The sequence below is a fragment of the Marinobacter sp. Hex_13 genome, from assembly GCF_001566815.1.
Classification (GTDB): domain Bacteria; phylum Pseudomonadota; class Gammaproteobacteria; order Pseudomonadales; family Oleiphilaceae; genus Marinobacter; species Marinobacter salarius.
The window spans coordinates 56,864-114,534 of record NZ_LSMM01000060.1; the positions used below are offsets into that span (position 1 = coordinate 56,864).

The 57,671-nt window shown below is 58.3% G+C and carries 53 protein-coding genes (2 of these 53 running past the window's edge); 25 read left to right on the top strand and 28 right to left on the bottom strand.

The features are described 5' to 3' along the window. Positions 1-170 carry the 3' end of a protein-disulfide reductase DsbD gene (gene dsbD, locus AXW11_RS15320; RefSeq protein WP_091641354.1) on the top strand. Its footprint begins 1,744 nt before the window's first position, so 170 of the gene's 1,914 nt are visible here — the last part of the coding sequence; its start codon lies beyond the left edge, outside the window; the stop codon is at positions 168-170. Positions 171-180: 10 nt separating this feature from the next. Here the strand turns inward: dsbD and tusA are convergent, their stop codons facing one another. Then, positions 181-420, bottom strand: a complete 240-nt coding sequence (gene tusA, locus AXW11_RS15325; protein WP_041334240.1) for a sulfurtransferase TusA — start codon at positions 418-420, stop codon at positions 181-183. 89 nt (positions 421-509) lie between these two features. On the opposite strand from tusA, the gene AXW11_RS15330 reads away from it, so the two are divergent. Next, positions 510-794: an antibiotic biosynthesis monooxygenase family protein gene (locus AXW11_RS15330; protein WP_041334237.1), complete on the top strand. Its 285-nt coding sequence runs from the start codon at positions 510-512 to the stop codon at positions 792-794. Between the two features lie 20 nt (positions 795-814). Here AXW11_RS15330 and rlmM read toward each other — a convergent pair whose 3' ends face one another. Next, positions 815-1,891, bottom strand: coding sequence for a 23S rRNA (cytidine(2498)-2'-O)-methyltransferase RlmM (gene rlmM, locus AXW11_RS15335; protein ID WP_091641356.1), 1,077 nt, complete (start codon positions 1,889-1,891; stop codon positions 815-817). 112 nt (positions 1,892-2,003) lie between these two features. On the opposite strand from rlmM, the gene AXW11_RS15340 reads away from it, so the two are divergent. Next, the gene (locus tag AXW11_RS15340; protein ID WP_075196235.1) at positions 2,004-3,845 is read left to right on the top strand and encodes a sensor domain-containing diguanylate cyclase; all 1,842 of its coding nucleotides are present in this window, start codon (positions 2,004-2,006) and stop codon (positions 3,843-3,845) included. A 1-nt stretch (position 3,846) separates the two neighbouring features. Here AXW11_RS15340 and AXW11_RS15345 read toward each other — a convergent pair whose 3' ends face one another. Further along, positions 3,847-4,509: an alpha/beta family hydrolase gene (locus AXW11_RS15345; RefSeq protein WP_052479672.1), complete on the bottom strand. Its 663-nt coding sequence runs from the start codon at positions 4,507-4,509 to the stop codon at positions 3,847-3,849. A gap of 228 nt (positions 4,510-4,737) precedes the next feature. Between AXW11_RS15345 and ccoN the strand changes: the two genes are divergently transcribed. From ccoN to AXW11_RS15390, 9 genes are all read left to right on the top strand, one after another. Then, the gene (ccoN, locus tag AXW11_RS15350; RefSeq protein WP_007153696.1) at positions 4,738-6,168 is read left to right on the top strand and encodes a cytochrome-c oxidase, cbb3-type subunit I; all 1,431 of its coding nucleotides are present in this window, start codon (positions 4,738-4,740) and stop codon (positions 6,166-6,168) included. Positions 6,169-6,183: 15 nt separating this feature from the next. After that, on the top strand, positions 6,184-6,792 hold the full coding sequence (gene ccoO / locus AXW11_RS15355; protein ID WP_007153695.1) for a cytochrome-c oxidase, cbb3-type subunit II: 609 nt from the start codon (positions 6,184-6,186) through the stop codon (positions 6,790-6,792). A 5-nt stretch (positions 6,793-6,797) separates the two neighbouring features. Continuing rightward, a complete protein-coding gene (locus tag AXW11_RS15360; protein ID WP_036205261.1) occupies positions 6,798-6,983 on the top strand; it encodes a CcoQ/FixQ family Cbb3-type cytochrome c oxidase assembly chaperone in 186 nt (61 codons plus the stop codon). Further along, complete coding sequence (gene ccoP / locus AXW11_RS15365) at positions 6,980-7,870, top strand: cytochrome-c oxidase, cbb3-type subunit III (protein WP_041334233.1); 891 nt, start codon at positions 6,980-6,982, stop codon at positions 7,868-7,870. The genes AXW11_RS15360 and ccoP overlap by 4 nt, the downstream gene beginning before the upstream one ends. Before the next feature lie 132 nt (positions 7,871-8,002). After that, complete coding sequence (gene ccoG / locus AXW11_RS15370) at positions 8,003-9,436, top strand: cytochrome c oxidase accessory protein CcoG (RefSeq protein ID WP_075196237.1); 1,434 nt, start codon at positions 8,003-8,005, stop codon at positions 9,434-9,436. 44 nt (positions 9,437-9,480) lie between these two features. Further along, on the top strand, positions 9,481-9,996 hold the full coding sequence (locus AXW11_RS15375; RefSeq protein WP_091641359.1) for a FixH family protein: 516 nt from the start codon (positions 9,481-9,483) through the stop codon (positions 9,994-9,996). Further along, positions 9,993-12,440: a heavy metal translocating P-type ATPase gene (locus AXW11_RS15380; protein WP_091641362.1), complete on the top strand. Its 2,448-nt coding sequence runs from the start codon at positions 9,993-9,995 to the stop codon at positions 12,438-12,440. The genes AXW11_RS15375 and AXW11_RS15380 overlap by 4 nt, the downstream gene beginning before the upstream one ends. Before the next feature lie 54 nt (positions 12,441-12,494). After that, complete coding sequence (gene ccoS / locus AXW11_RS15385; RefSeq protein ID WP_198324936.1) at positions 12,495-12,710, top strand: cbb3-type cytochrome oxidase assembly protein CcoS; 216 nt, start codon at positions 12,495-12,497, stop codon at positions 12,708-12,710. Then, positions 12,710-13,408: a sulfite exporter TauE/SafE family protein gene (locus AXW11_RS15390; RefSeq protein ID WP_085680187.1), complete on the top strand. Its 699-nt coding sequence runs from the start codon at positions 12,710-12,712 to the stop codon at positions 13,406-13,408. Before ccoS ends, AXW11_RS15390 begins: the two co-directional genes overlap by 1 nt. A 29-nt stretch (positions 13,409-13,437) precedes the next feature. On the opposite strand, the gene ttcA is transcribed toward AXW11_RS15390, so the two are convergent. Then, a complete protein-coding gene (gene ttcA / locus AXW11_RS15395) occupies positions 13,438-14,349 on the bottom strand; it encodes a tRNA 2-thiocytidine(32) synthetase TtcA (protein ID WP_041334229.1) in 912 nt (303 codons plus the stop codon). Positions 14,350-14,423: 74 nt separating this feature from the next. Here ttcA and AXW11_RS15400 point away from each other — a divergent pair, with 74 nt between their 5' ends. The 3 genes from AXW11_RS15400 to AXW11_RS15410 are packed head-to-tail and all read left to right on the top strand — an operon-like array spanning position 14,424 to position 16,827. After that, positions 14,424-15,068 (top strand): TetR/AcrR family transcriptional regulator, encoded by a 645-nt coding sequence (locus AXW11_RS15400; protein ID WP_041334226.1) that lies wholly within the window; start codon positions 14,424-14,426, stop codon positions 15,066-15,068. 27 nt (positions 15,069-15,095) lie between these two features. Beyond that, positions 15,096-15,758 (top strand): DNA-J related domain-containing protein, encoded by a 663-nt coding sequence (locus AXW11_RS15405; protein ID WP_041334224.1) that lies wholly within the window; start codon positions 15,096-15,098, stop codon positions 15,756-15,758. Positions 15,759-15,804: 46 nt separating this feature from the next. Beyond that, entirely contained in the window at positions 15,805-16,827 is a 1,023-nt protein-coding gene (locus tag AXW11_RS15410; RefSeq protein WP_052479485.1) for a polysaccharide deacetylase family protein, read from the top strand. A gap of 3 nt (positions 16,828-16,830) precedes the next feature. Here AXW11_RS15410 and AXW11_RS15415 read toward each other — a convergent pair whose 3' ends face one another. The 4 genes from AXW11_RS15415 to AXW11_RS15430 form a co-directional block, all read right to left on the bottom strand. Then, on the bottom strand, positions 16,831-17,823 hold the full coding sequence (locus AXW11_RS15415; protein ID WP_226909927.1) for a MalM family protein: 993 nt from the start codon (positions 17,821-17,823) through the stop codon (positions 16,831-16,833). Positions 17,824-17,918: 95 nt separating this feature from the next. Further along, on the bottom strand, positions 17,919-19,544 hold the full coding sequence (locus AXW11_RS15420) for an OmpP1/FadL family transporter (RefSeq protein ID WP_075196246.1): 1,626 nt from the start codon (positions 19,542-19,544) through the stop codon (positions 17,919-17,921). A 37-nt stretch (positions 19,545-19,581) separates the two neighbouring features. Beyond that, complete coding sequence (locus tag AXW11_RS15425) at positions 19,582-20,592, bottom strand: hypothetical protein (protein WP_041334221.1); 1,011 nt, start codon at positions 20,590-20,592, stop codon at positions 19,582-19,584. Between the two features lie 59 nt (positions 20,593-20,651). Beyond that, on the bottom strand, positions 20,652-21,452 hold the full coding sequence (locus tag AXW11_RS15430; protein WP_085680181.1) for a C39 family peptidase: 801 nt from the start codon (positions 21,450-21,452) through the stop codon (positions 20,652-20,654). A gap of 252 nt (positions 21,453-21,704) precedes the next feature. On the opposite strand from AXW11_RS15430, the gene malT reads away from it, so the two are divergent. Then, positions 21,705-24,461: an HTH-type transcriptional regulator MalT gene (gene malT / locus AXW11_RS15435; RefSeq protein WP_052479483.1), complete on the top strand. Its 2,757-nt coding sequence runs from the start codon at positions 21,705-21,707 to the stop codon at positions 24,459-24,461. Between the two features lie 7 nt (positions 24,462-24,468). Here the strand turns inward: malT and AXW11_RS15440 are convergent, their stop codons facing one another. Then, positions 24,469-24,789 (bottom strand): TraR/DksA family transcriptional regulator, encoded by a 321-nt coding sequence (locus tag AXW11_RS15440; RefSeq protein WP_041334219.1) that lies wholly within the window; start codon positions 24,787-24,789, stop codon positions 24,469-24,471. A 134-nt stretch (positions 24,790-24,923) separates the two neighbouring features. Between AXW11_RS15440 and AXW11_RS15445 the strand changes: the two genes are divergently transcribed. From AXW11_RS15445 to AXW11_RS15455, 3 genes are all read left to right on the top strand, one after another. Further along, positions 24,924-26,294, top strand: a complete 1,371-nt coding sequence (locus AXW11_RS15445) for a sodium:solute symporter family transporter (protein WP_041334216.1) — start codon at positions 24,924-24,926, stop codon at positions 26,292-26,294. Between the two features lie 198 nt (positions 26,295-26,492). Then, positions 26,493-26,990 (top strand): P-loop nucleotide/nucleoside kinase family protein, encoded by a 498-nt coding sequence (locus AXW11_RS15450; RefSeq protein ID WP_041334213.1) that lies wholly within the window; start codon positions 26,493-26,495, stop codon positions 26,988-26,990. 63 nt (positions 26,991-27,053) lie between these two features. Next, positions 27,054-27,431, top strand: coding sequence for a GFA family protein (locus AXW11_RS15455; protein WP_075196250.1), 378 nt, complete (start codon positions 27,054-27,056; stop codon positions 27,429-27,431). A 60-nt stretch (positions 27,432-27,491) separates the two neighbouring features. Here the strand turns inward: AXW11_RS15455 and AXW11_RS15460 are convergent, their stop codons facing one another. From AXW11_RS15460 to AXW11_RS15530, 15 genes are all read right to left on the bottom strand, one after another. Then, complete coding sequence (locus AXW11_RS15460; protein ID WP_041334211.1) at positions 27,492-28,505, bottom strand: AgmX/PglI C-terminal domain-containing protein; 1,014 nt, start codon at positions 28,503-28,505, stop codon at positions 27,492-27,494. Positions 28,506-28,507: 2 nt separating this feature from the next. Further along, on the bottom strand, positions 28,508-29,008 hold the full coding sequence (locus AXW11_RS15465; protein WP_041334208.1) for an ExbD/TolR family protein: 501 nt from the start codon (positions 29,006-29,008) through the stop codon (positions 28,508-28,510). Continuing rightward, a complete protein-coding gene (locus AXW11_RS15470; RefSeq protein ID WP_085680171.1) occupies positions 29,005-29,502 on the bottom strand; it encodes an ExbD/TolR family protein in 498 nt (165 codons plus the stop codon). Before AXW11_RS15470 ends, AXW11_RS15465 begins: the two co-directional genes overlap by 4 nt. A gap of 24 nt (positions 29,503-29,526) precedes the next feature. Beyond that, the gene (locus AXW11_RS15475) at positions 29,527-30,240 is read right to left on the bottom strand and encodes a MotA/TolQ/ExbB proton channel family protein (RefSeq protein WP_041334205.1); all 714 of its coding nucleotides are present in this window, start codon (positions 30,238-30,240) and stop codon (positions 29,527-29,529) included. A 135-nt stretch (positions 30,241-30,375) separates the two neighbouring features. Next, positions 30,376-30,693 carry a hypothetical protein gene (locus tag AXW11_RS15480; RefSeq protein WP_041334203.1) on the bottom strand — a complete coding sequence of 106 codons (318 nt, stop codon included), beginning with the start codon at positions 30,691-30,693 and terminating at the stop codon, positions 30,376-30,378. After that, positions 30,690-31,289, bottom strand: a complete 600-nt coding sequence (locus AXW11_RS15485) for a tetratricopeptide repeat protein (RefSeq protein WP_228301342.1) — start codon at positions 31,287-31,289, stop codon at positions 30,690-30,692. Before AXW11_RS15485 ends, AXW11_RS15480 begins: the two co-directional genes overlap by 4 nt. Beyond that, positions 31,276-34,155, bottom strand: coding sequence for a tetratricopeptide repeat protein (locus AXW11_RS15490; protein ID WP_091641370.1), 2,880 nt, complete (start codon positions 34,153-34,155; stop codon positions 31,276-31,278). Before AXW11_RS15490 ends, AXW11_RS15485 begins: the two co-directional genes overlap by 14 nt. Further along, positions 34,148-36,175: a hypothetical protein gene (locus tag AXW11_RS15495; RefSeq protein ID WP_258955185.1), complete on the bottom strand. Its 2,028-nt coding sequence runs from the start codon at positions 36,173-36,175 to the stop codon at positions 34,148-34,150. Before AXW11_RS15495 ends, AXW11_RS15490 begins: the two co-directional genes overlap by 8 nt. An 8-nt stretch (positions 36,176-36,183) precedes the next feature. Next, positions 36,184-36,735 (bottom strand): hypothetical protein, encoded by a 552-nt coding sequence (locus AXW11_RS15500; RefSeq protein WP_036205193.1) that lies wholly within the window; start codon positions 36,733-36,735, stop codon positions 36,184-36,186. Positions 36,736-36,755: 20 nt separating this feature from the next. Then, positions 36,756-37,922 carry a DUF3570 domain-containing protein gene (locus AXW11_RS15505; RefSeq protein WP_091641373.1) on the bottom strand — a complete coding sequence of 389 codons (1,167 nt, stop codon included), beginning with the start codon at positions 37,920-37,922 and terminating at the stop codon, positions 36,756-36,758. Further along, positions 37,909-38,148 carry a DUF4266 domain-containing protein gene (locus AXW11_RS15510; protein WP_041334194.1) on the bottom strand — a complete coding sequence of 80 codons (240 nt, stop codon included), beginning with the start codon at positions 38,146-38,148 and terminating at the stop codon, positions 37,909-37,911. Before AXW11_RS15510 ends, AXW11_RS15505 begins: the two co-directional genes overlap by 14 nt. Before the next feature lie 18 nt (positions 38,149-38,166). Further along, positions 38,167-38,664 carry a TlpA family protein disulfide reductase gene (locus AXW11_RS15515; protein WP_007153661.1) on the bottom strand — a complete coding sequence of 166 codons (498 nt, stop codon included), beginning with the start codon at positions 38,662-38,664 and terminating at the stop codon, positions 38,167-38,169. 15 nt (positions 38,665-38,679) lie between these two features. Continuing rightward, on the bottom strand, positions 38,680-39,327 hold the full coding sequence (locus AXW11_RS15520) for an outer membrane beta-barrel domain-containing protein (protein WP_091641376.1): 648 nt from the start codon (positions 39,325-39,327) through the stop codon (positions 38,680-38,682). Then, positions 39,297-40,052 carry an SH3 domain-containing protein gene (locus AXW11_RS15525; protein WP_075196258.1) on the bottom strand — a complete coding sequence of 252 codons (756 nt, stop codon included), beginning with the start codon at positions 40,050-40,052 and terminating at the stop codon, positions 39,297-39,299. Before AXW11_RS15525 ends, AXW11_RS15520 begins: the two co-directional genes overlap by 31 nt. Before the next feature lie 20 nt (positions 40,053-40,072). Continuing rightward, a complete protein-coding gene (locus tag AXW11_RS15530; RefSeq protein ID WP_228301341.1) occupies positions 40,073-42,721 on the bottom strand; it encodes an HzsA-related protein in 2,649 nt (882 codons plus the stop codon). Positions 42,722-43,118: 397 nt separating this feature from the next. Between AXW11_RS15530 and AXW11_RS15535 the strand changes: the two genes are divergently transcribed. The 3 genes from AXW11_RS15535 to AXW11_RS15545 are packed head-to-tail and all read left to right on the top strand — an operon-like array spanning position 43,119 to position 48,311. Next, the gene (locus AXW11_RS15535) at positions 43,119-44,198 is read left to right on the top strand and encodes a hypothetical protein (protein WP_227544187.1); all 1,080 of its coding nucleotides are present in this window, start codon (positions 43,119-43,121) and stop codon (positions 44,196-44,198) included. Positions 44,199-44,204: 6 nt separating this feature from the next. Then, positions 44,205-46,742 (top strand): LamG domain-containing protein, encoded by a 2,538-nt coding sequence (locus tag AXW11_RS15540; protein WP_041334191.1) that lies wholly within the window; start codon positions 44,205-44,207, stop codon positions 46,740-46,742. 12 nt (positions 46,743-46,754) lie between these two features. Further along, positions 46,755-48,311: a hypothetical protein gene (locus AXW11_RS15545; protein WP_041334188.1), complete on the top strand. Its 1,557-nt coding sequence runs from the start codon at positions 46,755-46,757 to the stop codon at positions 48,309-48,311. 46 nt (positions 48,312-48,357) lie between these two features. Here AXW11_RS15545 and AXW11_RS15550 read toward each other — a convergent pair whose 3' ends face one another. Next, positions 48,358-49,317, bottom strand: a complete 960-nt coding sequence (locus AXW11_RS15550) for an FAD:protein FMN transferase (protein ID WP_041334187.1) — start codon at positions 49,315-49,317, stop codon at positions 48,358-48,360. Positions 49,318-49,595: 278 nt separating this feature from the next. Here AXW11_RS15550 and AXW11_RS15555 point away from each other — a divergent pair, with 278 nt between their 5' ends. Together AXW11_RS15555 and malK are read left to right on the top strand one after the other, a co-directional pair. Further along, positions 49,596-51,209, top strand: a complete 1,614-nt coding sequence (locus AXW11_RS15555; protein ID WP_091641383.1) for an alpha-glucosidase family protein — start codon at positions 49,596-49,598, stop codon at positions 51,207-51,209. A gap of 36 nt (positions 51,210-51,245) precedes the next feature. Continuing rightward, positions 51,246-52,361, top strand: coding sequence for a maltose/maltodextrin ABC transporter ATP-binding protein MalK (gene malK / locus AXW11_RS15560; protein WP_091641386.1), 1,116 nt, complete (start codon positions 51,246-51,248; stop codon positions 52,359-52,361). Positions 52,362-52,825: 464 nt separating this feature from the next. On the opposite strand, the gene malG is transcribed toward malK, so the two are convergent. From malG to malE, 3 genes are all read right to left on the bottom strand, one after another. Continuing rightward, positions 52,826-53,716 carry a maltose ABC transporter permease MalG gene (malG, locus tag AXW11_RS15565; protein ID WP_041335489.1) on the bottom strand — a complete coding sequence of 297 codons (891 nt, stop codon included), beginning with the start codon at positions 53,714-53,716 and terminating at the stop codon, positions 52,826-52,828. A 10-nt stretch (positions 53,717-53,726) separates the two neighbouring features. Continuing rightward, positions 53,727-55,220 (bottom strand): maltose ABC transporter permease MalF, encoded by a 1,494-nt coding sequence (gene malF / locus AXW11_RS15570; RefSeq protein ID WP_082040585.1) that lies wholly within the window; start codon positions 55,218-55,220, stop codon positions 53,727-53,729. Positions 55,221-55,386: 166 nt separating this feature from the next. Continuing rightward, the gene (gene malE, locus AXW11_RS15575) at positions 55,387-56,586 is read right to left on the bottom strand and encodes a maltose/maltodextrin ABC transporter substrate-binding protein MalE (protein WP_036205157.1); all 1,200 of its coding nucleotides are present in this window, start codon (positions 56,584-56,586) and stop codon (positions 55,387-55,389) included. Between the two features lie 262 nt (positions 56,587-56,848). Between malE and AXW11_RS15580 the strand changes: the two genes are divergently transcribed. Then, positions 56,849-57,671, top strand: the 5' end (the start) of a protein-coding gene (locus tag AXW11_RS15580) for an alpha-amylase (RefSeq protein WP_091641388.1). It continues 1,001 nt past the right edge of the window; the window shows 823 of its 1,824 coding nt (coding positions 1-823); it begins with the start codon at positions 56,849-56,851; its stop codon lies off the right edge, out of view.

The window sequence follows — 57,671 nt, forward strand, 5'->3', positions numbered from 1 at the left end:
CGCCCGCCCAGCAGGCACTGCTTGAGGAGCTGGGGCTGTTCGGCCCGCCAGCCATTCTGTTCTATGGCAACGATGGGGCTGAGCTGGAAACCGCCCGGATACTGGGCGAAATGGACCGCGAACAGTTCCTCGGCCATCTGAACGCACTGGACATGTCGGGCGGCTCCTGACAGCCTTCAGTCACTCCCCTCGTCGGATGAAGTAAACAAATTCCTGGTCATCCTCGGCGCTGTACACCAGCTCGTGATTCAGGAACTGGCAGAACCTCGGTATATCCCGGGTTGTTGACGGGTCCGTGGCAACCACCTTCAAGACGCCCCCTATACTGATATCCACGATTCTATTATGCAGCAGCATGACGGGTTCGGGGCAAAACAGTCCCCGGGCGTCCAGCTCTGCATCGTGTTCCGGTTGTCCCAATGTTCTTCCTCCTGCGATTCCACCTGAATTTTGGAAAATACGTGCTAAATTATTGTTTATAGATGTCAAAAAACAAAACGAGGTAAACAATGATCCGGGTGCTGATTGAACGTCATATTGCTGAAACACTCGAATCCGCCTACGAGGACAGATCCCGCAAGGTCCTTCAGAACGCCGTAAGCGCCCCCGGCTTCGTTTCCGGTGAAACGCTGGTCGATACCCACGACTCCAACCATCGCCTTACCCTCTCCAACTGGCGCTCCGAAGCCGACTGGCAGCGCTGGTTCCTCTCAGAGGAACGCCGGGAACTGATGGCGGAGCTGATTCCAATGATGGACCGGGACGAGATTATCACCGTGTGGCAGCATAGCTAAAGCACGCTATTTACAGGCGCTCAGTCCCTGCGTTCTATGAAGCAGGTGATCTCCTCACGATCGTGGTAGAGGTGACGGGCCCTCAGCAGGAAGTTCATTTCCGTCTGTGCAAGGCCTTCTTCCAGGATGTCCTTGCACACCAACCACTCGTCGTATCGTTTTTTCATCGGTAGTTTCAGATTGAAAACGGTATAGCGACAAAGCTTGGCAGACAGCCAATGCACGACCATCTCCGAGGTTCGGCGTGGATGGTCGACGATATCGCACACCATCCAGTCCACACCGCGCCGGGGCCTCCATTGATAACCATCTGCCTCAACATGCTCTACGTGTCCGGAAGCCATCAACTCAGCATTCATGGGCCCATTATCAACGGCGGTCACCATCATACCCTGCCGGACCAGTTGCCAGGTCCAGCCACCGGGAGCAGCGCCCAGATCCACAGCCTGCTTGCCGCTTCCCAGGTAGTCCAGTTCCTGGCCCGGGGGCAGGAACACCTTCCACGCTTCTTCCAGTTTCAGCGCCGATCGGCTGGGGGCGGACGCGGGCAGTCGAAGCCTTGGTATACCACTGACGTAACGCGCACGATTGCTGGCCAGGCTGAACCCGACGATGGCGCGTTCAAACCCCGTCAACAACACTTCAAGCCGTGCCGGCGACTCAGCTTTCGAATCCTTCTCCAGTAACCCGGCGCCCCTGAGCGCTTTCGACAGTGGGGAAACCCATTTGCGGGCGAAGTTGCTGAGGTCTGCGTCAGCGTTGTTTTCGGGAAGACGAATTTCAATACGGGCACAGACAGGAATCGCCCCATCAACGGACCGCAATGCGTCAATAACGGCGCCGACGCGATCCGACGTGGGCAGGGCTACGTCCGCTAAAACCACAAACCAGTCCCTGACAAACACCAGCTGGTCGATGGACAGCCGCTGGACCAGCATCTCCACCTGCCCGGGCCCCGGGCAGTGAAAGGTCAGAAATCCCTGGTTTACAGAGGGCTCGAAGTAACCATAGACCTCGCCGCTGGCAGCCGAGTCGGTTAACTCCCGCCCCGCTTCCGTCTCGAACCCGGGACGACAAATTGCAATCAGTTGTTCCATTAGGCACCTGGACAGGGCTTCTCACCAGAAACCCCAAATTTGAATCTGTTTAACATATACACAGCCCGCATTTGTCTACACTATTGGGCTTTCCGCTGGCAGGAATACCTTAATGCCGCTGTACCTGCGCTTTCTGTTCCCACTGATCGGGCTATTACTGGTCACGGACCTGTCACTGGCGACCCATCCGGGAACGACACCTCATTGCCCGGCGCTGGACGCCAACGATCCGGTGCAACGGGAAGCGTTGATGAACCATGTCTGCTTCCTGAGCGCAGCACCCGACACGCCCGCACATCGGGCCGAATCCCCCCGTGAACTGCCGGCCGATATTCAATGGACATCCGCCAGGGGACACGATCTGGTATTCAGCCACACCGATTCGGTGTACTGGGTTCGCCTCAATGTTCGGAATTCCGACGATAGCCAGAAGCTCTGGTACCTGAAGCTCAATTACCCACTGCTGGATGAAGTAACGTTCTGGCGCTCCAGCGAACTCGTTGAACCAGCCTTGACCACGGGGGACCAGCACCCCTTTCTCTCGCGGGGCATAGATTACCGGTATTTCCTGCTCCCCGTCACGCTCGGCGCTGGCGAAACCCAAACCATCACCTTGCGGATTCAGAGCAGCGGGGCATTGAACGTTCCGCTGTCGCTGAAAACGCCGGAAACGACGATTGCGGAAAGCAACCACCTTACCCTCCTGCACGGCTTCTTCTATGGGGCGTTGCTGGTCTTTGCGGTATTCAACCTGCTGCTCTTTTTCAGTTCCGGCACCGGCTACTACTTCTACAACGCCTTTTACATGGCATCCCTGGGGCTGTTCCTGTTCGCCATGGGCGGTTTCGCCAACCAGTATTTCTGGCCCGACAGTACCGGTTTCGCCAATACATCGATTCCCATGCTGATGTCGATCAGTTCGCTGGCCATGACCCTGTTCGGGCGCTCATTCCTCGAAATCCCCACCAACACGATTGCGAACAAGGTGTTGACGGGGCTTGCCCTGACCAGCGCAGGCCTGTTCATCATGGCATTCCTGTTGCCCTACAACAGATCCATCGTATTGAATACCGGGATTGCACTGCTGATCATTGCCTGCCTGTTTATCATTGGCATCATCCGCTGGCGCCAGGGATATTCTCCCGCCAAGTGGTACGTAGTGGCATGGTCTGGCATGTTGGCAGGCGCCCTGATCTATTCAATGGCTGCCTTTGGTTACCTGGCTGACTTCCTGGCACGGGAAATCTTTATGCAGGCCGCCGTTGGAGCACAGGTTATTCTGCTCAATTACGCCATGGTGCAGCGTTGGCGGCTATTGAATAAAAAGCTTCTGGACGTAGAGCATAACGCCAGAACCGAGCTCGAGTTAAAGGTGCATGAACGCACCGCGCAGCTTCGCAGCACCATGAGAGAGCTGGAAAAGGCAAACCGGCAGCTGGCAACCCTAAGCCTCAATGACGCTCTGACCGGGCTCCATAATCGCCGTCATATGGACAACCTGCTGCCGGAACTCTGTGCCGAAGCCCGACGTACTGGTCAACCCCTGACCATTGCTCTATTGGATGCCGACCACTTCAAGGCTGTCAACGACTCCTGGGGGCACGAGTTTGGTGATCGTTGCCTGCAACACATTGCCGACATTCTCAGGCGCCACGTCAAACGACCCCGTGATGTTGCTATCCGCTTTGGCGGAGAGGAATTCGCCATCCTGTTACCCGGCACCGACGCGAATGGCGCTCTGGGTGTCTGTGAAGGGATTCTTGAGGATATCGCTGCGATACGCGTGCCTGCGGACGATGGCACACCGGTTACGCTGACCATGAGCGCCGGTACCGCCACGTTATCCCAGGGGGATGATGAGCGAGATCTGTTCCGGCGTGCCGATGAGGCGCTCTATCGTGCCAAAGCGTGCGGTCGAAACCGGACTGAGCAAGCGACGCCCGAGGTCTCCTGACTCATTCCTGCCCGATCATAAACCTCGCAGCTGCTGCCGCCGCCTGCTGAATCAGATCTTCCCGGCTCTCACTCTGTCGCGCCAGGGGCCGATAATCGTGGTCTCCACCTTCCAGCCACGCCAAATTTACGTTATCCAGGGTGTCCAGTGCACGCGCCTCAACCTCTGCCTGTTTGCCGAAAGGGTCCCGCGTTCCCTGAATGATCTGTATTGGCCGGCACAGTGACTGGAAATGATCCGTCCGCCACCGATCATTTTTGCCAGGAGGATGAAAGGGATAGCCGAAACACACAGCACCACGCACCGCGTCGTCAATGCCGGGCTCAGCAGCCAGAATGCTGGCCATTCTTCCCCCCATGGACTTGCCTCCGACAAAAACGCCGGCCTGCCCGTCGATGCCGGCGCAAGTTTCTGCAATGACCGTGCGGAAATGCCCAAGCAGTGTTGGCTGGCGGTCTGGTGGCCGCTTTTTACCATCCTCCCGCCGCTTCTCCATATAGGGGAACTCAAACCTGACGGTCGTCACGCCCTGCGCTGAAAGCGCTGCCGCCAGGAGCTCCATGAACGGCGAATCGGCGGGTGCACCTGCGCCATGTGCAAGGACAAGCACCGGCGCTGCCACACTACTTTTCGCCCTGGTTTTGAATACGGTTACAGAATTCACCAAACCTCCGAATTATGACTATCATTAGTGTTCCGGGAAGCAATGCATCAACCGAACATCAAAAACCGCTTTTGGAGCATTCGTGATTACCCTTGTAGATTCGCCATGTTACTGATTTAGACCCAGTTGACAGAGTTTCAGAGTTGATCTACGTCATTGCAAACAGCTAATCGTTTCTCCATACTTGCGCCCGCATATTTTCCCCACTCTAAACCCATTGGTAAGGCTATGAGCACAGTAAATGCTAACCTGACATACAACTACAAGGTGGTGAGACAGTTTGCCATCATGACGTTGGTCTGGGGCATTGTTGGCATGGGCATGGGTGTGCTGATCGCATCCCAGCTTGTTTGGCCCTCGATGAACCTGGATTTCTCCTGGACTCACTTCGGTCGTTTACGGCCGCTCCACACAAACCTCGTCATCTTCGGGTTTGGTGGTTCGGCACTGTTTGCCACCTCCTATTACGTTGTTCAGCGTACCTGTCAGGCGCGACTGATCTCCGATGGGCTCGCGGCGTTCACCTTCTGGGGCTGGCAAGCCGTGATGGTTGCGGCGATCATTACCCTGCCAATGGGCCTCACCTCTTCCAAGGAATACGCAGAACTCGAGTGGCCAATTGATATCCTTATCGCCATTGTCTGGGTGTCCTACGCACTGGTTTTCTTTGGCACAATCATGCGGCGCGCCACTGCCCACATCTATGTGGCCAACTGGTTCTACGGCGGTTTCATCCTGACCGTGGCCATTCTGCACATTGGTAACAACCTGGCCTTACCGGCGGGCGCCTTCAAATCCTACTCCGCCTACGCGGGCGTGACAGACGCGATGATGCAGTGGTGGTGGGGCCACAACGCGGTCGGTTTCTTCCTGACTGCAGGCTTCCTGGGGATGATGTATTACTTTGTTCCCAAACAGGCCAACCGCCCTATCTACTCTTATCGCCTGTCCATCGTTCACTTCTGGGCGCTGATTGCGACCTACGTATGGGCGGGTGGCCACCACCTGCACTACTCGGCGTTACCGGACTGGGCCCAAACCGCGGGCATGGTAATGTCTCTGATCCTGCTTGCACCCTCCTGGGGCGGCATGATCAACGGTATGATGACGCTGTCGGGTGCCTGGCACAAACTGCGTACCGACCCGATCCTCCGCTTCCTCGTGGTGTCTCTGTCGTTCTATGGCATGTCTACGTTTGAAGGCCCGATGATGGCCATCAAGACGGTTAACGCGCTGTCGCACAACACGGACTGGACCATTGGCCACGTACACTCCGGTGCACTGGGCTGGGTTGCCATGATCAGTATCGGCGCCATCTATCACCTGATTCCCAAGCTGTGGGGCCTTCAGGCCATGTACAGCGTCAGCCTGATCAACGTCCACTTCTGGCTGGCCACCGTGGGCACCGTACTCTACATCGTTGCCATGTGGGTGAACGGTATTATGCAGGGGCTTATGTGGCGCGCCGTCAACGAAGACGGAACCCTGACCTACAGTTTTGTCGAAGCCCTTGAAGCGTCCGAATCAGGCTATTTCGTGCGATTCCTTGGCGGTGTGATTTTCCTGACCGGTATGCTGGTGATGGCATACAACGTATACATGACCGTGCGTCAGAAGGAAGCCGTTGCTCAGGACAATACAGCAGCGCAAGCGGCGTAACGGGAGACAGAATCAATGAAACACGAAATTGTTGAAAAGAACCTGGGGCTGATGATCGTACTGATCATCTTCACCATCAGTGGTGGTTTCCTGGCAGAAGTGGTTCCGCTGTTCTTCCTGGACGAGACCAACGAGCCGGTTGAAGGCCTTGAGCCCCTGTCAGCACTGGAACTGGAAGGCCGGGACATCTATATCCGTGAAGGCTGTCACGTCTGCCACACCCAGCAGATCCGCCCGTTCCGCGCTGAAACCGAGCGCTACGGCCACTACTCCGTTGCGGGCGAGTTTGTCTACGATCGTCCGTTCCTGTGGGGCTCCAAGCGTACCGGTCCTGACCTGGCCCGTGTCGGTGGTCGCTACTCCGACGCCTGGCAGCGCCAGCACCTGTACGATCCCCGCAGCGTTGTGCCTGAATCCAACATGCCCGCTTTCCCGTGGCTGTTCGAGAATCGCATCGATCACACCAGCACCGAGTCCAAGCTGGAAACGCTCCAGACCCTGGGCGTGCCCTATACCGACGAGCAGGTTGCCGGTGCGGCCGACGAAGTCAGGGGCAAATTCGAAATCGAAGCCCTGGTGGCGTACCTGCAGCAGCTTGGTACCGTGATTTCAGATAAACGGTGATCCCCATGGATATTAACGAGTTACGCGGCATTCACTCACTGGTCATTATGGCCATGTTCCTTGGCATCATCTGGTGGGCCTACAGCGCCCACCGGAAGAAGCCCAACGACGAGGCGGCCCACCTGCCCTTCGAGGATGACGACGTGGAAAAGCGTACTCTTGAACAGGAACAAACGGAGAAAAAGCAATGAGTACCTTCTGGAGCATCTGGATCAGCGTGATCGTGCTCGGTACCGTGTTTGGCTGTTGGTGGCTTCTGTATGCCACCCGCAAGGGCCAGACCACCGATACTGAAACCAACAAAACCGTTGGTCATTCGTTCGATGGCATTGAAGAATACGACAACCCGCTGCCAAAGTGGTGGTACTACCTCTTTATCGCGACCTGTGTTTTCGCACTGGGCTATCTCGCCCTGTACCCGGGCCTGGGTAACTACAAGGGTCTGCTGGGATGGACCGCTGAGAACCAGTGGCAGGCCGAAATGCAGCAGGCCGATGCCCGTTACGGCGAGCTCTACGCCAAGTTTGGTGACACACCGGTGGCCGAGCTGGCAGAGAACGACGACGCCATGAAAATGGGCCAGCGGCTGTTCGCCAACAACTGTGCTGTCTGCCACGGTTCCGCAGGGCGCGGCTCCCTCGGGTTTCCCAACCTGACGGATGACGACTGGCTGTATGGCGGCGACCCGGACACCATCCTGACCACCCTGCACCAGGGGCGTAACGGCAACATGCCCGCGAAGGGCACCATGCCGGGCATGACCTCTGAGCAAGTTGATCAGGTTGTAAACTACGTGCTCAGTTTCAGCGACCGGGCAAAAGACGAGGAAGCCGCTGCCAAGGGCGAGCAGGTGTTTGCACAGGCCTGCGTGGCCTGTCACGGTCAGGACGGCAAGGGCAACCAGGCTATGGGCGCCCCGAACCTCACCGACAATACCTGGCTGTACGGCTCCACCTACGAGTGGATCAAGGAAACCGTGGTAAACGGTCGTGCGAACCAGATGCCCGCACAGGGTGACCGGCTCTCCGACGATCAGATCCAGATCCTGGCTGCGTACGTCTACAGCCTGTCCAACTGAGTACCCGGCCGGGATTCTGTCCCGGCCCGGTCTGCTCAACCCTTGACCTGCCACCTGCGGACCAAGGCTTGAGAAGATCGACTGCCCCACAGTCCACTGTGAATCAGGGCGCCACATCATCGGGAGGTAACGATGAGCAGTGAGATTCCGGTCAAACAGATTGACCCATCCTCTGACACCTCCGACAACAATAAAAACACCGGAACTGTCGAGCTATACGCCAGCCGCAAAAAGATCTACGTCAAAGGGGTCAAGAAGGGCTTCTTTCAGCGTATCCGGAATGTCAGCCTGACAGCTCTGATGGGCATGTACTTCCTGTTCGTCTGGTTTACCGTGGATGGTCAGCCGCTGATTCATTTCGATCTCCCGGCGCGGGAATTCCACCTCTACGGAACCACGTTCTATCCCCAGGATTTTATCCTGCTGTCGGGTATGCTGATCATCGCCGCTTTTGGTCTGTTTTTTATCACCACGCTGTTCGGCCGGGTGTGGTGTGGCTACACATGCCCCCAAACCGTTTGGACATTTATCTTCATGTGGGTGGAGGAGCGTATAGAGGGCAGCCGCAATAAGCGGATGAAGCTGGACAAGGCGCCCCGTTCCGCTGAGAAAATCGCCAAAAAATCCGCAAAGCACTCCGCGTGGCTACTGATTGCGCTCGCCACCGGCCTGACCTTTGTTGGTTACTTCTACCCCATCCGTGAACTCATCACCGACCTGTTCACCCTGCAGGCCAACGGTTGGGCCTATTTCTGGGTCGCCTTCTTTACGGCCGCCACCTACCTGAACGCCGGCTGGCTGCGTGAGCAGGTATGTCTGTATATGTGCCCCTACGCCCGCTTCCAGTCCGTCATGTTCGACCCCGATACCCGCGTGGTGTCCTATGATCCCAACCGGGGGGAGCCCCGCGGCGGGCGCAAGAAAGGCATTGAACCCTCGGAACTGGGCCTTGGTGACTGCATCGACTGTGGCCAGTGTGTTCAGGTATGCCCTACCGGCATCGACATTCGAGATGGGCTGCAGTACGAGTGTATTGGCTGCGCGCTGTGCATTGATGCGTGTGACGAAGTCATGGACAAGATGGAATATCCGCGCGGCCTGATTCGCTATACCACTGAAAACGAACTGGAAGGCAAAACCTCGAAGCTGATGAGACCGCGCACCTTTGGTTACGGGCTGGTATTGCTGCTGATGGTTGGCGCGATTGTATTCACAATTGCCACCCGGGTTCCGGCACAGCTTGATGTCCTGAGGGATCGAGGCGCCCTCTTCAGCTTCAATGGTGAAGGCCGGGTAGAGAATACCTACACTCTCAAAGTCGCCAATATGTCGGAAGTGCCCCAGACCTTTACGATCTCGGTTTCAGGCCTGGAAGGCATCCGGTTGCTGACCGAGAACACCCTGACGGTGGCGAGCAGTGAGAACCGGGCACTGCCGACGGTGGTGGATGTCGCGCCCGAGAAACTCTCGGAAAGCAACAATGCCATTGTCTTCACGCTTGAATCACAATCCGACGAATCGCTCGTTCTTGAAACCGAAAGCCGGTTTGTCGGTCCAAATCGCTGATCCCCTGACACCAACCAGGGAGACCAGCCTTGAGAGACAGCACTATGAATGAAAACGCACCCGTCGTTCCCTGGTACCGGCAACCCTGGCTCTGGTTCCTGCTGATATTTCCCGGCGCCGCCATTATCTGGTGCTCCATCGCCATTACGGTCGCGATAAACACCGACAACTCCATGGTAACCGACGACTATTCCAAGGAGGGTCGCGGGATCAACATGGCAATTGCACGCGACCAGAAAGCCGAAGACCTGGGCCTGACGGCAGATATGACATTTGGCGAACGGGAAATCACCCTCTCCATGGATACTGCCGACGGCCCTGCGAACTACCCTTACCTGATACTGAGCCTGTATCACCCGACCATGTCGGAGTACGACCGCACCATACAATTCCGGGCAATCGGCGAGGGACTATACAGCGCCACCCTGAATCAGCCGATTGAAGGCCGCTGGTACTTTGACCTGCGTGGCCCGGACAACCAATGGCGACTGAAAGGTGAGTCCAGCCTGCCATCGCAACGCTCCCTGAGCCTCGGTGCGGTCACAGAAGACCGCGGGTGATCCCCTTGGATTGTTATCATTGTGGTGAGCCGGCCACTGGAACGCCACCCATCACCCTGGAACTCGAAGGAGCGTTGCGACACTTCTGCTGCGTTGGGTGCAAGGCGGTCTGTGAGACCATTCGCGCCGAAGGCCTCACCGGGTTCTACCAGTTCCGCACCGAGCCGGCCGTCACCCCGAAGGCACTCAGCGATTCCGAACGGAACCGTATCCTCGAAGTGGACCATCCCCTGGTTCAGAAGTCGTTTGTATCTCCCGTTACCGCTGGCCAGGAAGCCACACTGCTTGTAAGCGGCATCACCTGCGCCGCTTGCATATGGTTGCTGGAAAACCACATGGCCAGGCAACCGGGCGTGGTGTCATTTTCCGTCAATCACAGCACCCAGCGCGCGCGACTGATCTGGAACCCGGAGCACTCAAAACTCAGCCAGCTACTGATTGCCGTCCATGAACTGGGCTATCGAGCCCGCCCCTATCAGGCCGATGAGGCCGAGAAAGCCCTGAAAGCCGAACATCGCTCTGCACTGGTCCGCCTGGCTGTCGCGGGGATAGGCTCGTTCCAGAGCATGATGCTGGCCTTTCCGCTTTATTTCGAACTGGTGAATGACCTGTCGCCAGAGTTTGTCAGTTTTTTCCGCTGGTTCAGTCTTCTGGTCGCCACCCCCGTAGTCCTTTACAGCGCTCGTCCGTTCTTCACAAACGCATTCAGGGATCTTCGCAGCCGTCACCTGACCATGGACGTACCGGTGGCCACCGCGATTGGCCTAGCCTATGTCGCCAGCGCATGGGTGACGGTATTCGGCGGCGAGGAAGTCTATTTCGAGTCCGTCTGTATGTTTACCTTTTTCCTGCAGCTTGGCCGCTACATTGAGATGCAGGCCCGTTACCGCGCCGGGCTGACAGGCAACGCGCTGGCCGGCTTCCAGCCCATGGTCGCCAACCGCATCCAGGGGAACGGCAGTGATATCGTCGCCACCCATGACCTGGCTGCCGGCGACGTTATTCGCATCCGGCCTGGCGAAACATTGCCCGCAGACGGCGTCATCGTCAGCGGCCACTCCACCCTTAACGAAGCGGCTTTGACCGGTGAATATCTGCCGGAAACCCGTAGCGAGGGTGACCCCGTCCATGCTGGCAGCATCAACGGCGAGAACCCGTTGGAGGTTGAGGTTCGCCGCGCCGGCACACAGACCAGACTGTCCGGCATTTTGCGGGTGCTGGATCGGGTGCAGGCTGAGAAGCCACCCGTTGCGCTGGCGGCCGATCGAATTGCCGGCGTGTTTGTCAGCCGTGTGCTGATCCTGGCCCCACTCATCTGGATTGGCTGGTGGATGGCCGGCGCCGATAATGCCTTCGACATTACGCTCTCGGTACTGGTAGTGACTTGCCCCTGCGCCCTGTCGCTCGCCACTCCAACGGCAATAACGTCGGCAACCATGAGACTTCGCAAGCTGGGCTTCCTTCCAACACGCGGACACACTCTGGAATCCCTGAACACCATCGACACGGTGATTTTCGATAAAACCGGCACCCTGACCCGAGGTGAGCTCAGCCTGGTGGATACCCGAACCTTCGGCAACCTTGATGCGGATCGATGCCGGCAACTGGCAGCCAGCCTGGAGAAACATTCGGAACACCCGATCGCCAGGGTATTCCACCAGATACCCGGTTACGCCGCCAGGCAGGTACAAAACCACTTGGGCGGTGGTCTCTCGGGACAGATAGACGGGGCACCCCTCTATATTGGCCACCGGGATTTTGTGGAAGAGAAGGTGGGTAGCCCGGCGCCGGAAGCCGACACCTCCAAAGGCATGGAGATATGGCTGGCCACGGACCGTGGCTGGATGGCCAGGTTCACACTGGACGACGAGCCCAGACCGGATGCAAGAGAAGCCGTCCAGGCCCTGCAAAATGCAGGACTGCGCACCATTCTGCTCAGCGGCGACCGCTCAGGACACGTTGAGCAGATAGCAGGCAGACTCGGCATTGATGAAGCCATCGGCCAGGCCTCACCGGAAGAGAAACTCCGCGTACTGGAGAACCTCCGCGACCAGGGCCACCACATCATGATGGTGGGTGATGGCCTCAACGACCTGCCCTCCATGGCCGGTGCTGGTGTGTCCGTGGCCATGGGAAGCGCTGCCGATCTGACCCAACTCAAGGCCGATGCAGTGCTGTTGAGTGGGCAGTTAACGCAACTGTCCGAAGCCCTGAAAGCCGGCCAGGACACACGCCGCGTCATCCGCCAGAACATGGCCTGGGCACTGGCCTACAACGTCTGCGCCCTGCCCCTGGCGGCAGCGGGTCTGGTTCCACCCTGGCTGGCGGCCATCGGCATGTCCCTCAGCTCACTGGTGGTGGTACTCAATGCCATGCGGCTAGGTAGGCAGCGAGGCAACCCGGTATCCCACGCCCCGGCGGTTGGCGCCGAAGCAACGTCCTGATACCGTGAACACTGAATCACCCAATACGTTTGAGGTAGCCCTGTGCAAATCGTAATGATCCTGGTTCCAGTCATGCTGATCCTGGTGGCACTAGGCATCCTGCTGTTCTCCTGGGCCGTCAAGAACGGCCAATACGATGACCTTGATGGACCGGCCCATCGCATCCTTTATGACGATGACAAAGACATGATCCCGGACGACGCCAAACAACCCAAGCAGGATGCCAACTCCAACTCTGCCGAGGAGCCGGGCGACAGCCACAAATCCTGATGGGCGAAGAACTTTACCTGAGTTATTCCAGCGCCTTCCTGATTGGCCTGCTCGGCAGCACCCATTGCCTGAGTATGTGCGGAGGGATCAGCGCGTCACTGTCCATGGCACTGCCTGTTGGCCGGGGCTTCCGTGTTCGCCAGACCGCCATGCTGCTCGCCTTCAATGGCGGGCGGATTGGCAGCTACGCAGCGATTGCGGCCCTGATCGCGCTGCTGAGCACCAGCGCCTCGGCCTATTGGACGCAACTTGGCCCGATACTTCGAACAATGGCAGGGATACTGCTGATCCTGATGGGACTGTCCATGGGGCAGTGGTGGCAAGGCATCCGCTACGTGGAACGCATCGGTGCCCCGGTCTGGAAACGTCTGTCACCGCTCACCGCCCGAGTGCTCCCGGTGCATCATTTCCACCAGGCGCTCATCCTTGGCGCACTCTGGGGCTGGTTGCCCTGCGGGCTGGTCTACAGCACCCTGGGCTGGGCTGCCCTGCAACCCTCGGTGGGCAGCGCGGCCACCACCATGTTGTTCTTCGGCCTCGGTACCCTGCCATCCATGCTGGCCACCGGTTACGCCGCCACCTGGATCCGAAAACTGCGGGAACACCAACGCTTTCGGCAGATCGCCGGACTGCTGCTGATTGGTTTCGGTATCTGGACCCTTCCTGTCACTGCCTTTTTGCATACCGGTCACGGATAGACAAGGGCTGGACTACCCGCTCGAACTGATCAGATATTAAGCACGTCCAACCGTCCGAAATCGGGTGTTTGGGGCTCGACCGTCCCGGCACTTTGGCCCGGCTCGGAATGGCGGTGACCCTCACGGAAGTTGTACAGGGAGGTATCGGCGAGGTGTGACGGCTCAACGTTACACATGGCCCGAAACATGGTTTCCAGGCGCCCCGGGTGCTGCTTGTCCCAGGTCTGGAACATGTCCTTGATCACCTGACGCTGCAGGTTTTCCTGGGAACCGCAGAGGTTGCAGGGAATGATCGGGAACTCGCGCAAGCTGGCGTAGCGCGCAATGTCTTTCTCCCGGCTGTATGCCAACGGGCGAATCACCGTGTTCCGGCCGTCGTCGCTGTGCAGAACCGGCGGCATGGATTTCAGCTTGCCGCCATAGAACATGTTCAGGAACAGCGTTTCCAGCAGGTCATCCCGATGGTGCCCCAAAGCAATCTTGGTAACGCCGTGTTCTTCCGCAAAATTATAGAGAATTCCGCGACGTAGGCGGGAACAAAGTCCGCAGGTGGTCTTCCCTTCCGGTACTTTTTCCTTAACAATACTGTAGGTGTCCTTCTCGATGATGTGATACTCAATATCAAGAGCCGAAAGGTACTCAGGCAGCACTTCTTCCGGGAAGCCGGGCTGCTTCTGATCCAGGTTCACAGCAATCAGCTCAAAGCGCACCGGCGCGCTTTTCTGGAGATTCAGCAGGATATCGAGCATGGCGTAGGAGTCCTTGCCGCCAGACAGGCAGCACATGACTTTGTCACCAGCCTCGATCATCGAGAAATCAGCAATCGCCTGCCCCGTTTCCCGGCGCAGGCGCTTCTGCAGCTTGTTCAGTTCCAGTTTCTGCTTGCGCTCCGCTTCAGGAGCCTGGGCGGTTTCGGAGTTGGCAGTTATTGCTTCGGGCATAGGAAAACGTCGTTCATAAGGTCAGTGAGCGTCGGATTATACGCGTGCAAAAGTTCCAGGGACAGGATACAGACATGGATATGTTAGACACAAAACCGGAAGCCACCGGTAAACGGGAATTCAACCGTATTCGCAACCGCAGTGCCATTCTTGACGCGGCGCGGGAGTGCTTTCGGGAACGGGGGTACGACAACTCCACCATCCGCGATATCGTACGCCGTACCGGCCTGGCGGCAGGCACCTTCTACAATTATTTTTCCAGCAAACAGGACATTTTTGCAGCTCTGCTGACAGATTTCCTAAGCGGCCTCAATCACAACCTTACCGAGTGCCGAAAGTCCGCCAATTCCGCTGAAGACTTCATCTACTTTGCATACCTTTCGCTGTTCCGGGCCACCGCCAGCGACCCCCTGGTTTACGAGCTGGCGCATCGTAACGATCGTGCCATCCGTGAACTGTTCGGCTCAGACATTCTCGGGCTTGCCATGCTCTCCCTGGAGGACGATGTCAGGAACGCCGTTGAGCGTGGCCTGTTGCCGGAGATGGACGAAGAGTACCTGTGCGCCGCTTTCTTCGGGGTAGGCTACGAACTCAGCTTGCGCCTGGCCTACCGTGCCCACAATCGGCCCGCCGAGGCCGAGGCCGAGGCCAGGAATGCCACCCGGTTCGCGACCAACCTGTTCCTGAAGGGGTTGGAGCGGGACATGCCTCTTCCGTAACGGCGCCCTGTCGCCTACCATTGGGGCATGAATCAACCCGATACCGCAACACAGGGCGCCAAGGCGCTGGATGGTGACGCGCCCAATGAGACGCTGAATTTTCAGATTCAGCACCTGCTGGTTGCCACCGAGCATATTCTTCGTCGGCACCCAGCCGGAATCAACGAGCTGGGCCTTATCAAAACCCTGCAAGAGCCGCCCTGGGAGCTGATTGGCGAGGTTAACTTTGGCGAACCGGACAAGCTCTATCCGGTCCATTTCCTGCTGTTCCATGTGCTGTACCGGCTACGGGATCAGCTCGCCACCGGCGGAGAAACCCTGACCATTTCGCCACTGGTGATCCAACTTCGCAAGAGTTCTGTGGTGGCGGGCGCAGGTGTGCCCGACCGCATGGACGAACTGCGGAATTTTTACCTGGACCTGTCCAAGTACGAACTGCCGGAAGACGCCATAAACCGGATGATGGACGATTTCTGGGCCGGGCGCAGCGGCAACCGACCCGCCGCCACAGAAGCGAGTGAAGCCGCAGCCGTCCTCGGTTTTGATGCCATTCCCCCTGGCTTTGACGACGTCAAACAACGCTTCCGGCGGGCAGTTATGCATGCGCATCCGGACCGGGGTGGCGAAACCGAAACCATCCAGGACCTAAACCAGGCCTTCGCCGTGCTCAAGGCACACTTTCGGACCTGATTGCACCGGAATTCCCGATTTCAAGGACACTCCAATGGCACCAAGAATGATGACCCGATCTCTCCTTCTCCTGCCCATCACGGCGTTCACGCTCACTGCCAATGCCGATCTGGTAGTGCTTCAGTACCACCATGTCAGTGACTCGACGCCGTCCTCCACCAGTACGTCAGTGTCCCTGTTCCAGGGACAACTGGATATGATTGAGGATCTGGGGCTGGAGGTCGTTCCGCTTGAATCAGGAACCCGCGCAGCACTGGCGGGTGAGCTGAACGACAGGTCCCAGGTTGCCATCACCTTTGATGATGCCTACGAATCCGTCTACTCACAGGCAGCGCCAGCCCTGCAAGAGCGGGGGTATGAGTACACCATATTCGTCAATACCGAGGCCGTGGGCAGCCATGGCTATATGACCTGGGATCAGTTGCAGGAAGTCAGAGATCGCGACGGCGTGACCATCGCCAACCACAGCAAAGACCACGGCCACCTCGCAAAACGCCCAGGTGAATCCGATAACGATTGGGAGGCACGTGTCAATCGCAGCCTGGATGAGGCCCAGGAAACACTCTCCGAAAAACTGGGGACCAACGTTCCGATGTTTGCCTATCCCTACGGCGAGTTTGACGACGCGTTATTACGCAAGATTGCGGCACGTGGCTGGCTCGGCTTTGGACAGCAATCCGGCGCCATCGGGGAGACTTCCGCCGCCACACGTCTGCCCCGATTCCCGGTGGCGAACGCCTACGGACAACTCAACAGCCTTGAAGACAAACTACGTAGCAAGGCGCTGCCAGTCGATGCCAACAAGCTGCCGGACGGCGTTATCTCTGAGAACCCGCCCACCCTCGCTTTTACCGTACCGAACACCATCAGCGTCGACCGGTTGAGTTGTTTTGCCTCCGGCCAGGGGCGCGTAGACTTCCAGGTATCGGGTGGAGATAAAGTCATTCTCAAGGCTCCTAGAAGCTTTAACAGCCGTCGTTTTCGCTACAACTGCACCCATCCGGCCCCCGATGGCAGCTATTATTGGCTGTCACAGCAATGGCTTGACCTGAGCCAGCCGGAAGACTGAACGTCACTCGCCAGCCCGGGAGAGACTGAGTTCACCGGTACGGGTGTGCGGGATGGCCTTGGGCCCGTACTTGTCCTCGATAACCGTCTGCCCCGCCAGATCCGCCCCGCGCGTGAAGATCACCATCCAACGCTCACCCCGGCTCGGGAACACCGGAATGTAAGCATGAAGGTAGCCGTACTGGTACCAGGATTCAGGAACATAGCTGGCAACCAGGTCAGTCACGATTCGAACCGGGGCGAACGAGGCATCAAGAAACGCCACCGAGGGCACAAACATTCCTTCGTGGTTGAACGACCTGAGGTGGAGGATGAAATCGGTAATTTGCTCCGGCGGCGGCAGCCTGACCAGACGGTAATGGCTTTCACCCGTGCTGAATGAATGGCGGGGGGCCTCGTCACCCATGGACACCCCGAATTCACGACCTTCCTGCCATTGCTCAGGCTCCGACCGTTCCAGCGCCTGACAGCATTGCCCTGCCCACTGCTGGAAAAAACGTTCCTCTCCGGGATCGATTCCCAGGACAGCCATGGCTTCGGGGTCAGCATCTTCCGGCAGGCCCGGCAGCCCGACCGTTTCTCCCGGTTGGTGGATACTGGCCTCCGTCAGTTGAATCGGCGGCTTGATGCGCCCCTTCTCGACAGCGGTCCGGTTATCCGGCTGGTAATAGCTGACACGAATATTGCCCTGGGCATCACGCCAGGTGAAATAAGGCTTGGGTTCGCCCGGACGAACATAGCCGTCTTTTTCGAGCTGATTGGCATCGGGATAGTTTTCGAGATTGAATTCTTCGTGGTACCCGCTGGAAGAAGCATCCCCGGAAGCCGACGAGTCCGCAGAGCCAGTTGGGGGAGCATCCTCAGCGTTTGCCTCCTTGCCCTCGCCCTTATCTCTCTCACCGGTGCTCTGCGGTATTGGCGACTGTCTTACCCGCCCCTGCTCGTCCACCCAGGTAAAATAACCCTCGCGGCTGCCAGAGGCGTCGGGGCCAGACAACTGGCAGCCACTTATAACGACAGCCAGACAAGCGATAACCATAAAATGGCATTTGGACATCGGGGCGAAACACCCTGTTCGTAAACGCGTTTGCGTCAGAATTTGGTACGGAAACTGAGACCTGCCGTGACAACTCGTAGCGAGGTTTTCACATCCAGCCCCGCATAGGGGTTGTAGATGATATTGGTAATATTGTCACAGTTTAGGTTACAACTGCCGTTGGCAGGAACCGTTTCTATGGATTGCAGATAGCTCAGGTTCATGTCGATCTCAGTATCCTTATCCCACCGATACCCCATACCAATACTGTAGAGGTTTGCACCGCCGAACGGCGCCATAATCTGGCGCTGGTCATCGGGAATTACCGAATCCCGGATTTCCATACCCGCGCGAAGGTCCAGACGGGACGACGCATGAAACTCCAGCCCAAAACCCCAGTTCCACTGATCGGTAAAACCGAGAGGCAACCTCAGTGTGTTGGGAGTGGCGTTCTGCGGTGACAGAATCCGCGCGGCGTTCAGGAACTCCAGGTTACGATCGAAGCGAAACACAAACGCGTCCCACTGCTTGTAGTCCGTCCAGCCAACGTCCACATTGACCGTCAGCTTGGGATGGACATCCAAGCTGATGCCGGTCTGGAAATGCTGGGGATAGGTCAGGTCCATGGAGACGTTGCCCGCTTCCCTTGGGGCACCGGACGGCAAGCTCAGGATAGCCGAGGTGATGGCACCCAGCACCGAGCCGTTGACGCTCTGCCAGAAGCCGGACCAGTCGTCGGTGTACTCTATCTCGAAAGTACCCTTCATATTCATGTCGGCTTCGGAGGTATAACTCGCCCCCCAGGCGAACCACTCATTGGGTTCCCACATCACACCCAGCGCGTAGGTGGGTGACAGGGTTTCCTGCACGTTGATACTCAAGGCACCAATGTCGTCCCAGGGCCCGACATTACCCCCGCAAAGGGCCAGCCATGGCTGCAGAGGCTCATCCCCACTTTCGCAGTTGAAGGCATCCTGAAGGACCTCCGCAACGCCCAATAGCATGTTGGGGGCGCGCATGTATTGATCTGCGGCAACCCCCATATGCGACAGATGGATCCCGGCACCCACGGACCACTCGTCGTTGATCTTGTAACCAACGGTTGGCGACAGATAAGTTGTCCGCTGCAAGGCCGTTGCCTGTGGCATATAGCGCCCCGGGTCGTCCTTGTCGCGATAGAAGCCGGCGGCCAGGGGCAGGTAGAAGGCGTTGCCAAAGGTCAGTTTCGACCCGGGCGGGTTGATGCTGATACCGGCAGACGGGGCGACGGCGGGGCCAGGCGGCGCCCGCAATATGCCAAACCCCGGGAGATACAGGGCAACATTGTTGGTATGGCTGTGTTTGTTTGCGACCGGGTCACGCTGTTTGCCAGTGAGAGGGTCTGTTTCCAGGCCATCAATGCCGAAAATCTCGTAGCCATCCGGGGCGTGGAAATCGGCGTCAATGTCCAGGTAAACGCTCATCAGGTTAACTTCAAGCTGACGCCCATCCAGCTTGGTCAGCCCCGCCGGGTTGTAATGGATCGCCATAATACCGGGCGGATCGGCCGTCACGGCGTTACCCAGGGCCAATGCCTTGGGATGAATGGTCAGGTTCTGTGCCAGCTGCGCCTCGACACCACAGGTCACCGAGGCTGCCATAATGGCAGCGGCAATCTGTCTCTTGTGGCTGGTTATTCCCATGAAATCTTCCCTTCCCGTAAAACGTCAGAGGCTGAACTCACTCTTTGAGACCTGAAAATCTGATGGGCAGGGACACGCCCAGCGAGAAATCAGGTGCGTCTTCGGTAAGGCCAATACCAAGGCTGGTGTTCACGATGGTGGTATCGCTCACGCGGGTACCCAGCGACATACTGAGGAAGCCACTCATCTGGTCCTGAGCAACGGCCTGAGTGCCATCACTGAAGGACAGGATGGTCTGGTCGCTGTAACTCAACTGGGCGGAGATGCTGAGGGAAATGTCGTAGGACAGCGAATAGGCGAAACCGGCGGAGCCGGAAAGCCCGAAGCCGGGTTCCAGTTCCTGTAACACCCTGGCGCCCCGGACTTGTTGGAGGTCCCTCTCAGGAAGGTTGTAGGTAGCGCTGGTAGACCCGAACACAACCACCGGGTCCAACACCTTTGAGAAACTTACGCCGCCGGCAACCGAATAGTAGCCGCTACCGGTGGACAGTTGCTCGTCTATATCAATCTCGTAGGGACTGACACCCGTCTTGGTTGTGAAAGTGCCGAAGACCGTCGTGGACATCTTGCCCGGCACGTAGGCAAAAGGCTGCCAGCGAGCGGTCGCGGAGATATCGCCAAAATCGTAGATGTTCAGTTCATCCTGGGTATCGTACTTAACCACCAGGGGTATCCGCGCACCGACAGTCAGGTTATCCAGCAGGCCATAATCGTAGGAAAACGCATTGGTGAAGTTGTGGGTCGCGGACGGCACCACATCGAGGTTGCGAACTGAACCGTCGGTGATCGCCAGGTCGAGACGCTGGTCACCGGTGTAGGAGTAATCGAACGAGTAGTTCAGGGAATGGGTGCCCTTCTTCTGCAACGAGTAGCTGGTCTCGGCTGCCTGGAACACCTCTTCCAACTGTTTGGATGAATCCTCGTCACCCTCCTGCCTGGCAAGTGCCTCCCTCGCCTCGTCTACGTTTCCTTCCTGCGACAATGCCATGGTTGGTAAAAGGCCAGTCACGGAAAAAAGGATAAAACCTCGCACTAACCAACGATTCATCCTGACTCCCTTATTTCTAATTGTATTGTTTCCTGTGTGCCGGCTTTGCGCCCGGCACGTTAATGGCGCCGGTAGAACAGCTGCTTCCGGGTATTCTCAACGCTGCCGTCCGGATTATTCTTCTGGCGTTCCAGCATGTTTCTGATCCGGCGTTCCGTGGATTCATGGAATTCGGGTAACTTCTGCAACGCCAGCAACGTCAATGTCTGGTCGTCCACAAACCGGAGGTCCTCCTCTTTCAACTCCAGGTAATCCAGCGGCTTGTCACTGCCGGGGAACACAATGAAGAGCACGTTGTCGTCCCAGCTCTCTTCAAACTGGGCGAGCGTGAAGGAGATATTGCCGACCGCCGGATCGGCGAGATACACCCGGCCGTCGCGGATGGTGCGCAGCACCACGAAGTGCTTGAAACCGGCGTGCTGGATGGGAACGATGGCCGGGTGATCGAGGTCAATCAGGTCATCAATCGTGGCGCGGAACCCGCCAGAGGGATAACCAAGGGCGGTAACGAGACGTTTCATGTCGAGCATGGAAAAGGCGCGGCGCTGCACAATCCGTTCACTCTCGCCGTAGTGAAGTAGCCCCTCCATGACTTGCCGCTCACCAAGGTTTCTACCGAGGTAGAAATTCAGAACCGTGGTCAAGGCGGCGCTACCGCAGCTGTAGTCGTAAGCCTGACGCACGATATTCCGGAACTTCTGCTCCACCAGAGGTTCCACCCGGGCGTCGGTTCTCAACTCAATGGGGCTGGTGTCAAAATCCTGCTCAATCACAATGGTGCCCTGTTCATAAGGCTCCACGACGACCGCCTCCTGGGCCATAGTGAAAGTGAGGATGGATCCGGCGAGTACCAGCAGCATGGTCAGACGAAGTCCCTGTTATTATTAGACATCACGTTTTCCGAGTTACATCTTGTTACGGTAAGATACCGAAATCGCTAACGCCTTAAAGATAACTGTGCCTCAAATCTGCCGCTGCAGAAGGGGCCCTCCCTGCCGGTTTTGAGAACTGGTTCATGCCCCTCAAATAGCGACAACGGGAAGTTGACGCAGAGCCACAAAGCCGGTATCACATTCTTTGCCACTGTCTGACACCAATTACTGAAGATCCTGATGACAACAACACTGAATCCGGGACAACTGACGTTCATCGCTGCCAAAAACCAGAGCCCACAACCACCACCCGCCCTTTTACACCGGGAAAAATTCAACGATCTTCTCCACGGCCTGGAACCGGTAAGCCTGCTGCTGGTGCATGCGCCCGCGGGCTATGGCAAAACCACCACGGTGGCGGACCGTCTTGAGGCACTGGAGGCCACCAGCGCCTGGTATCGCCTGGAGGTCGGCGACAACGACCCGGCCCGATTTGCAGGCTACCTGGCCAAGGCACTTGAGGTTGCAGCTCCCGGCAGCTGCAAGGCCACGCTGCGGAAGTTGCAGGAGAAGGGGTACGACGATCTGGAGGTTTTTCTCACCGACCTTCTGGCCGAGCTTCCCCTGGACGGGGAACCGTTGTATCTGGTGCTGGACGACTATCACCTGATTGACAACGAGGTCATACACAACGCACTGCGCTTCCTGCTGCGGCATCAACCTGCCTGCCTGACGCTCGTCCTGATCACCCGGACGGTGCCACCCATTGGCGTCGCGCAACTGAGGATGCAGGGACGGATGACCGAGATCACCTCACGGGATCTGGCCTTTGGTGCAGACGAAGCACAGAGCTACTTTGACAGCCGATTGCCGTTCGAGATTTCGCGGGAAAGCATCGAGCGGGCTGTCAGGCGGGTTGAAGGCTGGGTGTCGGCACTCCAGCTTCTGTCCGCATCCGCACTGACCAGCATCGAATTCAACGATTTTGTGGATCAGCTCGAGTACGGCAACCAGCACATCTTTGACTACTTTGACGAACTGGTTGGGCAGGGGCTGACGGAACAGCAGCGAACATTCCTGCTACGCACCAGCATACTGGACCGCTTCAACGCGCGGATGGTCATGCGGGTGATGGACGACAGCAATGGCCAGGCCCTGCTCAGTGGCCTTCTGTCCATGGGGCTGTTTATCACGCCCGTGGACAATTCCGCCCTGTGGTTCCGCTACCATCCGCTGTTTTCCGTCTATCTCCAGCACCTGTTGAGCTGCACCACCGAAGAAAACCGCCAACAGCTGCACCAACGGGCCAGTGACGCCTGGCTGGAACTGGACCACGCCGAAGAGGCCGCCCGCCACGCCATCGCCGCCGACGACGCGGACCGTATCACCCGCGTACTGACCATTCACGGCCGCAAGTTTTTCACCGAGGGCCAGTTTATCCTGCTGCAGCGTTGCCTCGACGCCCTGCCCCAGGATGTGATTGCCCAGGATCCGACGCTGACACTGCTCAGGGCCTGGGTGGCCCAGGGCCAGTACAAGTTTGACGAAGTTGAAAACTGGTTGTCGGCTGCGGAAACCCGTCTGGAAGCATCCATGACGGAAGACACCCAGCGCGCCGTGCATGGTGAGTTCAGTGCCATTCGTGCCCAGGTCGCCATGAATTATGGGGATGGAGAACGTGCCCTGGCCCTCGCCCGCGAGGCCATCGACCAGGAAGCCCGCTACTTGCCCACCTCCCGGGTGGCGGCGGCCTCTGTCATTGGGGAAGCTCTGTTTGTCCAGGGCGAACTGGAAGAAGCCCTCGCCCGCATGCAGGAAACCGAACACCTCGCCCGGGCGCACCAAGCCCACCAGAACGTGCTCTGGGCACTGTGTCAGCAGTCTGAAATCAGCGTTGCGATGGGCTTGTTGCAGAAGGCCTACAACATCCAGGAACGGGGTTTCCAGTACGCCGAGGAAAACCACCTCAACCACCTGCCGATACTGGAATTCCTGTTCCGCATCCGCAGTCAGATCATGTGGGAATGGCACCATCTGGAAAATGCTGAGCGGTGTGCGCTCCAGGGCATCGAGATCCTGGAAGCCCAGGGCGAGCGCTGGTACGTGCAAAGCTATACATCGCTGGCCAAGGTGGCCCATGCCAGGGGCCGGCAAAGCCTGTGCGCGGACTACATCGCCAAGATGCAGAAAATGCTCGCCTCCGGCGACTATCATCTGGACTGGGTCGCCAATGCCCACGCCACCATGCTCGCCTACTGGGATGCGGTTCGGGACCGGGAAGCCATACAACGCTGGCTGACCATCGCACCGCCCGTCGACCCCACCACAGCGACCAACCACTTCAATCAGTGCAACGGTCGCAACCGGGCTCGGGCGTACATGAGCCTGGGGCTGTACAGCAAGGCGCAGCCTCTGCTGACAGGACTGCAAGCCGTCGCGGAACAGGTGGGTCTTAAAACCGACCTCAACCGCAACCATATCGCGCTGGCGCTGCTTTACTGGGACACTGAAGACCGTGAGAACGCCCTGAAGCACATGGTCGCCGCGCTCCAACTGGCCAGCACCACCGGGGCCGTTGGCAGCTTCCTGCGTATGGGCAAGGTATTGATCGTGATCCTGAAAGCGCTGATCAATGACGAAGCCATTGACGGAATGGAACTGCAGCGCGCCGAACGTCTGATCCAGCTGGCACAGCAACAACGGGATTTCAGCCGCGCCATCCGGATTTCACTGGACGAAGCCATCATACAGGATATTATCGACCGGCCTGATGTACCCGAACTGATCCGCACATCTCCCCTTACCCGCCGGGAATGGCAGATACTCAGTCTGATCCACGCCGGCCTCTCGAATGACCAGATCGCCGAACACCTGAAAGTCGCCTCCACGACGGTGAAGACGCACATTCGCAGCCTCTACCAGAAGCAGAACATCAGCCACCGGTCAGAGGCCATTGAACTGGCCAAAGACCTGCTCAGCAAGATTCAGGGGGAGTGATAGGGGTTCAGTCTTCGGCGCACTTCACGCAGACTGTGGTGTAGGGCAGAACCTGCAGGCGCCGTGGATCAATGTCTTCGCCGCACCCCTCACATTCGTCCCCGAGCCCTTCAGCAAGGCGTTCAAGGGCGTGTTCGATCTGGGCCAGCTCGTTGCGGGTTTCCGTCTCCAGTGAATCGACCACTTCGTCGTTCTGGGTCTGTACGGCCTGCTCTTCGAAGTCTTTCTCCAGCGCGCCACCCTGGCGATGCTGGTGGGCTTCATACTTTGACAGGCGTGCCTTAAGGTCGGCACGCAGGGTTTCCAGTTCCGATTTGCGATTACTCATTGGGTGGGGCCTCCCCCGTCGGTTCAATTCCGAATGGTGACTTAATACAGTAAAGCATAAGACAGACAGTCAATCGCAGCACCGCGTGGAATATGTCACTATTCCCGGCTTTATGATTAACGGAGAAACACACCATGCTCTACACCACGGTAGCTGCCCTGGCGGCTGCACTCGTTCTGTTCACCTGGCTCGGGCTGCGGGCTCGCCTGGCCGATGGCGGCCTGGATGATTTCGTGACGGCCCGCAACAGTCAGGGCGCCCGGGCACTTGGGCTATCCTTCCTGGCGTCGGGTATGGGCGGCTGGATACTCTTCGCGCCCCCGGAAGTTGGCGCCCTGGTGGGGCCGGTGGCATTGGCCGGTTACGCCCTTGGCGCCGCCCTGCCCTTTATCGTGTTTGCCTTCTGTGGCCCGGCCATCCGGCGCTACCTGCCACAGGGCCGCAGCATTGGCGAGTTTGCCCAGGCCTGTTATGGCTCATCGGTTCGCCGCTACGTGTCGCTGATCTCCGTGCTCTACATGCTGTGCTTCCTCACCGCCGAACTCACCGCCATCGGCGCCATCACCTCATTGCTGTCGGGCGTGAATGGGAACCTTGCGGTGCTTGGCGTGGCCGTTGCCACACTTATATACACCACCTGGGGTGGCCTGCGAGCCAGCATCGTCACGGACCAGTGGCAGGCGTTCCTGCTGATCGGGCTACTGGCCATTGTCGGATTCGTGGCAATGGACCGGCTACCGGAACTGCAAATGGCTGACGCCCCCTCCGCGCCAGTAGGCAGTGCCCTGGGCGTTGCCCTGACACTGGTGATCGCCGTAACCGCCGCCAACCTGTTCCACCAGGGCTACTGGCAGCGTCTGTGGTCCGCCCGTGATACCTCGGCATTACGCAGCGGCGCCTTGTTGGGCGGCCTGGTGACTATTATCGTGGTTGCCGTGGTCGGCGGCTTGGGCATTGCCTCCGCCATGAGCGGTGCAGATCTCGGATCTCCACCCATTCCTTTCTTTGCACTACTATCCGGCGCCCCCGCATGGCTGACCATTCCCGCCCTGGTACTGGCCCTCACATTAGTAGCCTCGTCCGTGGACACACTCCAGAACGCCCTGGCCTCCCTGGCAGTGACCGAAAAACAGGGGCTCTCCATCATATCGGCACGATGGGTAACCGTCCTCCTGATGATTCCCGTGGTAATAGTCGCACTCCAAGGCGTCTCGGTACTGAGATTGTTCCTGATCGCCGACCTGCTCTGCGCAACGGCGGTGATACCGGTATTGATGGGGCTGTGGAAGCGAATGACCACTACCGCAGCCGTATTTGGCGGCCTGGCCGGCCTGGCGGGGGCGATCATTCCTGGCTGGATGACTGGTGGCAGTCTGACGGCGGGCCTCCTGGCCGCCAGCTTCCCCGGTGGCATCCCTACCTTGGCGCCCTTCCTTGGTGCCCTGGCCGCCTCCGCTGTGGTTAGCGTGGCGATAACGCTGGTTTGGGGGCGGAACAGGCACTGAGTACTCCGGTAGGAAATGTCTAACACACCAAGGCAATGGGGGCGTTATGCAGGGAGGGAAGGTGACATTCAAGGCGAGCCTGTGAAAGTAGTTTCAGTTTGTTCCGGCCCAGGCGTGCCTCCAACGGAGAGTCTTGTCGCCGCTTCGTTCTGACAAGACTGCCGCTGAAAATCAGCGTTATACAATACGAGGCAAGAAATGAACAAAGGAGTATTGACATTTTTCTGTGGAAAAATGGGGGCAGGTAAAACGACAAAGTCTCTTGAAGTTGCCCATGAGCGAAACGCCGTGCTGCTTTCTGAAGACGAGTGGCTTGCGTCAGTCTATCCGGATAGCATCAAGACACTGGAAGATTACGTAAAATATGCTGGTCGGCTCAAGCCTCAAATGAAGAAGCTGACTCAATCGATCTTGGCGGCGGGAACTAACGTAGTAATGGACTTTCCTGCAAATACAATTTCGCAACGAGAGTGGTTTAAAAGCATTTTCTCTGAGATCCAGGCCCCTCACGAGCTGATTTACATCGATCAGCCAAATGAGATTTGCTTGGGGCAAATCGCAAAAAGGCGAATAGAGCAGCCACAGAGAGCGGCAACTGATACGGAAGAGATGTTTGAGCTCGTTACAAAGTACTTTGTTGCCCCCACACCTGATGAAGGATTCAACACAATCATAATTACGGCACATGCACAATAATCGCAGGCACGGGGTGAGTCTATTCGTGAGGGGATGGATTCCCCCTAAAGGAGGTCTCCCGGCATGGATGTAAAAGGTTTAAATCGCGGCGCCTGCCATTGCGGCAGTGTCCAATTCGAAGTTGATCTTCCCGGTGGCTTTGAGGACTTGAGCCGTTGCAATTGCTCAATGTGCGCACGTCGTGGCGCTGTCGTGACCTCGGTTCCGTTAGATGCTTTCAGGATATTAAAGGGCGCGGAGAATTTGACGCTCTATCAGTTCAATACCAAAACCGCTGAACACTACTTCTGCGCTACCTGCGGGATTTATACACACCATAGACGGCGCTCAAACCCGAATCAGTTTGGGGTGAACGTGGCGTGTATAGAGGGGGTAAATCCCTTTGAGTTGGGCGATATTCCTACCACGGATGGCATCAACCACTCGTCCGATCGCCGCTAATCGCTGATTGCAGGTTAGTCCCGGCCTGGTGGCCGGGACTCGGTAGCCAATAGCGTCCGCTCAACCAGAGAGCAGTTCGATCGGATAACGAATAGTCGTCCTGTCGACACCCGGGCGGGCGCCGAAATCCACCAATCGCAGGCGGTTGCAGATTTTCTTTTCAAGGGCTGGCTCGTTCAGGGTGGATTCCACCACCGAACAGCTTGAGACCGCCCCATTCTCTTCGATCACCAGTTCCGGCGTCACGCTACCCTGCAGTGAGGGTTTGCGGCGCAGTTCGCGGTTGTAGATGCTGTAGATGGCCGATTTGTTGGCGTCCATGGTGCGACGGAGCTCTTCGCGGCTGCGCTTGCTGGCAGCGGCCTGCTGCTCACGCTCGGCGGCTTTCGCCTGGGCGACCACTTCTTCCGCTTCCTCTACCTGGGCTCGTTGCCGTTCTGCCAGCGCAACCTCGCGGGTTTCGCGGGTCAGGCCGGATTCATCCACGCCGGAGCTGCGGCCGGTGTTAGCCTTTTGTGCCAGGGTATCACCCGTCTTGCGGGCGATTGGTTCGGCCGTTGTGACGGTGGCCGGTGTATCCAGTTTGACGGATTTACCCAGCGCACTCAGCTTGGAGAGCTCATCGCCCATGGCGAGGATACCGGTGTTTTTTGCCTTTTCCCGGGCTTTTTCGACATCCTGCTGCGTTGGCTCCGGCTTCTCCGCCACCTGGGGCTCGGGTTCGGGTTCGGGTTCTGGCTCAGGCTCCGGCGCGGGCGGCTGTACCTGGGGCTCGGGTTCGGCAACGGGTTGCTCTTTCGGTTCCGGCTTCTCTGGTTCAAGTTCGGGCTCAGGCTCGGGTTCCGGCGCTTTCAGTTCCGGGGGTGGTGGCGGTTCCTGTTTCTCAACAATCAGCTTCGCCAATTGCGGCGGCAGGGCTTCACGCTCTTTGCGGTCCTGCTCCGGCAACTCAACCCAGGTGATGTACGCGGCCGCCACAAGGAATAGCGGGACCACGAGGGTGGCAACCGCAAACAAGCGCTTGCGTTCTCCCGCCTCCTGATTCCAGGGCAATCCCTGACGATACTCTGCCACAGCTAGGCTCCCTGCTCTGTTTTCTGGTTTACGGCCAGCGAAATACTGGCGTAGCCCGCGTCCACGCAGGTGGACATGATTTTCTTCAGCAGCTCATAGGGCAGTTCGCGGTCGGCAAGAATAGTGATGGGCCGACCTGCATCCGGCGCCGGAGCACTGGAACGGCTGGCCTGGTAATCCAGCTCTTCTTTCAGGGCGGGCTCTACCTGACCACTAAAGGCCTGGAGCACGTCCCGCTTCATCACAACACGGCCGTTCACCAGGATATCGTTGTCCGTGACCGTCAGCGCGAGCACATCACCCGGGGGCTGCTGGGCACTGGAGTCCGGCAGCTTGATGGCGTTGTCCTGGTTCAGCACCTGCACATCGGAGGATGAATTCACCATCAGGAAGAACACCAGGATGGTAAAGATGTCCATCAACGACACCAGGTTCAGCTTGCTCTGTTGTTTGCCCCGCCGATGATGGCGCTTCAGGCGTTTGGCTTTCGCAGACTCTTTCATGACTGTTCAGCCCTCTTCGGTGCGTCGCCCAGTGAGATCTCGGGGAACAGCTCGGCCTCAACGACATCACCTGCGACAACCGCTTCGTAAGAGCGCACCTTGTCCATGACCGACACCAGCGTCTGATAAGAGGTATCGCTGGACGGCATAATGATGATGTTGCGTTTGTCCGGGAGCCTGCCCTTAAGCTCCTTCATGACCTTACCGAGCATCTCGAAGTCGTGGGCCGCTTCGCGGTTGGCAATGGTCTTGATCACGCCGCCCTGGTTGTCGGACACCACAAGCTGGTCTTCGAAAATGACGACCTGTAACTGGAGTTCTTTCTGTTCTTCTACGGAACTGCTATCCACATCTGGGAAGTTCAGCTCCAGCACGCTGGTGTGTGCAAACACCATATTCAGCAGCAGGACCGGAACCAGCACGATCATCAGGTTCATGAACGGTGTGATATCCAGGTCCGCTTCGCTGCGAAGCCGACGATGCTTACGCCTCATGGCTTTAGCTCCCTGATTGAACCGTTACGCCACTGACCCGGCGGGGTTGGCCGCACGGGAAGCAGGCTCTGCTGGGCGGGCAGCGGCGGCAGCCGGTGCCTGCGGCCTTGCGCCTGTTCCGTCGGTGATCAGGTTCAGCACCTTGATGCCGGCCATCTCGAAGCTGTCGATGATTTCGTTGGTCTTGGTCTGGAGCACTGAGTGGATCAACAGCAGCGGGATCGCAGACATCAGGCCGAAGGCCGTCGTGTTCATCGCTACGGAGATACTCTGGGACAGCAGGCTCGCCTTTTGAGACGGGTCCGCCGCAGCAACCGCGGTAAAGGCCGCGATCAGGCCAATGATGGTGCCGAGCAGGCCCATCAGCGTGGAAATGTTGGCCAGCGTAGACAGATACTGGGTACGCTTCTCAAGGCGGGGCATGACTTCCAGAAGCCCCTCTTCCATCGCGTACTCGATCTCTTCCCGGGACTGGCGACGGGCCAGGCGCTGGAGGCCGAAACCGATCATGGAGGCCATGGCACTGCCAGACTCAGTAGCGTAGTTCAGCGCGCCCTTAAGATCCTTACCACCAATCATGTGGTGCAACCGGTTGAAATCACGACGATTAGTGATCTTCTGGGCAGACAGGTATATGTAACGTTCAGCGGCAACGATGAGTCCGATAATCAGCACGATGGCGATCGGATACATGAAAAAGCCACCTTCCTGGAAGAAGCGAACGGCAGTTTCAATCATTTTCAGGGCACTCCATAGTCCGTATTTGCTGGCTAGTGTATGCGGCAACGGCCCCGGTGGGGGTAAGTTCACGCAAGTCTTTGTAGCGGTTTGTTTTTACATGCGTATGTGCACAGACAATGTGTGACACACGTCTCACTCTGACGTTGAGTCAGGACGTCCGGACACCGTCGAATCCTCCGCTGAGGTGCGGAAATACTGATGATAGGACACCAGCCGCTGAAATTCCTGGCGCTCCAGCGGCGCAATAGGGCGCTGGAGCATCAACTGCTCGTCCGGCCGGGCCAGTGACTGCACCGCCGGCGCCTGCCAGGGCACCAGGTAAAGCACTGTCGGCACTTCCTGGTCGCCCCGGATCCGCGTGCCTTCGATCGTTACAACACCGTCCTGGGCGACGCAGGGAAATGCGATGATCAACAGCAATAGACTGAGTAGGTGTTTTCTAGCGGTCATAAGCGGTTCCTGACATCGAATATCCAGTCCTTGAGGCGCGGATTCGGCTCTTCCGCCAGCGACTGATACTGCTCGTAGAGAGGCAAAGCCTCCTCGAGCCGGCCGAGGTAGATATCCAGCAGGATGGCCAGATTCAGCATGGCCGGCAGGTGATTCGGATCGGCTTCCAGGGCTTGCCGGTAAAGCGTTTCAGCGTGCTCGAACTCGCCCTGCTCCCGGGCCATGACTCCGAGATGGGTCAACGCTGCGCTGTGTTGCGGGTCGCGCTCAAGCACCTGTTGGAAATACCCTTCAGCGGCTTCGGGGTTGCCCTCTTGCAGTGCAATAATGCCGAGATTGGCCAAGGGTCCGGTTCGCTCTGGGTCGGCCTGATGGATCTGTTCAAACAGGTTCCGCGCGTTATCGGTATCCCCTCCCCTGAGCAAGGCAACCGCCTCGCTGAAGTCCTGCGTTAACTCGGCCTCCCGGGCCTGGCGCTCTGCCTCCGCCACATCTGCCGGGTCGGTTTTGGGCGAGGACGCACAACCGGCCACCAGCACGACAGCCAGCAGCAGGCCCACTCGCGTCCACCCCTGGAATGACCTAACCCAGCTCATCGACAACCTCTACGGTGATTTCAGGTTTGTTGTAGCGGCCCGGAAGCAGGGTTTTCAGGGCTTCGTAACTGCGCTGAACCCATTCATCGAAAATGCCGTTGCGGGCGCGGCTGGCGTTCTGTTCATGAATGTCGATGGCGTTGTCCTCAAACGGGTAGGCCTGCTCTTCCAGCAAAAGCTCGTACTGGGATAACTCCAGTTCCGACAATCCTTCTGGTCGCTCCGACTCCATCAGGTCACGACCGAGGCGCGCGTAGATGTGTGCAATCTGATAGCCGGCTTCGGTGGAGAAGGACGACACGCCGTAACTCGCGGTTTTCTGGTAGGCGGTAACGGCCTCTTCCAGTGCCTCGGTCTTGGCTGCCATGCTTTGATTCAGCGGCAAGGTCAGGCGAATGCTGTCGTAATAGGCCAGTGCTTCCCGGGCCAGGATCGCCGAAGCTTCGGCCGCCAGGTAACGCATGCGGTCGTCCGCCTCGTCGGGATTGTCGTCCACGGTCTCCATCTGCTTGCGCAGCCAGAAACGGCGGCTGCTGTCGTCGCCAATCCCGTCGTATAGGCCGGCCAGGCTGTTGGCGGCCTCCATGTAAACGTCCAGTGGTTCCGGATAGGTATTGGCATACCGCCGCCAGGTGTCGATGGCCTTGCCAGTATTTCCCGCACGTTCGTACAGATCCGCGGCGATCAGCAGGTTCTCGCGCTTCTCCTCGTCCGTGGTGGCCATCGCAATCAGGTTGTTCAGCTCATCCCCGGCTTTCTCCCACTGCTCTGTCTCGCGGTAGGCCAGTGCCAGGCGCGCTGGCAGGGTATCGATTTGTTCGTGTTCGGGGTAGCGGGTCCGGAACGCCACCATCACATCGATGGCATCCTGCCAGTGGCTAAGCTCAATCAGCAGGGTGGCAGCATCGTATTCAGCGTTGGCCCTCAGAGCCGAGGTGGGCGCAACCACGCCCACACGCAGGAATTCACTAACCGCTCCAGCGGTATCACCGGCATCCGCCAGCGCTTCCGCCTGACGGAAAACGGACGCGGCCAGGCTTTCAATGACATCCGGCCGCCGCTCATCGGCCTCTGCCATGACGCGCAAGGCCTGTTGATAGGTGGTTTCCGCCTCGGCGTATCGGGCCAGCTCAAACAGGCTGTGGGCTTTCAGCAACCAGGTTTCCGTGAGGATATCCGCCCCGGGCGCGGGAACTCGGGCAATCATGCGATCCGCCATTTCAACCACCTGCCCATAGCGATAGCGCTCGAATTCGTGCTGCATGGCAATGTAGAGCACTTCTTCCGAGCGAGGGTCGTCGGGAAAGGCGTTCACGAATCGTTGACGATTCAGCTGCTGGAACTCGGTGTAATCATTGTAGGTTTCAGCGGGCTCACGGGGCCAGGTTTTGGCATATTCGCGGAAGGCCAGTACCGACGCATAGCCTGCCTCAGCGGCGCGTTCGGGTGGTTCTCCCTCCCATGGGAAGTCATAGGCCACACGTTCAAAGGCTTCGATAGCTTCCGGCCACTGAGCCAGTTCTACATGGGTTTCACCCAGCAGGAACAGCATCTCCGGTGTGCGGGGGTGGGCCGGGAAGGTATCCGCGAAGGCCTCGTAATACACCGCCGCCTGACGATAATGCTCATCCGATTCCAAACCTTCTGTCTCGCCCGCCAGTACATAGTGGCGATTGGCAAGCTCCGGGATCAGCTCTTCCAGCTGCTGCCCGATATAGAACGCTGTCTCGTCATCCGCCTGTTGCAGGTAGGCACTGTGAATGCCGTAGTCCCGAACAAACGCCGCCTTGCGATCCGGTATGTCAGCGGTAAAGCCGGCCTGTGCCAGGGTGTCGATGATACGCATGTGGTACCGGGGCGCCCATGGGCTCAGTGGCCGCGCATCGATGTAGCGCTCGAATACATCAATGGCGTCTGTGTACTGTTCCCGCTCCAGCAAAAGGTCACTGTAGCGGTCATACACGAGGATTTCGTAGGGTTTCTCGCCGGTCTCACGGAAGATGGCCTGCAGGGTGTCCGCACCGTCCAGGTAAGACAGTGACAGGCCAAATACGCGGAACAGGTCTTCCATCATGGTGCGGTATTCCTGCCCGACGGATTCCACGTCCTGCTCTTCCGGCATGACCAGGTCCAGCACATTGATGTAGCTGAACAGGGCTTCCCGATAACTCCCCTGCTTGAACTGGCTCCAGCCCAGCATGTAGTGGGCGTTGACCAGGAACGAGGCGTCGTCCCTTCTGGCCGGGTCGGCGTCGATCACCGTGCGGAACGCCTGTTCAGCCTCGGTGTACCGGCGATTACTGAACAGCAGGTCACCGCGCCGGAACTGCGCCTCGACCCAGAATTGCGAATCCGGATGCTCACTCACCAGCGTTGTCAGTGTGGCAAGGTGTTCTTCGCTCATGCCGCGCAGATCGTAGGCGCGGGCTAACTGGTAAAGAACCTGATCATTACCGGGCCGCTCCGGATACCCAGCCAGCAGTTGTTCATAGGCTTCAATAGCCCCGGCCATCTCATCCTCTGCGGTTTCAACCATCTTGTTTTCCGCACGCTGGAATTCCAGGTCCGCCAGCCGGTGACGTACGGCAACCTGTTTGGCGGGGTCTTCCAACAGAGGCAACAAGGCGCGGTAACTGTCCATCACCTCCCCCAGAGATACTTCACTGGTACCGCCCCGGGTATCCGGCGCAGGCTCGATGGTTTCCTCGATGGATTGAAGAGTGGCCAGAGTCCCCGGCTGGGGCTGTCTGTCATCCCCACCGCCGAATACATCCGGCATTGAAAGCGACTGGCAGCCCCCGAGGAGGCCTGCGATAAGCACTGGCAGAAGGGTATCCAGGCGCCTGCGGATTACCGGCTTAGTCACGGTCACCTCCCGCTTCGGTGGCCGGATTCGCCGCCGCACCATTGCGACCAAGGAAAAGCGTGTCCGCCAATCTTGCCGCTGCATGACGGGTTGCCCTGAGGTACCCCTGCACCTCCTGGCTCTGTTGCTGCAGTTCAGTATCCACCAGGGTGAGCAGTTCCGTTCGTGCTGCCGAGAGTGCCTTGTCCAACTCGCCCTGCAAACGTTGCAGCGCGACTTGGCGGGCCTCTACCCGGGCTGCCAGGGCCTGATTTTCTCCACCCGATGCCATCTCCTGTTCAATCAACGCGCGCTGATCGACGAACACCTCCATGGCCCGGTCCAGTTCCCGCAGCTGCTTTTCGGCAGCCCAACGATTGACCGCGTAATCATCGGCAATGCGCCAGTTAAAATAGGCGTTCATCCGCTGGAAGGTTTCACGCTGTTTGCGGGTGGATTCGTCCTCCGGCAGTTGCGACAGGGTCTTTTCCACCTGCGCCAGTCGGTCCGCCAGTTCGTGCTGTTCCTGCGTCATGAAGAAGCGCAGATCCTCTCTGGCCAACGCGTCTTCAATAGCGCTGCGGTACTCAGCCTGTCGCGCCAGCCATTGATCCGCGTTGAGCGCATCAAGTGCGTCGCGGGTCTCGCGGATACGTTGCTCCCGCTGTTGGGCACGGGTTTCCAGCATGATATCGAAGGATTCCAACTGCGTTTGCCATTGGCCAAGGGAATCGCGCAACCGATAGAGTTCATGCAGATCACGCAGGGACAGCTGAAAGGACTCCGTCGCCAACAATCCAGCCAGGCTGTAATCCCCGGGCCGGACCTTTACACGCCCATAGGCATCGGTCAGTACGGTTGTTTCTCCCGGTTCGGGACGAACCATCTCCGCCTCCATCGATCCGGGCTGCCCGGGACTATCGCCCTCACGCACGAAGCGAAGCGCCTCGATCAATCGCGCTTCGGTTAGCTGCTCCCGCTCATCCGACAGGCGAGTACTCAGTGACTGGTAATGACTGGCAGCCTCACGGTACGCCTGCAGCGCCTGCTGTTGACGATCCATCTGCTCGAACAGGAAGCCGCGGGCATAAGGCACCTGCTGTAGCCAGGGTGTGAACAGAGGGCGTTGTTGAAGGGTATTCAACGCTTGCAACGCCAGGCCCGCCCTACCTTCGCGAGAGGCTGCAACTGCATAATCGAACAGAGCCTGGTCGGAAAACACGCCGTCCAGGGCGATCTGCTCAAGGCTGGCCATGGCGCCGGCAAAATCACCTCTGCTGAGATGAAGACGACCGATGGAGAGCTTTACCCGCTCCCGAAGTGCCGACATTTCGTTGGCTAACGGCGGCTCGAATTCGGGCAGCTCGCCAAGCAAGCTATCGAGGCTGGCCAAAGCGTCCATCGCCTCTTCCGTCTGGCCTTCAGACAGCATGCCAACCGCCTGGTTGTAATGCAGGTAAGCACGCCAGGGTGAGCTCTCTGGCAGCGAGTCGATCAGTTCGTCAACGGTTTCGCCACTGGTCCCGGCCGTTCCGGACAGGGCCAGCTGGCCCCGAAGGTACAGCCACTCGTGGTAAAGCTCGTCGCTTTCGGCCTGCAACAGCTCGTCATCCACCCGCTCAAGGGCATCTCGTGCCGCAATCGAATCCTGCTCGAGGTAGAACACTTTGCCCAGATAGAACCAGGCCTGGTTGCGGGTGCCCGGCGCCACCGCTGCGTTCTCGTCCAGTAACTCCCGGAACAGCGCGCCGGCTTCGTGGGTCATACCGTAGGACAGCATCAGGCCGCCCTCTACGAGGGCCGGATGGTCACCATGACCATCGATGCCGCCTTCGGCGGAGGCCACGTTTAGGCGGGTCAGCGCCTCAAACGCATTGCCCTGATAATACTCATACAGAGCCACACCATAGGCAGGATCACTTGCGCGCTGCGGCAGTTCATCACCCACAGCCACCGGACCATGAAGCAACGCCGCAAGCGTACCGGCAAGAGTCAGTCCCGCCGGGGCGCCCGTCGTCATTCGGTTCAGCCACTCAATCACGGACCGCGTTACTCCCACTCAACAATCGCCACTTCGGGCTGGTAATCAGATGAGCGGTCGCGGATGCGGACCTCCAGGGCGGCGGTATCCGTATCCTTCTGCAGTTGGTAGGTCGCGGCCTGCTTATAAGCTCGGTTGTCCGGGCCAATGCCCTCAACAAACACCGTCACCTCGTGCTCGCCCGTCTTGAGGTTACCAATGTGCAGGCGCTGCATACCGCCTCGCTGCAATGCTTTGGCCTGGCGCTCGGTATACAGGTGCGCGGCAACGGTTTCGTCATTGACCTTGAGTTTAACCGAGTCCAGTTTGAGGAATTCGCCGGTGTCGAGGCTGAGAAACACCGCAAACTGGGTACTGGCGGGATACAGCAGGTCCTCTTCCAGAATGAACAGGTCCCGGTTCAGGCGGATCACCTGCTTTTTCAGCTCTTCAACGCTCAACGAGACCGCACCGTCGCCGGTTTCGGCTTCGCTATTGTCCTGGGCCATGGCTGCCGGCTGCCAGAACGCCAGTGCCAGGCTGACAATGTGCAGTGCGAATGTGTTCTTCAAGGTCATCATGTTGAATCGTCCCGACCTGGTCAGTATTCAAGAATCAGCGATGCCCGGGTTACGAAGGCATCGAACGAATAAAGGGGCTCCTGCCCCGGCAGGAAATCGCCGGACACAGTGACATCCCGGAAGTTGTCATAGCTGAAATCGAGCCAGTCCACCAAGAGGCTCGCCTGCAGGCGCTGGATGCCCGGCAACGAGGTCTGTTTCCACTCGTACACCACGCCGCCACCAAGGGTAGTGCCGGAAAACGCACTCATTTCCTTGTCGCGCGCCAGGTGGGTCTGGGAGTTTTCGAAGGCGTAGAGGTCGCTGTAGAAATCCGCCTCATCCTGGACGTAGTATCGGGCACGTCCCTCCAGCGTCCAGCGCGGATTCAGGGCATGAACGTAAGCGAGCTCAAAGGTCTGGGCGTCAATGCCCCAGCTGTCACTGAAATAGCGAAACTCACCGCGAATCGATGCCCGGTAAGGCAGGTAATACAGGGCCCTGGTAGCCACGGAGAAACTGGTGCGGGTTTCCGGGTAACGCTCAGGCTGGTCAAGAATAAATTTGGTGGGGTCGTTCGGGTCGATATAGCGATTTCGGCGGTAGGGGTTCTCCAGGAAGCCTTCGTCCGTCACCACTTCCAGGTCAACGCCCAGCAGGCTGTTGCGGGTCATGACCTGACTCAGACCGAGTTGGTAATTCTGGCGATCAGCGTCTTCGCTGAACGATTCGTCCCCCCTGACACCCACCTCGTCCTGTCCCCGCGCATAACCCAGGGTGACCGTGGACATGCCGCCGAAGAATTCCTGGCTGACGGAAAAGTAGACGGTGTTGGCTTCGTAATCGTTCTCTGAGCTGTTGGTGTAACCCAGGCTCAGGATGGAGTCCTCATGGAGGTAATCCACCCCGAGGGTGTATTCCGTGCGCTCTTCGGTGTATTCACTGGCCAGCGCCACCACATCCACGGACGCGGCGGATACCATGTCCACGTAATACTGGCCGGACACCGACACCTGGGGGCCCACGCTCTTGCGCACCAGCACGGAGGGGCCATCAATGACCATGCCACCGCCATCATAGCGATGATAAAGGACATCCACGTTGTCTTGCGGCAGCGTTGCTGCGGTGGCGATCTGTACAAACGCCATCGCACACGCCAGCCCCTTTACCAGCACAGGGTACAGCCGGGAGCAATCAGTTACAGCCACAACCACCTCCGGAGCCGCCTTCCGCCCCCCTTGCGGATTCACGGGCCTGGTACACGTGATGCATATAGGCGTCCGCTTTTCCATGCCGGCTCAGGCTCATGACCGGGTCCGCGAGCTTGTCCCGCTCATAGGGCTTCACCCAGGGCTTGATGTCACTGCAACCGGCCGCCCCCGCCGTCATTAGGATCACGATTGCCGATGCCATCACTGCTTTGAAAGGGTTCATACACTCACCTGCCTCAAGCTATTCCCGCACCAGTTGCCGGATCTGCGTTTCGTATTCGTCTTCATAGCCGGGCTGGTAGCCATGATGGAGAAAACGTGCGTTGCCATCTCGGTCAATCATGACCGTGGTCGGCATAGCCTGCACTTCGTACTGTTCGCTGACATCGCTCTGCGGGTCATAAAGGATCGGATAGCTGACTGGCACCTTGTCCAGGAAACGGTGTGCCTCGTCTCGGTTCTCATCCACGTTGACCGCCAGGATGGTGAATCCGAGATCCTTGTACTGAGCGTACAGGTCATCCATCAATGGCATTTCCTGACGACAGGGCCCGCACCAGGACGCCCAGAAGTTGAGCATTACCACTTCGCCACGGAAATCCTGTAGCCGCAGGTTCTCGCCCTGACGGCTTTCAAGAGTGAAGTCCGGCGCCGGAATGTTCATTTCCTCGGCCTGAACGGATGAAACGCCAACCAGCGTCGCCAGGGTCAGGGCCAATCCCAAAAACCGTGTTGTCATCATTGACTCCTGTTATCAGAAAAAGACAGAGAGGCCACCACTGACCTCAGTATTCATGGACGTTTTTTCCTCGCCCAGTACATCAATCCGGTAGAAGTGTTCACGCACCCCCAGATGGATCGATACGCTGTCGGTCAGCAATACCTGGTAGCCAGCGCCCACGTTGAAGGTAAACCGGGTGTCACCGGCAAAGTCCGTGGCACCGGCCCCACCGATCAGGTAGAAGTTGGTATTGAAGGCATAGTTCTCGGTCAGGAAGGCCTCACCGGGCAGCACATTCATGCCAATGTTGATGTTGTAGTAGCGGTAGTCCCGGTCTTCGTCCGACAACACCTGAACATCCCCGGCGAGCTTTTCAAAGCTGGTTTCTCCGCCTTCGGCAAAGCCCACATTGGCTTCAAAAAAGAAGGTTTCGCTGAGGTGGTAGGTCAGCTTGCCGCCCCACAGGAATGACGACTCAAAATCCTCGATATTGATGATGCCGGCGAACGCACCGATCTCGAAGTTCTCGGTGTCGATCAACGCCTCGTCGACCTTCTGGGGCCGCACATCCGGCTCAATCAATGGCCGGTCGTCCTCCTGGGCGCTGACAGCAGCTGGCACCAGCAGCAGGCCCGCAAACGGCAGGACGGTCAGAAGAATATGCTTAATCCGATTTTCCATTCTGTTGCTTCTTCGTTGGTTGCCCGATTGGTAAAAATCTTATAGTCCTTGACCTCGGCACGGATGAAATAGTTGTCCGTGACATAGGCGCGCAGGCCCAGGCCGGCGTGCCCAATGCTGTTATCCCGGTCTCCGGGGTCCGCCAGGGTGGCCTTGGGCTCGATGAAAATATGCCCCACGCCCAGCGTGAAGAACGGCGAAATACGCCAGTGCGGAAACGGCTGGTGAACGATGTTGGCGTTCACCATGCGAATTTCAGAGGCGCTTCCCAGTACCTGCGAACCCCAGAGCTCTGCCGACAGGTTGCGGGTCAGGAGATACCCGCCGTAAACCGCAGTTACCGCCGCGCCCTCGAACTCGCCCATCATCAACCCCGCCTCCCAACGGCGGCTGCTGAAATCATCAAAACGTGGATTACTGAGTGAGACCTGCTCGCCCTCGCCATCCAGCGTCAGTTGCACATCGTCCACATGCACCCAACCTTCACGGCCCTTACGGTCGGTGACTTTCAGCCAGGACGTCTTGCGCATGCGCAGCGTCAGCCACTCGCCCTTTTCGCTGGTATGGAACACCGGATAACCCACAGCCGGGCCGGTGCGCCACTCCACAAACGGTTCCGCCACCTGAACCTGGGGCATTGGCTCGTCGGCACCGCCCCACAGCCAGTCGGCGGCAGCGGACAGGGGCGCAGTTAACATCAACAGCAGTATCAGGGCCAGTCTCATGGTTAACAGTTCGGGTCCTATCAGTCCGCCGGAGCATCAAAGGGGTTGTTGTAATACTGGCCACCGACATCAAGCCATTCCGCGAGGAGTCGCAGCTCGGCAGGGCTCATGAAGTCTTGGTGACTGCCACCGGCACGGAATCGATTGAAGAAGTTGCCGCTGGCACGGGCTCCATTGACGGACATGGTGGGAGGCACGTTGACGTTCACCAGGATGGGAATGGGATTATCGTCATCGTCCAGGATCAGCTCTCCATCTTCGTCCCGCAGGAACTCCCCGGATTCAACCTGCACGTCAACGAGCTGGTCACCGACCAACTCCTGTTCGTTGTCGTTAAACATCAACTCCCGATAGGACTTGAAATGATCGGGCTCATCCGGGGAGGCGCCGTCGCTCAGATCCAGTTGTGCAATCGGCAACTGTGTTGCGTCGGCTGCATCGGTGTTCGAGTGGCACCCGGTACAGGTGTAGTTCTCAACGTTGCCGTTGCCGTCGTCAACGAGTCTCTCAAGCCCCCATAGCGGATGGATATGCTGCTCGTAGTTGATAACGGTCCGACAGGCGGCGCGCCAATCATCGGCGCACTCAGGACGAATTGGCGCGGGCGTTTCAAGGTCCGCATAACTCAACGAGAAGGCTGTGCCCGGTGTGAGACTGGCATCATCGGGGTCTGTCCACTGATCGACATAGACAGCGTCCGGCCCGAGGCGACGGGTTCCGTTAATCCGGGCCCAGGTTTCCGCCATGGTTTCACCCATGTCTGCGAAGAGAGCGGGGTCGGTATTCGGGAATTCGAGGCCGGTGGTCGGCGCGCCTGCGTAGACTGGGGCTGGCCCCGCATCCGGGCGACCATGAGGCACCGCGCTGCCAGGGTTATGGCAACCGCTGCACGCCAGGGTTTCTCCGGGCCTGACGTTCAACCAGTTCTGGTGACGGGGGCCAATCCGTCGTCCTTCATCGTCCAACACGCTGATGGCAAACGCGACGTTGGCGGGCACTGCCACCCGAACCGACCCATCAGGCTCGACCGGCACGTAGCCGAGAATTTCCCGCATCGACTGCGCCTGGCTGCGCCCAAATGCGGTGTTGTCGAAGTCCCTGACCTCTTCATCGGGAATTGAGACCGGCTTTTCGAGTCGAAGGAAGCGCCTGGGAAGGTTGTCCGGAGAAACAATCGCCGGATCGGCTGTCTGCCGAATACCCGCCGGAGAAGTATCAACGCCATCAATGTCGTAGACACTCTGGATCTGCAGTATGCCAAGACCATCCTCTGCAAGGGTCGCCGCATCGCCTGAGAACTGCGATTCGGGAATAAACGTCGGCAGGGACCTTTCGGTCATCAGTACCGCCTCGTCGAACTGTTGGCCTTCCTCGGGCGACTGAATCGGGCGCTGGGTGCCGGACGCCATATCAAGCAACCATAACCCGTAAACGGGAGCGGCGGCCCGATAGGCGCCCGAGGCAATCCGCTCCTGCGTGCAGTTGAGGATGTCGCCATTGCCAGTAGCAAGCCTCAGCCGGCATGGGCTCCAGCTAACGAGGTAGCGACGTGTGCCATCCAGAAACGGGGATACCGAGCTGTAGTTTCCGCGCAGCGAGATCTCATTGCCAAGGGACAACCCGCTGACCAACGGCGTTTGCGCCGAGCCGGGATTGCCGTCAACGCGGATGCCCGCCTCTACATAACGTTCGACATCAATCTCAACCGGAACCGCCCCAAAGTTGTTGGTTTCGGTAGGACGGAGCTGAGCCAGAAGTCGACCGGAATCCGTCGCCTGCGGGCGCAGATACTCAATGTTGACGTCATCGCTGACAGAGCCATGAGAGTGGCGGCCGTAAAGATAACTGAGCCCGGTGCCGTCCGGATTGACCTTATAGAGGTTGAATCCGTTGCCCTGGGTTTGGCCGGCATTGTCCCAGCGGCTAAATACGATGGCGCCTTCGTCCGTTACCAATGGGTCCAGATCGTGGCTCTGGTTGAACGTGATCTGCTCGATGTTGTCCCCGTCAGCATCCATCACGTGCAGGACAAAGGCCGGAACCTCGCGCTCCTCGTCAAGCGCCGGATACTGGGGCTTGCCCTCGTCCAGCAAAATCGCGCGAGACACCCGTTGCCGCGTGGAGGAAAAGACAATGCGGTCATCAGGCAGGTAAGCAGGCGCGATATCCTGCCCTGCTTCGGCGGTGACGTTGGATTCGATAACACGCCGGAGAGTGCCGGAAGATACGTCGTACTCCCAGATGTTCCAGGTTGGCTGTTCGTCCTCATCCGCGTCTTCAATCTCCGGCGCCCTCATGGCAAAGAGAACGCGAGTACCATCGTAAGAGACGGTGAGATCCTTGACGTCGTAGCCAAGCGGCCCCGGGAAAGCGGATGAAGTGATGTCTCGCGACGGCGCGTCGGGAGACGCGCGATCCTTCAGGAACAGGCGAGCGCCGGGACGAAACTCCGCAGGCTCGGCAAGGTTGTCACCGATGAGCGCGCCATTGTCCTCATCGAAAAGCAAGGGGCGTTTTACAAAGACGACCGGATTCTCAACAACCACAGGGTCACGGGACTGACTGTCGCCGCTCTGGAGACACCCTGCAGCGAGCGCGACAGGAAGAAGCGCGAATACCCGGCCCAAGACAGCGAGATGGTAACGTAACCCACTGACGCAAGAGAACATTTTATTTTCGTAATGTTTAGTCACCACCAACGAACCCTGTTTGGCCTGAAAATCCATTTACATACGCTAAGTCGAGACGGGGCCTGTGCTCCAAGCCTTTTACGTAACGCTATGTAATAACGTGGAGCAGCACTCAAAACCGCAGTTAATAGCTCGCCTAGACTTTGAACAATTGTAAAATGGTACTAATGTGCGAATGCTAACGAAATCGAGGGAATCGATCATGACAGTCTTATGTACGACCCGGCAACTTATAAAGAGGACATTTTTACTCACTGTCCTGCTGGCTTTGGTCGGAACGCACGCTACCATCGCAAGCGCTGGCCCGCGGGACCAGGCAAAACGCATCCATGAACGCATCGCCGGTGTTCCTCCTTCTCCGGAGGTACTCGATCAGATGGCGGCAAACATAACCAACAATGGTGCGTCAGGCGCCGTTTCTGCCGCCTACACGGCCATGGAAGATCCAGCGTTTTACGATGTTACCCTCAAAAATTTCGTTGCACCATGGACAAATGAGGCGATGTCCCCCTTCGTGCCGTTGAATGATTACACGGCGACGGTCATCGGTATTGTGCGGGATAATCATGATTTTAGACGCGTCTTATATGACGACATACTCTATGTGGGCAACGCCAGCCTGAACGGCATCTCGGCATACTCAACGTCGAACAACGACAACTATGAGGACCTTGAGCGCTCCGGTTACTCCCTCAGTGATGACAACGCGCTGGAGCAAACCACACAGTCCAGCCTGAACTCCGAATTGCCCACGGGAGCCACGGCCGGTGTGATCACCTCCCGGGCCGCAGCGAGGGCGTTCTTCAGCGCGGGCACCAACCGCGCCATGTTTCGGTTTACCTTGCTCAACCACATGTGCAATGACCTGGAGCAGGTCGCGGACGTATCCCTGCCACCGGACCGCATCCGCCAGGATGTGTCGCGAAGCCCGGGTGGCGACAGCCGGGTATTCCTCAGCAACTGCGTTGGCTGTCATACCGGAATGGACCCCATGACCCAGGCCTTTGCCTACTACGACTACCAGTACAACGCGGACACGGACCCTGACGGCGAACTGGGCAGGCTGATCTACAACTCTGTTAGCGACGTGGACCCGGAAACGGGTACCCGCGTTGTCGCCAAATACCACATCAATTCAACCACCTTTGAGCAGGGATACGTGACGCCGGACGATGGCTGGGACAACTATTGGCGGTCCGGCACCAATCGGCGCCTGGGCTGGGATGGCTCCCTGCCCGGCTCCGGCAACGGCGCCAAGAGCCTGGGGCGGGAGTTTGCCAATTCCGACGCTTTTGCCCAGTGCCAGGTGAAAAAAGTATTCCGCAATGTCTGCCTGCGAGAGCCTTCAAACGATAGCGATCGCTCAAAGATTAGCGAAATCGTTACGAGTTTCCGCAGCGGGTACAACCTCAAAACTGCCTTTGCGGAATCTGCCGCGTATTGCCGGGGGGAATAGGACATTATGAAAACCATAATCAGTAAAGGAACCCGAGCCCCCGCTGCGCTGTTCTCCGTTATTGCCGCCCTGCTATTTCTTGCGGGCTGTAACAGTGGCGAGTCTACCGAAGCCCTTCCGAACACCGGCGGCGGCTCCAATACCGTTAGCTATAGTGGCCCGCCCCCCGCCAGCGACGATGTACTGAATTTCAAGCGCAGCGTGTGGGATGAGCTTTCTGGCCAGAACAAGTGCGGCGCCTGCCACAACGCCGGCGGCCAGTCACCACAGTTTGTGCATGAGGGCGACATCAACATTGCCTACGCCCAGGCCAATACCATTGTTAACCTGTCCGACCCGTCCCAGTCCGAGATGGTGACCAAGGTAGCGGGTGGCCACAACTGCTGGACGACGTCCGTCACTGCCTGTACCGACCTGCTGACGGTCTACATTTCAAACTGGGCGGGTGGCTCGGAGGGATCGGTTAAAACGGTCGAACTTCGCGCTCCAAACATCCAGGACGTGAACAACACACTGACCTTTCCGTCAGACACCGACGACTTTGCAAACACCGTCTACCCAGTACTAACCCAGTACTGCAGCGAATGCCACACCAGCAACGGCCAGACACCCTACATTGCAAGCTCCAATGTCGGCATTGCGTACGATCAGTCCAAAAGCCGCATTGATCTGAACGACGGAAAAGATCCGGTCACCGATGAATGGATACTTACCGATGAAGCTTCTTCAAGGCTCGTAGAAAGGCTGAGAGACGACCGTCATAACTGTTGGGATGCTGAGTGCCTCGATTCTGCCACAGAGATGCTGGCTGCAATCCAGGCCTTCATTGATCGCCTTGGGGATCCGGAGCCAATCCCGTCCAACCTGGTGACCAGCAAGGCACTGAACCTCGCCAACGACGGTCTGTTGGCCAATGCCGGCGGCCGATACGAAGACAACGTCATCGCGCTTTACGAATTCAAAGCAGGCGACGGCCCAACGGCCTTTGATACCAGCGGTATTTCCCCACCCCTGGACCTGACGCTCAGCGGCAACGTTGGCTGGGTTGGCGGCTGGGGTATTGATATTGGCCCGGCCTTTGAAACCGAAGAAGGCGAAATGATCCGTGCCGGCAAGGCTCAAGGCTCCACTGCCGACAGCCGCAAGCTGCACACCCTGCTGACCGCCTCCGGCGAATACGCCATCGAAGCGTGGGTTGTGCCCGGCAACATCACCCAGGAAGACTCCCGCATCGTGACCTACTCCGGCTCCTCCACAGCGCGGAACTTCACGTTGGGCCAGGACATGCAGAGCTACGAGTTCCTGCATCGGAGCACCACCACCGACCAGAACGATCCAATGCTGACCGAAGCCAACCCCATGCTGTTGCAGGCGACCTTGCAACACGTGGTGGTGAACTTTTCACCGGACGGTGGCCGCGAAATTTTTGTGAATGGCGAACCCTCCGGTGATGTCGACCCGGATTCCGCCGGCCTGCTGACCGACTGGGACGACAGTTTCGCCCTGGTGTTGGGCAATGAGACGGACGGTGAATCGCCCTGGGAAGGCGCGGTCAGGATGCTTGCCATCCACAACCGTGCCCTCACCGCAGAGCAGGTTGCCGCCAACTACGACGTGGGCGTTGGCCAGAAGTTCTTCCTGCTGTTCAGCGTATCCCACCTGGTGGATATGCCGGAAAGCTTTATCGTCTTTGAGGTCAGCCAGTTCGACAACTACGGCTATTTGTTCTCAAATCCGTTCTTCATCAGTCTCGACGAGACCCAGTCTCCATCGGGTATACCATTGAAGGGCATGAGAATAGGTATCAACGGCCGCGAAGTGGTTGTAGGCCAGTCGTTTGCCAACCTGGATCTAACACTGAATGCCAGTGATTACGTAGCAGGCTCCGGCCAGCCACTGTCGAGACTCGGCACGGTTCTCGCGCTGGAAGAAGGCCCGGAAAACGACCAGTTCTTCCTGACCTTTGAACAGCTCGGTAGCAACACAGACGTTCGAGTGGAAGGCCCTGCCCCGACGCAGCCACCAGAAACCGGTAGCACGGAATTCTCCGCCATCGGCCTGAAGACGTTTGACGAAGTGAATGCGTCCATGTCCAAGGTGACGGGTATTCCGACCACCCAGCCGGGCGTCGCCGAAACATTCACTACGGTTAAGCAGCAGTTACCGACCGTGGAGGACCTTGAAGGCTTCCTGTCATCCCATCAGATGGCGATTACCCAGATGGCGATCCAGTACTGTGATGTTCTGGTGTCGGATACCACGCGCCGCAACGCCTTCTTCCCGGGCTTTGACTTTGGCGAGAATGCGAGCACTGCGTTTGACGACGCCGGCCGGGATCTCATCAAAACGCCGTTGATGGAGAAGTTCGTCGGCACAAGCCTGACAACGCAACCGAGTGATGCGGACATTGAAGCCGAGCTGGACTCGCTGATGGGACGACTCACCACCTGTGGTGGTGGTAGTTGCGAAGCCGGCCGTACCGAAACCGTTGTCAAAGCAAGCTGCGCAGCCGTACTGGGCAGTGCAGTGACACTGATCCAGTAGAGGACGTTGACCATGTATATCAAACCTTCTCGCAAACGTGCACTGGCGACGGATCAACCTCTCCTGCACAGCGATCACTCAAGACCGAAAACCCGACGCGAGTTCATCGCGCAGGGCTTTATGACCGGTGCAGCCACCCTCTGTGGCGCATCCGTGTTCAGCTTGTTCGCCAATCCACGACAGGCGGCTGCAGCGCTGTCTCCGGACCTCGAGGACTGGAAAGAATCCTGCGGCATCGCCTCCGCAGGCGCGGGCAAGATTCCCTTTATCTGCTTTGACCTCGCCGGCGGTGCCAACATCGCCGGCTCGAATGTGCTGATGGGCAAATCCGGTGGCCAGTTCGACTTCCTGAGCACGGCCGGCTACAACAAGCTGGGCTTGCCCGGCACGATGCTGCCCAACGACCCGGCCTTCGTGAACCAGGAGTTTGGCCTGGCGTTCCATTCCGACAGCGGTTTCCTGCGGGGCATGCAAGACAGCACGTCGATTGCCGCCCGTGGTTTCATCAATGGCGCCATCATTGCCGCCCGTTCCGAGAACGACACCGGCAATAACCCCCATAACCCGATGTACGGCATCAGCAAGGCGGGCGCTGACGGTGAACTACTCACACTTGTGGGTTCGCAGAGCTCAGAAAGTGGCGGCAACTCCATGGCGCCCATGAGCCTGATCAATCCTCAGGTACGCCCCACCAAGATTGACCGCCCGAGCGATGTTTCGGGGCTGGTGGACGTGGGCGACCTGACCGCCATTCTGGATCAGGACGATGCCGTCGCCGTGATGGAGTCCATCCAGCGCATCAGCCGCAAGAAACTGGACAATGTCGATACCACACTTGTCACCAGAGACGATGTGGTGAAGGACCTCGTCAACTGCGGCTATGTTAAAAGCGCAGACCTGACCGAACGCTTTGCCGATCCGTCTTCTATCGATCCATCTCAGGATACGGACATCGTGGGTGGCATTTTCACCGAAGCCCAGTTCAACGAAAACTCGCGGCTGGGCCGGGAAATCCGCAAAACAGCAGCCGTTATGAAACTGGTCCAGAATGGCTACGCCGGTGCCGGTACCGTTACGCTGGGTGGTTATGACTACCACACTGGCGAGCGTGGCACCGGTGAAGAGCGGGACTACCTGGCGGGCCGCTGCATGGGTGCCTGCCTGGAATACGCCCACCGGACGGGCACGCCGCTGATGCTGTACGTGTTCAGCGACGGCTCCGTATCAAGCAATGGTCGGCTGGACGAATCCATGGCCGGGCGCGGCAAAGGCGAGTGGACAGGCGACAACCAGCAGACGGCTGCGTCTTTCTTCCTGGTCTACAGCCCGGCAGGCCAACCCACTGCCCTCACCAACCAGATCGGCTTTATGCGCTCGGACGCCTCCGTGGAAACCGCCTCGAGCCCTGCGGCCAACAACGTAAACCAGTTGGTGCAGACGGTATTGCTCAACTACATGGCCCTGCATGGGGAACAAGGCATGTTCGAGAACTCCGATCGGTTCCCCAATCATGGCCTCGGGAATCAAAACAGCCGTGATCGGCTCATCGCCCTCGAACCGATTGTGTGACCCGGCGTGACCGGGCTTACGGGCCCGGTCGCACACCCCTTTTGCATCACTCCCTTTCCGGCGGCATCAGCCCGTCCGAATAATGCACCTGACGCTGTTCATCAATGATGACGGCGTCGATGCCCTTTAACCGATTGACCATTTCAAGCCCCTTGGCCGCCCCAAGCACAAAGACCGCCGTGGACAAGCCATCGGTTGTGATGCTGTCGTCGCCGAGGATGGTCACACTCTGCACGCCTTTTGCCGGTTTTCCAGTCGCGGGCGAGAGAATATGATGGACACGCTCGTTGTTGTCGTCAAAAAAGAAGCGTTCGTAATCGCCTGATGTCGACACTGCCACGTTGGTCAGTGGCAAAACCATAGCGTTGCGTGATTCAGATCGGGGGTCCCGAATACCCACGATCCAGGGCTTGCCGCGCTTATCACCCAGCAGCCGCAGGTCTCCCCCCGCGCTCAAGCGGGCATGACGAATGCCGAACGATTTCAGGATGTCGATACCACGGTCAACGGTATACCCCTTGGCAATGCCACCCAGATCCAGCCGCACCCCCTCATCAAGGAATCGGACGGTATTGGCACTGGGGTCCAGCACCACCGATCTGTAATTCACCTTTGCCAAGCCTTCCGCCAGCTCTTCATCGGAGGGCTGTTGTCTGGCGCGAAAGTCGTACAGGTAGCCGATGGAACCAAAGCTGATGTCGAAGGCGCCATGGCTCAATTCAGAAATCCTCAGCGCCTGCTGAAGCACCGTAAAGAGACTGTCGCTCACCTCCACCGGTCCGTTGGCCGCCTCGCGGTTAACCCGGGACAGTTCGGAATCTTCCCGGTAACGGCTCATCTGACGGTCGATACGGTCGAACAAAGCCAGCACGGCATCTCCTGCCTCGCTGGCCACGGCCGGATCCTCGGTCCAGAACTCCATCTCTATGGCGGTGGTCATTGCCGTACCGCTCACACGTACCCATTCGGCCTGGGCCGGCATGACCACAGTCAGCAGCATGGCCATACCCCACGCCAACGTCCGTGCAACTGCCCCCTTATTTAACCATCCGTTGTTCACCACCCGCCCTCGTTTCAATAATTGTGTTTGATCGTTGTTTTGATGCCAGCCCCTGACTCATCCCCTCTACGCCCCCCTCATCCCCCCGTCTACGCCAATAAAAAGTGCGTCAGGAGGATGAACAGCCGGGAGCATCGTCGCACTATGCATGAAAGCTATTCCAGCGGATGCTCTCCGCTCTCACAATAACAATCTTTCACCGCCAGGGTGTTAAGCGAGGCAAGATGATGAAAAACCCGGACTGGTGGCGTGGAGCCGTCATTTACCAAGTTTATCCACGCAGCTTCTACGATTCCAATGGCGATGGCATTGGTGACCTGCCTGGGGTTACTGCCAAACTCGATTACATCGCCAGCCTCAACGTGGATGCAATCTGGCTGTCACCCTTCTTTACCTCGCCGATGAAGGACTTTGGCTACGACGTCTCAGACTACCGCGGAGTGGACCCGATATTCGGCACCATTGAGGACTTCGATGAACTCATTGCCGAGGCCCACAAATGCGATCTGAAGATCATGATCGACCAGGTGTTGAGCCATTCCTCCGATCAGCATCGCTGGTTTACTGAAAGCCGCGCCAGCCGCGACAACCCGAAAGCGGACTGGTACGTGTGGGCAGACCCGAATGCCGACGGCACCCCACCCAACAACTGGCTGTCGGTGTTTGGCGGCTCCGCGTGGGCCTGGGATAGCCGCCGCAAGCAATACTACCTGCACAATTTTCTGACCAGCCAGCCGGATCTGAATTTCCACTGCCCGGACGTGGTTGAACAGGTTTTATCAGACGTAAAATTCTGGTTGGACCGTGGCGTTGACGGCTTCCGCCTGGACGCCATTAACTTCTGTTTCCACGATCCGGAACTGAGAGACAACCCGCCCAGTAACGCCGTTGCCGAAGGCTCCATTGGTGTGCGCAAGGAAAACCCTTACGCATACCAGTTCCACAAATACGATAAGACCCGCCCGGAAAACCTGGCCTTTCTGCAGCGCCTGCGTGCCCTGCTCGACCAGTATCCCGGCACGACTACCGTTGGGGAAATCGGCGACGACAACTCCCTGCAGACCATGGCGGAATACACCAGTGGCGGCGACAAGCTGCACATGGCCTATTCCTTTGATCTGCTGACAGAACAGCATGGAGCCGACTTTTTCCATAAGACCGTCGACTCCATCGAGAAAAAACTGACCGACGGCTGGCCCTGCTGGGCCATCGGCAACCATGATGTTTCACGGGTTGCTACCCGCTGGCAGGCGCGTTCGCCCGAACAGTTGAAAGCCTATATGGCAATGCTGCTGACACTCCGTGGCAGCGTTTGCATCTATCAGGGCGAAGAACTGGGGCTGACCGAGGCGGAGCTGGAATACAAAGACCTGGTGGACCCCTATGGCATCAACTTCTGGCCCGAATACAAAGGCCGGGACGGTTGCCGTACACCCATGGTATGGCACAACAAAGAGGCCAATGGTGGCTTCTCCGATGCACGCCCCTGGCTACCGGTTTATGATGAACACTACGGTGCTGCGGTGGCCGTCCAGCACGAACAGGAAAACTCCATCCTGCAGGCATACCGTACATTCCTGGGCTGGCGTGCACAGCAACCGGTACTGTTGAAGGGCGACATTGAGTTTCTGGACAGCCCCGAAAACACTCTGGTTTACACCCGAACTTATGAAGGCGCCACTTTCCTGGTCGCCCTGAACCTGACTGATCAGCAAGTTCGAATCACAGCTCCGGCCGCGGGCCAGAGAGTCAGCGGCGCGCCGGATTTTGTCGGCGGTTCCTGGAATGACCGGGAGCTGGAACTGCAGCCCTGGGGTGTGGAGATTGCAACACTCTGAGTCCGCTTTCACAGATCAAACAAGAAGACATACGTTATGGCCAGCGTCACATTAAGAAACATCTGCAAGAGTTACGACGAAACCCAGGTCACCCGCAATGTGAACCTGGATATCGATGACGGTGAGTTTGTGGTGTTTGTCGGCCCCTCCGGGTGCGGCAAATCCACCCTGCTGCGAATGATCGCGGGGCTGGAGGACATCACCTCGGGCGACCTGTACATCGGCAACGACAAGGTCAACAACCTGCCTCCCAAGGAACGGGAAGTGGGCATGGTGTTCCAGTCCTATGCGCTATACCCCCACATGAACGTGGCGGAAAACATGGCATTCGGGCTAAAACTCGCCAAGACTGACAAGGCCGAGATTGACCGGCGCGTTAACGACGCCGCCAAACTGCTGCAACTGAACAACCTGCTGGAACGCAAACCCAAGGATCTGTCCGGTGGTCAACGCCAGCGGGTTGCGATTGGCCGCACCATCGTTCGGGAACCCACGGTATTCCTGTTCGATGAGCCCCTATCCAACCTCGATGCCTCCCTGCGGGTGCAGATGCGCATCGAGATCTCCCGCCTGCACAAGCGGCTGGACGCCACCATGGTGTACGTCACCCACGATCAGGTGGAAGCCATGACCATGGCCGACAAGATCGTTGCCCTGGATAACGGCACCATCGCCCAGGTCGGCAAGCCCATGGAACTCTACCACTACCCCGCAACAAGGTTCGTGGCAGGCTTTATCGGTTCCCCGAAGATGAACTTCATCGACTGCACCGTGGAGAGTGCCAGCAGCCAGTCCGTAACCGTTACCATGCCCGGCAAACACTCCCTGGAACTGCCCATTAACGGCCATGAGCTGTCCGCTGGTGAATCTGTCACCGTGGGCATTCGTCCGGAGCACCTGAGTAACGACGAAGAAGCGGATATGTACCTGGGCGGCGAAGTCACCGTGGTGGAGCGGCTGGGTTATCAGACCCTGGTGCATATGGACGTGAACGGCGTGGATGGCGTGATCACCATGCGCACCGACGGCAGCGACCCCGTCCAGGAAGGCTCGAAAGTCACCCTGGGCATCAAGGCCATCAAGTGCCACCTGTTCCGCGAAGATGGCAACGCCTGCCCCCGGCTTTACCGGGAACCCTGCATTGATTTTTGATCTGCTCTGACACCTTTTCAGGGGCCGGTTCCGTCACGTACCGGCCCCTTTTTTTTGCCTTTCCAGTCTCGTCTAATCTGGTCTGTCCTGGCCTGGCCGCTAAACAGGCTGGTAGGTCCTCCCGAAACACGCTGTGAATACGTCCCTGTACGCTCGGCTCCGCCATCCATGGCTCCGCACGGTTTCGGGAGGACCTACCAGCCTGTTCAGCTATCAAGGTGGTGACCGCAAAGACCGAGGTTATTCACAGCGTGTTTCGGGAGACCCTACGTCACTGTTCAGCGGTCAAACAATGCTTGAGTTAGGTTGGAGAGTTGGCAGGGGGATCAAAAAAGCCCGGTCAGTAGGGGGGATTAGCCTGACCGGGTCGCGAAGTGCGGAAAAGGAAGACGCATTTCTCGCGGAAGGGCCGCCCGGGATCCTCCGTGGCGGCGTAGGAGAACGTTCAATTCAGTCCAGCGGCATCAACCCTTGACGCCGCCGGCTGTCAGCCCACCAACAATCCATTTCTGGCAGTACAGGAAGATCAGCGTGATGGGCAGCCCGGAGAGCACCGCAGCAGCGGCAAAATCGCCCCACAGGTAATTCTGCTCGTACAGGTACTGCTGCGCGCCGACCGCCAGGGTCAGCTTGTCGGTGTCCACCAGCAACACGGATGCCATCGGGTATTCCATGATGGTCATGATGAAGGCCAGGATGAACACCACCACCAGGATCGGTACCGACAACGGCAGCAGGATGTAGCGGAACGCCTGCCACGTGGTTGCCCCATCCACGATGGCGGCTTCTTCCAGGGAGCGGTCAATGGAATCGAAGTAGCCCTTGATGGTCCAGATATGCAAGGCCATACCGCCGAGCGAGGCCACGATCACAGCACCGTGGGTGTTCAGCCCCAACCAGCTCACATGGTTGCCTATCTGGTCAAACAGGGCATACAGCGCCACCAGAGACAGCACCGGCGGGAACATCTGGAAGATCAGCATCGACTTGAGCACAAAGCCTTTGCCTGCAAAACGCATGCGGGCGAAGGCGTAGGCACTGGTGGTCGAGAGAGCCAGGATCATCACCGAGGAGATCACTGCGATCTTGATGGAGTTCCACAGCCACAACAATACCGGGAACGGCGGCTGGGTGACCGTGCCGTCCTCCCCGGTGTAGGGAATGCCCAGCGCCAGGTACCAGTGTTCCAGCGAAGGGTTCTCCGGCAGCAGGCTGCCGGCTGCAAAGTTACCGCTGCGGAAGGAGATGGAGATCACCATCAGCAGCGGGAACAGGATGATCACGATAAAGCCCAGCATCCCGAGATGGGACGCCAGAACGCGATACTTGGTGGAGCGGGGTTGAACCATTGCCATGGGTAGCTCCTTACACTTTGACTTTGGACAGTTTCAGGTTGATCAGCGACAGGGCGCCAACCACCAGGAAGATGGCTGTGGCAATCGCAGCCGCCAGGCCAAAGTTCTGTCCGGAATCCTGGAACGCGATGCGGTAGGTGTAGCTCACCAACAGGTCTGTGGTGCCCGCAGGTGTGCTTGCGCCGATAATATCGGGCGCGCCACCGGTCAATAGCGCAATCAGGACGAAGTTATTGAAGTTGAACGCAAAGCTTGCGATCAACAGCGGCATCAATGGCTTGATGATCAGCGGCAGGGTGACATTGAACAGGTTGTTCACCGGCCCTGCCCCGTCCATCGCGGAGGCCTCGTAGAGATCCCTCGGTATCGCCTGCAGTAAGCCCATGCAGAGCAACATCATGTAGGGGTAGCCCAACCAGGTGTTAACGATCAGGATCATGGTTCGCGCCAGCGCCGGGTCACTGAACCAGTCAGGCCGCATTCCGAACAGGCCTTCCAGTACCAGATTGATCTCACCGAAGTTCTGGTTGAACAGGCCCTTGAACACCAGGATCGAGATAAACGCCGGTACCGCATAGGGCAGGATCAGCATGGTGCGGTAGAAGCCCTTTCCGCGAATCTGGTCCCACTGCAGGAGGTTCGCCAGCAACAGCCCGAGCGCCAGGGTGAACACCACGGTTGCCACGGCAAAGGACAGCGTCCATACGAAGATCTCAAAGAACGGCCCGCGAATGCTCGGGTCGGACACCACCTTCAGGTAGTTGTCCCAGCCGATGTTCACGGTCCACCCCGGCGACAGTGTCTGACCTTCCGCACTGCGGTAGAAGCCGGTGTCGTGGTCCGGAAAGTAGGTCACGTCCGTCTGGTTGTTGGTGATGCTGCCGTTGTCGTGCAACGTGAACTGGGCGTTGATGGCCGCAAAGGCACGCAGGCTGGCCATGCTCAGCTCGCGCCCGTCTTCGGTCAGCAGGTCCAGCTCCGACAGTTCCGATCGCAACTGGATAATGTCGCGAATGGCCAGCGGCTCGCCAGCCGGCTTATCCGAAGCGGGTAAGACCGGCGCGCTGGTGTCGGAACCGTCCAGCGCCAGCGGAGCCGAAACCAGGTTCTGGTGCTTACCCTCAAGGTAGATCACATAACCGGCATCGGTGTTGAAAAGCTCATAGTTATAGCGGACGGAATCGGACTGGTAGGTCCGGTCCATCAGGTTGTCCTTCACCTGCTCAAAACTCAGCAGGTTGCTGGCACTGTAGTTGGTAAAGCCAATACCAACCGTGTACATCAGCGGGAAAATAACAAACACCCCCATACCGGCTACTGCGGGGAAAATGTAGCGATGGGCGTAGAGTTTCTTGTTCACGAACACAAACACCGCCGATGCCGTCAGCACCAGGAACAGCATCGCGAACACGAACTCCTGCTGGGCATACAATGCCAGTATCAGGTAGAGCGCCATGCCTACCAATGCGGCCAGGGCACCCCACTTTAGAATTATTCGGGTCATTGGAAGTCTGCTTTCGGTTCCGGGGGAGGACAGGGTTTCCGTTATCATTGTAGTCAGCCCGTTTAAAGCCGTCGCCAACGTCTGGCGAGGGCAGGTTTACAACAACAGGTCAGCACGGCTGGGAGAACCATCGGCACGGCGGCCGACGGCACTCCCATCAGGGGCATTACCGGGTAATGCGCTGTGCTGCTGAGTTCAGGGCGTCCTCAACGGGCTGTCTTCCAGATGTGATGTTCTGCAGAGCCGGCCCCATGGAGGACCAGAAAGCGCCCATGGCAGGCACACTCGGCATGGGTTCACCCAACTGGGCGTTTTCAAACGTCGCCGCAATATTCGGGTTGGACGACAGTTCGTCCATAAATTCCTTGTTGGCCACGGCTCCCAGGGGAACATCGTTGTTCACCATTTTCAGGCCTTTGACGGACAGCGCATAGTTCTCAAGGAACTCTACCGCCAGGTCCTTATTGGGGCTGGCCGTGTTGAGAGTCGCCGCCATCACGCCAACCATGGGTTTGCTGGGCTGGCCATCGACGGTGGGCAACTTGGCAACGCCAAAGTCAATGTCGCTCTTCTCCAGGTTACCCCAGGCCCATGGGCCGTTGATCATCATTGCGGTTTCGCCCTTGTTGAAGCTGGACTCCATGGCGCTGTAATCCGCACCGCGAGGCATCACGCCTTCTTCAATCAGGGTTGTGAGCATGTTGGCGCCCTTCATGGCACCTTCGTTGTTCACGCCAGTGTCCTTGACGTCGTAGCTGCCGTCTTCGTTCTGGGCGAAAATATAGCCGCCGGCCGCGGCAATCATTGGCCAGGTGAAATAGGTGTTGTTGTAGTCCCAGAGGATGGCGCGCTTGCCATCTTCCGCCAGTTGTTTGTGAATGGCGGGAATGTCCTCGAAGGCGGTTGGCGGCTCGGGCACCAGATCCTTGTTGTAGATCAGACCAATGGACTCGACGGCCATGGGGTAACCGTACATCTTGCCATCGACGGTCACAGCATCCCAGGTGAAATCGAAGTTCTCGTCGATAACACGCTGTGACGGCTTGACCTCGGAAATGATGCCGCTTTGCGCCCATTCGCCGAAACGGTCATGGGCCCAGATAAAGATGTCCGGGCCATTGCCCGTGGCGGCGGATTGCTGGAACTTGTCAGTGGCGCTGTCTGGATGAGCCACTTCAACGGGGATGCCGGTTTCCTCGGTAAACCAGTCACCCACTTCCTGCAGGCCATCATAGCCTTTGTCGCCATTGATCCAGACCAGGAGCTTGCCTTCCTCGATCTCGGCGTGAGCCGGTGCGGACATGCCAAAGGTTGCTGCAACAATGGAAGCTGCGAGTGAACTACGGATAAAAGTTCGACGATTCATCAGGTGTTTCCTCTGCTTGTTCCTGCCTTATTCTTGTTGTCCGCCCTGACACGAGGTTGGCCGGGCGGGCTGAACGCAAATCTTTTTATTGCGAGTAACCGAACTGTGTTGCAATTTGCTGTTGCTGGCATCAGCCCTGATTTCATTCCCTGAGGCGTAGAACGGGGGAGTAGTGAGGCGTAGTGAATTCCGTCTACCACCCACCGTTCAGGTCTGGTTTGATTGGATAACCACAACAATAAATGGAACCGGAGCCCATTGCATGAGCCAGACCCCGAAAAAAATCAGGTTTACCGCCAGCCTTGTGACGTGCCTCTCGCTTGCCGGCTGCGCCGGTGGCCAGTTCGAGACCGCCGCCCCACCCTCGGACAACCGCGCTGTTTCAACCGGCGGGATGTGCACCGCCACCCAGGCAGAGATGACCGTTACCGTCGGCAATGCCTTCAAAGACGGCGACTGGGTGCGAGACTACTACAGTGGCAACAAGGCACAGGTGATAAATGGCCAGGTCACACTCACCCCGGCCTCGGACGCCGAAGGCCTGTTACTGCTGGAAGCCGTCGACGCTCCGGAGCAGAGCTTCACCTGGGCGGGTGCGACCGTCTACTTTACCGTGACAGATCGCTTTGCCAACGGCCGCACCGACAACGACCTGAACTACGGTCGCAAGCCCGACGGCATGGATGAAATCGGCACCTTCCACGGCGGGGACTTTGCTGGCCTGACACAGAAGCTGGACTACCTGAAGGATCTCGGCGTCAATGCTGTCTGGGTCACCCCACCGTTCGAGCAGATTCATGGCTGGGTTGGCGGTGGTGACCAGGGGGACTTCCAACACTATGGGTACCATGGCTATTACGCTCTGGACTTCACCCGCCCTGACGCCAACTTCGGCACCCGCGAGGAATTCCGCACCCTGGTGGAAGAAGCCCATGCCCGCGGCATCCGCGTGGTTATGGACGTGGTTATGAACCACCCGGGCTACGCCACCCTTCAGGATATGCAGACCTTCAACGTTGGCGGGCTGCGCGAAGGCTTCGAAAAGCACCTGCCCGAACAATGGGGCGACTGGCGACCGGAATCCT

Bases quoted from the DNA above. Each gene is read 5' to 3' on its own strand.
- AXW11_RS15410 (WP_052479485.1), top strand. From the start codon at position 15,805: ATGATGACCCGATCTCTCCTTCTCCTGCCCATCACGGCGTTCACGCTC.
- AXW11_RS15515 (WP_007153661.1), bottom strand. From the start codon at position 38,664: ATGACAACACGGTTTTTGGGATTGGCCCTGACCCTGGCGACGCTGGTT.
- AXW11_RS15440 (WP_041334219.1), bottom strand. From the start codon at position 24,789: ATGAGTAATCGCAAATCGGAACTGGAAACCCTGCGTGCCGACCTTAAG.
- AXW11_RS15550 (WP_041334187.1), bottom strand. From the start codon at position 49,317: ATGGCCATGCTGCTGACTGTGGTCATGCCGGCCCAGGCCGAATGGGTA.
- ccoG (WP_075196237.1), top strand. From the start codon at position 8,003: ATGAGCAGTGAGATTCCGGTCAAACAGATTGACCCATCCTCTGACACC.
- AXW11_RS15485 (WP_228301342.1), bottom strand. From the start codon at position 31,289: ATGAGCTGGGTTAGGTCATTCCAGGGGTGGACGCGAGTGGGCCTGCTG.
- ccoN (WP_007153696.1), top strand. From the start codon at position 4,738: ATGAGCACAGTAAATGCTAACCTGACATACAACTACAAGGTGGTGAGA.
- AXW11_RS15520 (WP_091641376.1), bottom strand. From the start codon at position 39,327: ATGGAAAATCGGATTAAGCATATTCTTCTGACCGTCCTGCCGTTTGCG.
- AXW11_RS15375 (WP_091641359.1), top strand. From the start codon at position 9,481: ATGAATGAAAACGCACCCGTCGTTCCCTGGTACCGGCAACCCTGGCTC.
- AXW11_RS15555 (WP_091641383.1), top strand. From the start codon at position 49,596: ATGATGAAAAACCCGGACTGGTGGCGTGGAGCCGTCATTTACCAAGTT.
- AXW11_RS15500 (WP_036205193.1), bottom strand. From the start codon at position 36,735: ATGATGACCTTGAAGAACACATTCGCACTGCACATTGTCAGCCTGGCA.
- AXW11_RS15455 (WP_075196250.1), top strand. From the start codon at position 27,054: ATGGATGTAAAAGGTTTAAATCGCGGCGCCTGCCATTGCGGCAGTGTC.
- AXW11_RS15480 (WP_041334203.1), bottom strand. From the start codon at position 30,693: ATGACCGCTAGAAAACACCTACTCAGTCTATTGCTGTTGATCATCGCA.
- AXW11_RS15475 (WP_041334205.1), bottom strand. From the start codon at position 30,240: ATGATTGAAACTGCCGTTCGCTTCTTCCAGGAAGGTGGCTTTTTCATG.
- malG (WP_041335489.1), bottom strand. From the start codon at position 53,716: ATGGCAATGGTTCAACCCCGCTCCACCAAGTATCGCGTTCTGGCGTCC.
- AXW11_RS15535 (WP_227544187.1), top strand. From the start codon at position 43,119: ATGGCGGCAAACATAACCAACAATGGTGCGTCAGGCGCCGTTTCTGCC.
- AXW11_RS15405 (WP_041334224.1), top strand. From the start codon at position 15,096: ATGAATCAACCCGATACCGCAACACAGGGCGCCAAGGCGCTGGATGGT.
- AXW11_RS15360 (WP_036205261.1), top strand. From the start codon at position 6,798: ATGGATATTAACGAGTTACGCGGCATTCACTCACTGGTCATTATGGCC.
- AXW11_RS15390 (WP_085680187.1), top strand. From the start codon at position 12,710: ATGGGCGAAGAACTTTACCTGAGTTATTCCAGCGCCTTCCTGATTGGC.
- ccoS (WP_198324936.1), top strand. From the start codon at position 12,495: ATGATCCTGGTTCCAGTCATGCTGATCCTGGTGGCACTAGGCATCCTG.
- malK (WP_091641386.1), top strand. From the start codon at position 51,246: ATGGCCAGCGTCACATTAAGAAACATCTGCAAGAGTTACGACGAAACC.
- AXW11_RS15470 (WP_085680171.1), bottom strand. From the start codon at position 29,502: ATGAGGCGTAAGCATCGTCGGCTTCGCAGCGAAGCGGACCTGGATATC.
- AXW11_RS15545 (WP_041334188.1), top strand. From the start codon at position 46,755: ATGTATATCAAACCTTCTCGCAAACGTGCACTGGCGACGGATCAACCT.
- AXW11_RS15420 (WP_075196246.1), bottom strand. From the start codon at position 19,544: ATGGGAATAACCAGCCACAAGAGACAGATTGCCGCTGCCATTATGGCA.
- malE (WP_036205157.1), bottom strand. From the start codon at position 56,586: ATGAATCGTCGAACTTTTATCCGTAGTTCACTCGCAGCTTCCATTGTT.
- AXW11_RS15465 (WP_041334208.1), bottom strand. From the start codon at position 29,008: ATGAAAGAGTCTGCGAAAGCCAAACGCCTGAAGCGCCATCATCGGCGG.
- malT (WP_052479483.1), top strand. From the start codon at position 21,705: ATGACAACAACACTGAATCCGGGACAACTGACGTTCATCGCTGCCAAA.
- malF (WP_082040585.1), bottom strand. From the start codon at position 55,220: ATGACCCGAATAATTCTAAAGTGGGGTGCCCTGGCCGCATTGGTAGGC.
- AXW11_RS15525 (WP_075196258.1), bottom strand. From the start codon at position 40,052: ATGAGACTGGCCCTGATACTGCTGTTGATGTTAACTGCGCCCCTGTCC.
- ttcA (WP_041334229.1), bottom strand. From the start codon at position 14,349: ATGCCCGAAGCAATAACTGCCAACTCCGAAACCGCCCAGGCTCCTGAA.
- AXW11_RS15330 (WP_041334237.1), top strand. From the start codon at position 510: ATGATCCGGGTGCTGATTGAACGTCATATTGCTGAAACACTCGAATCC.
- AXW11_RS15530 (WP_228301341.1), bottom strand. From the start codon at position 42,721: ATGTTCTCTTGCGTCAGTGGGTTACGTTACCATCTCGCTGTCTTGGGC.
- AXW11_RS15450 (WP_041334213.1), top strand. From the start codon at position 26,493: ATGAACAAAGGAGTATTGACATTTTTCTGTGGAAAAATGGGGGCAGGT.
- AXW11_RS15510 (WP_041334194.1), bottom strand. From the start codon at position 38,148: ATGAACCCTTTCAAAGCAGTGATGGCATCGGCAATCGTGATCCTAATG.
- AXW11_RS15540 (WP_041334191.1), top strand. From the start codon at position 44,205: ATGAAAACCATAATCAGTAAAGGAACCCGAGCCCCCGCTGCGCTGTTC.
- ccoO (WP_007153695.1), top strand. From the start codon at position 6,184: ATGAAACACGAAATTGTTGAAAAGAACCTGGGGCTGATGATCGTACTG.
- AXW11_RS15340 (WP_075196235.1), top strand. From the start codon at position 2,004: ATGCCGCTGTACCTGCGCTTTCTGTTCCCACTGATCGGGCTATTACTG.
- AXW11_RS15445 (WP_041334216.1), top strand. From the start codon at position 24,924: ATGCTCTACACCACGGTAGCTGCCCTGGCGGCTGCACTCGTTCTGTTC.
- AXW11_RS15430 (WP_085680181.1), bottom strand. From the start codon at position 21,452: ATGCTGCTGGTACTCGCCGGATCCATCCTCACTTTCACTATGGCCCAG.
- AXW11_RS15400 (WP_041334226.1), top strand. From the start codon at position 14,424: ATGGATATGTTAGACACAAAACCGGAAGCCACCGGTAAACGGGAATTC.
- ccoP (WP_041334233.1), top strand. From the start codon at position 6,980: ATGAGTACCTTCTGGAGCATCTGGATCAGCGTGATCGTGCTCGGTACC.
- AXW11_RS15425 (WP_041334221.1), bottom strand. From the start codon at position 20,592: ATGAATCGTTGGTTAGTGCGAGGTTTTATCCTTTTTTCCGTGACTGGC.
- rlmM (WP_091641356.1), bottom strand. From the start codon at position 1,891: ATGGAACAACTGATTGCAATTTGTCGTCCCGGGTTCGAGACGGAAGCG.